The following is a 57671-nucleotide window of genomic DNA, read 5'->3' on the forward strand; positions in this document are numbered from 1 at the left end:
GAGTGAAGCCACCGTCAAGCGCCGGGGCCGCAGCGGCAGGCACGATCCTGTCCGTCGAGGAGCGGATCGACATGGTGGGGCAGGCAAGCGCGGCGGGGTCCGCGATCTGGTCCGCGACCCGCCATTGCAGTTGTCCCGGCAGGTTGGCCGCATAGAATTTTTCGAACAGGTCCTCACCCGCCGCGAATGTCAGAGGCGCTCCGCCATTGGCCCAATCCTCCACCGCCAGAAAGGCGCGCTCCGCTTCGGAGCCCGTCTCCATCGACGCGAAAGCGGCATATTTCTGAATCGTCCGCGCCGGATCGAGCGCCCAGAAGCCGGATTGAAGCACCTCCATCGGAACATAGCCCAGCCGCTCGCAAGTCGGCTTTGCATTGTTCCAGAGGGATGCGATCAATTCCCTGTCAGCGGGAGGGAAGCCGTCAAACTGCCATGGCGCTGCAATGGTGGCGACCGCCTGAACCTCCATGAGCGCTGCCGCGCCGATCGCCAGGCTGCCGCCAAGGCAATATCCCACCAGGATCGGCGGCCGGGGCAGGGCAGCGAGCATGGGGAGCAGGCGGCCGGTGACATGGCCGTCCAGTCCCAAATGCCTGTCTTCGCTGGCGGGGCGTCCCCAATCGACCAGATAGGCGTCATGTCCTGCTGCGGCCATGTGGCGCAGCATGGACCGGCCTTCCGACAGGTCGAGCACCTGCGGCGGATTGATCAGCGAAGGGATGAAGATGACGGGCGCACGGCCATTTTCGCGTCCGAAACGCAGCAATCGTGCGCTTCCTGCGGATGCGAACGGCGCTGGAACGGGCGGCGGCGCGGGGCGAACCGTCTCCTGATATCTGCGTAAGCCGCGGAATGCCGATTGTCTCAAATCGGGATTCCCTTCGGTTTGCCGCCACAAAATGCTGAGAAACAGGGGTAAAGGTCGTGGGCCATGTTGCGGTGCGGCAACGCCCTGTGCTAATGCGGAAACTACAGGTGTGGGAGAGGAATCCATGGCCAAAACCAAGACCGCGAACCTTTCAGAACCGGTCATTATCAAAAAATACGCGAACCGGCGTCTCTATAACACGGAAACGTCGAGTTACATCACGCTCGATCTGCTGTCCCAGATGACTCGTGAGGGGCGCGAGTTCGTGGTCGTGGACGCAAAGACGGGTGAGGATATCACCCATAATGTCCTGACACAGATCATCATGGAAGAGGAACAGCGAGGCAAGAACATGCTGCCAGTGAACTTCCTGCGCCAGCTGATCGCCATGTACGGCGATTCCATGCAGTCGATGGTGCCGCAATATCTGGAAGCGTCAATGGATGCTTTCCGCAAGAACCAGATGCAGTTTCAGGAAGCGATGAAGGGCGCGTTTGGCGGCGGCCCTCTGGCGGAAATCGCCAAACGCAACATGCAGATGTTCGAAGCGGCCGCTAGCGCCTTTGGCAATGTGCCGGGGATGCCGGGCGCTTCCGGGACGGCTTCTGCGCCAGCCCCAACGCCAACGCCCGCCGCATCGGAGGGCAGCAAGGATGACGAGATCGCGCAGTTGAAGGCGCAGCTTGCGGCGCTTAATGCGAAGATCGACAAGCTGAACTGAGGCGCGGGTTCGGGGTCGACGGAAGGGCGCGCTTGGCTTATGGCGCGCCTTCCTTTCAAGAAGATCAAGGTCTGTCCCAAGTGAAGCACGCGCTTTCCGTCACCCGCGAACAGGATTTTGCAGCCTGGTATCAGGCCGTCATTTCCGAAGCCGATATGGCCGAGGAAAGCGGCGTGCGCGGATGCATGGTGATCCGGCCATGGGGCTATGGCATCTGGGAACGCATCCAGAAGCTGCTGGACGATCGCATCAAGGCGACCGGCCATGAAAATTGCTATTTCCCGCTGTTCATCCCGCTGTCCTATTTCGAAAAGGAAGCGGAGCATGTTGACGGCTTCGCCAAGGAAATGGCGGTCGTCACTCACCATCGCCTCGTCCAGAAGGACGGCAAGCTGGTGCCCGACCCCGAAGCGAAGCTTGAGGAACCGCTGGTCGTCCGTCCCACGTCGGAAACGGTCATCGGCGCAGCCTTTTCGCGCTGGGTGCAAAGCTGGCGCGATCTGCCTGTCCTGATCAATCAGTGGGCCAATGTCGTCCGCTGGGAAATGCGCACGCGCATGTTCCTGCGCACCGCTGAATTTCTCTGGCAGGAAGGGCATACCGCTCATGCCAGTGCGGAAGAAGCGGTGGAAGAAACGATGAAGATGCTGGAAGTCTATCGCAGCTTCGCCGAGGAATGCGTCGCCATGCCGGTGATTGCGGGCGAGAAACCGGAAAATGAACGCTTCCCCGGCGCCATCGCTACCTATTCGATCGAAGCGATGATGCAGGATGGCAAGGCGTTGCAGGCGGGCACGTCGCACTTTCTGGGCACCACTTTCTCATCGGCGCAGAATATCAAATTCCAGAATGCCGAAGGGCAGCAGGAACTGGCCCAGACGACTAGCTGGGGCATGTCGACCCGCATGATCGGCGGCCTCATCATGGTGCATGGCGACGATGACGGGCTGCGCGTGCCGCCGCGCATCGCCCCCTATCAGATCGTCGTCGTGCCGATGCTGCGCGATACGGAAGAGGATGCCGCGATCCTTGCCTATTGCGGTGAACTGGTGGCGGAACTGAACAAGCAGGATGTGTTCCGCGAACCCGTTCGCGCATTGCTCGACCGGCGTGCGGCGAAGGCAGCGAACAAGCGCTGGAGCTGGGTGAAGAAGGGCGCGCCGCTCGTGATCGAAGTGGGCGGACGCGATGTCGCGGGCGGCAATGTGTCGGTGATCCGGCGCGATCGCCTCTATCGCGAGGATGGCAAGCTCGACAGCCAGATTGTCGCGAAGGACGCCTTTGTGGCGCAGGCGGCGGCGATGCTGGAGGAGATTCAGAAGGCGCTGTTCGCGGACGCCCATGCGCGGCTGCATGGCGGCATCGATCGCTCCATCACTTCGCTTGACGCGCTGAAAGCCTATTTCGCGGCGAGCAAGAAGCAGGGCTGGGCACTGGTGCAATGGGCCAAGCCGACGGGGGCTGAACTCGACAAGGTGGTCGAGTGGCTCAAGGGCGAAAAGCTGACGCTGCGCAATGTGCCGGTCGATGCGGAAGTGGCTGACGGCGTCTGTATCTTCACCGGCGGGAAAGCGGTCGAGCGGGTGCTGGTCGGGCGGAGTTATTAATCAAAACAGCCCCTCCCTTAAAAGGGAGGGGCTATTGCGCATCACAGCACATATTTGCTGAGGTCGGTGTTCCGCGCCACTTCGCCCAACTGCTTTTCGACATAGGCCTGATCGATCACCAGCGTTTCGCCCGCCCGATCCTCGGCATCGAAGCTCACATCTTCCAGCAGCTTTTCCATGACGGTCTGCAACCGCCGCGCGCCGATATTCTCCACCTCGCTGTTCACCTCCGCCGCGATGCGGGCGATGGCGTGGATGCCGTCCGCCGTCAGGTCGATGGTGACGCCCTCGGTCGCCAGTAGCGCGCGATATTGCTCGACCAGGCTTGCCTTCGTGTCGGAAAGGATGGCGACGAAGTCATCCTCCGTCAGCGCCTTCAGTTCGACGCGGATCGGCAGGCGGCCCTGAAGTTCGGGCAGCAGATCGCTGGGCTTCGCCACATGGAACGCGCCTGAGGCGATGAAGAGGATATGGTCGGTCTTGAGCGGCCCATATTTGGTGGAAACCGTCGTCCCTTCGATCAGGGGCAGCAGATCGCGCTGCACACCCTCGCGGCTGACGGATCCGCCGCGCACGTCGCTGACCGCGATCTTGTCGATCTCGTCCAGGAACACGATGCCGTTCTGCTCGGCGCTGGCAATGGCGACGCGGGCGACGTCATCCTGGTCCAGCCGCTTGTCCTGCTCCTCTTCCACCAGCTTGTCCCATGCCTCAGCGACGCGCAATTTGCGGCGCTTCTTCTGGGTCTGGCCAAAAGCCTTGGACATCATGTCGCTAAGGTTGATCATGCCGATCTGGCCGCCCATGCCGGGAATCTCCATCGGCATGGAGGGGCTGTCGGCGACTTCCACTTCCACCTCGACATCATTCATCTGGTCATTTTCGATGCGCTGGCGGAAGGACAGGCGCGTGGCTTCGCTCGCCTCCTTGCCGGTCAGCGCATCCAGCAGGCGGGACATTGCCGCTTCGGACGCGGCTTCCCGCACGGATTCGCGGCGGCGATCGCGCTCCAGGCGGACGGCTTCTTCGACCAGGTCGCGCACGATCTGCTCCACGTCACGGCCGACATAGCCGACCTCGGTGAACTTGGTCGCCTCGACCTTCACGAACGGCGCATCGGCCAGTTTCGCCAGGCGGCGGCTGATCTCCGTCTTGCCGCAGCCGGTGGGCCCGATCATCAGGATGTTCTTGGGCGTCACCTCGTCGCGCAGATCGGGCGAGAGGCGCTGCCGCCGCCAGCGGTTGCGCAGGGCGACCGCGACCGCGCGCTTGGCTTCGGACTGCCCGATGATGTGCGCGTCGAGCGCGGAAACGATGGCTTTGGGGGTCAGGTTGTCGTTCATCTCTTTCCTTGTCCCTTCCAAGGGAGGGCAGGGGGTGGGAGCGATTGCGTTGGCAAGCGCCTGCAACGGTCGAAGGGACAGGCCAGAACGCGTGCCGCGCGACCCATCCCAACCCCTCCCTTGAAAGGGAGGAGCCAGAAAAATCAGGTGGCGCTCGCCAACTCCTCGACCACCAGCTCGTCGTTGGTATAGACACAGATGTCAGCGGCGACCTTCATCGCCTTGCGAGCGAGCGTTTCGGCGTCCTCTTCATATTCGACCAGGGCGCGCGCGGCGGCCAGGGCGAAATTGCCGCCCGATCCTATCGCGGCCACGCCGCCAATCGGTTCCAGCACATCGCCGTTTCCGGTCAGGATCAATGTCACATCCTTGTCGGCGACGATCATCATCGCTTCCAGATTGCGCAGATATTTGTCCGTGCGCCAATCCTTGGCCAGTTCGACGGCAGCGCGCATGAGCTGGCCATTATGCCGCTCCAGCTTTGCCTCCAGCCGTTCGAACAGGGTAAAGGCGTCGGCGGTCGCGCCCGCGAAGCCGCCGATCACCGATCCGTCATGCAGGCGGCGGACCTTGCGGGCGTTGGGCTTCATGACGGTCTGGCCCATGGATACCTGGCCATCGCCAGCGACGATCACCTTTCCATTCTTGCGCACCGACATGATGGTGGTGCCGTGCCACACGGGAAAGCTGCTGGAATGTTGGTCGTTCATGGCGCGGCATATGGGATCGGCCGCCGTTCCGCGCAAGCGTGGAGCGGCCTCGCGCCGGAACGTTCCATTAAGAAGGTGAAATATGACAATCCGTTCAGGAACCAACTCCGGTTAATTGACATTGTGCACCGCGACATGAATCATGACCGACCAATGACTAGAGGTAGCTTATGTCTCTGAAGGCCAGAGCCAGGGAGAAGGTCGAAAGGGCGGGAATCTCCAACTATTCCTTCGATCACGATGTGCTGGTGATGTGCGGCGTGCGCTACACCCTGGCCGCATGCAGTTGCGGGGAGCCGGACTGTGACGGCGTTCGTCTGGAACGAAGCCCTGGGATGCCCCACCACATCCTGCAATGATCAGATGGAGCGATGCGCTCCTTATGTCAGTGCATCGCATCCTTGCCCGCGCGGCCCACGGATTCGATGTCGCGCCCCACACCCTGTACCGTATTGCAGGCGGCGAGGATGGACAGGATCAGCCCGGCAAGCAGCAGGGCGGCGGTCTGGCGCATGAATGACACTCCTTGATAGCCCGCTTTCTATAGACAGCAGAGGACCGCCGGATAAAGTGATTTTCAGCGGCTGATCGCGTCCCTGCTTGACAGGAGGGGACACGGGTGCCAATGGCCGCATCCTCCTTTCAGGGGGCGCGTAGCTCAGCGGTAGAGCACACCCTTCACACGGGTGGGGTCACAGGTTCAATCCCTGTCGCGCCCACCATGGCATCCTTGTCATGGCAGGAAATATTATTTCTCCACATTGATCTTTTCGTCCGCAGCGGGCTAATCTTTCGTTTGTAAAACATGGCTGCTCGCGGGGCGGCCAAGGCGAAAGGTTGACCATGTCCGCAGCCATGAAAAGCGGCGTTGCCATAGGCGCTTTGCTGGCGCTGTCCCAAATGCCGGCGCACGCGGGTGAGGCGCTGACGCTGGAGCGGGTCTTCGCCAGTCCCGATCTTTCGGGACCTCAGCCGCGCGCCCTCAAAATCTCCCCCGACGGCAGCCTCGTAACCCTGCTGAAGCCGCGCCCGGACGAGAAGGAACGGCTGGACCTGTGGGCGATCGACAGCGCCACGGGCGCCGAACGGATGCTGGTTGATTCGAAGAAGACCGGCAGCGGGGCGGAATTGTCGGAAGCCGAAAAGATGCAGCGTGAACGTGACCGCTCAGTCGCGGGCAGCACCGGCATCGTCAGCTATGACTGGGCGCCGGACGGCAAGTCCATCCTCGTTCCCGTCGACGGCGACCTTTACCTCGCAAAGCTGGACGGGCAGGTCACCCGCCTCACCCAGACTCCCGATGGCGAGCTGAACGGCGTCGTCAGTCCCAAGGGCGGCTTCGTGTCCTTCGTGCGCGGCGGCAATCTGTTCGTGCAGCCCATCGACGGACAGGAGCGGCAACTGACGGACGGCGCGAGCGATACCGTCAGCTGGGGCATTGCTGAATTCGTCGCGCAGGAGGAAATGGATCGCCGCACCGGCTATTGGTGGTCGCCCGATGACCGGATGATCGCCGTCGCCCGCGTGGATGAAAGCCCTGTCGGCATCGTCACGCGCACGGCGATCGGCGGCGAAGGCACCAGGGTCTATCAGCAACGCTATCCAGCGGCAGGCTCCCCCAACGCACTCGTTGACTTGTACGTCATGAAGCCGGACGGGTCGGGCAAGGTCAAGGTCGATCTAGGCCCCAATGCGGACATCTACCTCGCCCGCGTGGATTGGTCGAAGGATGGCAGGACACTCTATGTCCAGCGCCAGAGCCGCGACCAGAAAATGCTGGACCTGCTTGCCGTGGATCCCGCAACGGGCAGGGGGAGGATCGTCCTCACCGAAAAGGCGAAAAGCTGGATCAACCTCTCCAACAATTTCCATAGCCTTGGCGATGGCAGCTTCCTCTGGTGGTCGGAAAAGAGTGGCCATGGCCACCTCTATCATGTCGATGGTTCCCGCTGGACGGCGCTCACCAGCGGCGATTGGGAGGTTCGCGACCTTATCGGCGTGGATGAGGCGAACGGGACCGTCTACTTCACGGGCAACAAGGAAACGCCGCTGGAGCAGCAGCTCTATGCCGTCCCTCTGCGGGGCAAGGGTCCGGTCCGGCAGCTTACCAGCAGCGGTTGGTGGAACGATGCCGTCATGGACGGCGCGGCGACCCGGCTTGTCGTGTCACGCAGCAATGTGGATCAGCCCAAGCAGGTCTATCTCGCCGATCGGGAAGGCAAGCGCGTGCGCTGGCTGTCCGAAAATGCGATCGCGGGGGATCATCCCTACGCGCGCTATCTCGCCAGCCATGCCAGGACGCGCTTCGGCACGTTGAAGGCCGCCGATGGGTCCACCCTCCATACCCGGATCATGACGCCGCCGCTTGAGCCGGGCAAACGCTATCCGGTCTTCATGCTGCATTATGGCGGGCCGGGCGCGGGGCGCGTCGTCACGAACCAGTGGAGTTCGCCCATCTACCAATATCTGGTCGACCGCGGCTGGATCGTCTTCGCGGTGGACAATCGCGGCACGCCTGACCGGGGCAAGGCTTTCGAGGACCAGTTGTACCGCGCCATGGGAACGGTCGAGGTCGAGGACCAGCTAAAGGGCGTGGAGTGGCTGAAGACGCAGCCCTATGTCGATCCGCAGCGGATCGCGACTTATGGCTGGTCCTATGGCGGCTATCTGTCGCTCAAGCTGCTGGAAAAGGCGCCCGGCGTCTTTTTCGCCGCGATTGCCGGAGCGCCGGTCACGCGATGGGAGCTTTATGACACCCATTATACCGAACGTTATCTCGGCATGCCGCAGGATAAGCCCAGCGCCTATCCGGCTTCGGGCGCGTTGGAGGATGCGGCGAAGATCAGCGATCCGCTCCTCATCATCCACGGAATGTCGGATGACAATGTCGTGTTCGACAATGCGACGGCGCTGATCGCGAGGATGCAGGCGGCGGCCGTTCCGTTCGAGATGATGGTCTATCCGGGGCAGACGCATCGGGTAGGCGGTCCGGGCATCAGCGTTCACCTGTGGCGGACGATAGAAGACTTTCTGTCGCGCCACGGGAATGCGGAGGAGGATTCCGCCAAATAACCTGCCCTGTTTCCGCGACGGCAGGAATCCAGTTCAGCCCTCTCAATCATCCCCAAAATGCCGGTGCGACAAGCACAGCTTTGCCGCGCCAAAGGTGCTTCACGCTGGACAAACGGCGCAATGCCGCTATGGCGCGCACTTCCGCAATTTTGCACGGAGTGGAGTCTTTAGTCATGGGTTACAAGGTCGTCGTCGTTGGTGCCACGGGCAATGTGGGCCGCGAAATGCTGACCATTCTCGCCGAGCGCGAGTTCCCGATTGACGAGATCGCGGCGGTTGCTTCGCCCCGGTCGCAGGGCACCGAAATCGATTTCGGTGAAACCGGCAAGACGCTCAAATGCAAGAATATCGAGCATTTCGATTTCACCGGCTGGGATATCGCCCTGTTCGCCGCGGGTTCCGGCCCGACGGCGGAATATGCGCCCAAGGCGGCTGCGGCGGGTTGCGTGGTGATCGACAACAGCTCGCTCTATCGCATGGACCCGGACGTGCCGCTGATCGTGCCGGAAGTGAACCCGGACGCGATCGACGGCTATACGAAGAAGAACATCATCGCGAACCCCAACTGCTCGACCGCGCAGATGGTCGTGGCGTTGAAACCGCTGCATGACGCAGCGACGATCAAGCGCGTCGTCGTTGCGACCTACCAGTCGGTTTCCGGTGCGGGCAAGCAGGGCATGGACGAACTGTTCGAACAGTCGCGCAACATCTTCGTCGGCGATCCGGCCGAGCCCAAGAAGTTCACCAAGCAGATCGCCTTCAACGTGATCCCGCACATCGACGTCTTCCTGGAGGACGGCTCCACCAAGGAAGAGTGGAAGATGGTCGCGGAAACCAAGAAGATCCTCGATCCCAAGGTGAAAATCACCGCGACCTGCGTGCGCGTTCCCGTCTTCGTCGGCCACTCCGAAGCGCTCAATATCGAGTTCGAAAAGGAGATTTCGGCGAAGGAAGCACAGGATATCCTGCGGGAAGCGCCGGGCGTGATGCTCGTCGACAAGCGCGAAGATGGCGGTTACGTCACTCCCGTCGAGTGCGTGGGCGACTATGCCACCTTCGTCAGCCGCGTGCGTGAGGATTCGACGATCGACAATGGGCTGTCGCTCTGGTGCGTCAGCGACAATCTTCGCAAGGGCGCTGCGCTGAACGCGGTGCAGATCGCCGAACTGCTGGGCCGCCGCCACCTCAAGAAGGGCTGAGCCTTTTTGATGATCCCCGGCGCTGCTGCTGTCTGGAAAAGCCTTCCAGCCGCGCAGCGCCGGATGATCCTGATCCTGATCGCCGCCATCGCCGTGGCTAATATTGATCAGCCTTTTCCCGAACTCGCGCCGCTACAGCATGGGCCGACCCTTGCCCTTGCCCTCGCGGCCCCATGGCTGCTGCGTCGATGGCCATTGTCCAATGGCGCAGTTGCGTGCGTTCTGGCGTTCCTCCTTCTCCACACCTTGGGCGGGCGCTACATCTATTCCTACGTGCCTTATGATGATTGGGCGCGAGCGATTAGCGGGCATGACCTGTCAAGCAGCCTAGGCTGGCGGCGCAACGGCTATGACCGGCTCGTCCATTTCGCTTTCGGCGCGCTGCTGACGGCGCCCATCGCTCAGGCCGCATATCGCCATGGAGCCATGCGCCGCCGCTGGAGCCTGTGCTTCGCCTTCGTTACCGTGGGCTTCGTCGGTGCTGCCTATGAGATATTCGAATGGCTGCTGACGATCATCGCCGCCGGGGAAACCGCAGACTGGTATAATGGCCAGCAGGGCGACATATGGGACCCGCAAAAGGATCTGCTGGCGGCTCAAGCCGGCGCGGCGCTGGCGTTGCTGCTTCCCGTCGTGCGCCGTATCGGGCAGGCGCAAAGTCCCGTCCTGATCAATCCCAATCATCCCGGAGGCCCAAGCCGATGACCGACCTGAACTTCGAAAAGCGCGAGATTGAAGGGCTGGGCGGCGTTCCCATCGCCGTCCATATCGCGGGCGAGGGGCGGGACCTGGTGCTGATCCACGGCTATTTTTCCAACGCCTACACCAATTGGGTTCGCTATGGACATGCAGCGAAGCTGGTGGAGGCTGGCTTTCGCCTCATCCTGCCCGACCTGCGCGGGCATGGTGAAAGCGGAAAGCCGCATGATGCAGCCGCCTATCCGCCCGATGCGCTGACGGAAGACAATCTGGCGGTGGTGGCTCAACTTGGCCTCACCGATTATGATCTGGGCGGCTATTCGCTGGGCGCGCGGACGACGGTGCGGATGCTCGCCCATGGCGCAACGCCGCGCCGCGTGATCCTGGCGGGCATGGGGCTGCGGGGGCTGGTCAATACGCTCGACAAGGGCGGCTATTACCGCAACGTCCTGACGAACCTCGGCAGTTTCGAGCGGGGCACGTCGGAATGGATGACGGAGGCTTTCCTCAAGACGACGAAGGGTGATCCCGTCGCCATGCTCCACATCCTCGACACGTTCGTCGATACGCCCGCCGAAACGATCAGCAGCTTCACCCAGCTCACGGAAGTCATTTGCGGCGCTGACGATCAGGACAATGGCGTGGCGCAGGAACTGGCCGATATCCTGCCCAACGGCCGCTATGTGGAAGTGCCCGGCAATCACATGAACGCTGTGACTCGCAAGGAACTGGGGCAGGCGATGGTTGATTTTCTGACGGCCTGATGCCCCCTGCCTTGACGGGAGGGCGCCGCATTTACCGGAATGGCGGCTCGTTGAAGGCGCGCAGCTTGCGGCTGTGGAGCTTGGGGCCTTCCTTCCGCAGCAGTTCGCATGTCATCAGCCCGACGCGAAGATGCCCGGCGATCGCCTCTTCATAGAAGCGGTTCGCCTGTCCGGGCAGCTTCAATTCGCCATGGATCGGCTTGTCCGACACGCAGAGCAAGGTTCCGTAAGGCACGCGAAACCGGTATCCTTGCGCGGCGATCGTCGCCGACTCCATGTCGATGCCCACCGCGCGCGAAAGGCTGAAGCGCAGCGCTGAACTGGAGTAGCGCAACTCCCAATTGCGGTCGTCCGTGGTGACGACAGTGCCCGTGCGAAGGCGGCGCTTGAAATCCTCCTCGCTGCTTCCGCCCAGCACCGCCTCCGCCGCCTTGGCGAGGGCAACCTGCACTTCCGCGATGGCGGGCACGGGGATTTCGGGCGGCAGCATGTCGTCCAGCACCTTGTCATCGCGCAGATAGGCGTGGGCCAGCACATAGTCGCCGATGCGCTGGCTGGGCCGCAGCCCGCCGCAATGCCCGATCATCAGCCATGCTTCGGGGCGGAGCACGGCCAAATGGTCGCAGATCGTCTTGGCATTGGCGGGGCCGACGCCGATATTGACCAGCGTGATGCCGCTGCGATTGGGGGCGATCAGGTGATAGGCGGGCATCTGATGTCTGCGCCACGCGCTGTCGGCGATCATCTGTGCCGGGTCGGCCGTCTCACGCGTCACATAGACGCCGCCCGCGCCGGAAAGAGCCGTATAGCTGCTGTCGGCCCGCTGCAATTCGCGGCACGCCCAGTCCACGAACTCGTCGACATATCGGTGATAGTTGGTGAACAGTATGTAGCGTTGCACATGCTCGGGCGGCGTGCCGGTATAATGTTTGAGGCGCGCCAGCGAAAAATCGGTGCGCAGGCCATCGAACAGGGCAAGCGGCCGCTGACCATTGGCATCGGGCATGAACAGGCCGTCAGCGATCTCGTCCCCGATCTCCGCCAGTTCGGTCGCGGGGAAATGACGCGCCAACTCGGTCGGCGGTATGCCGTCCAGCGCCGTGACATCGAGCCCGTCGAGAACATAGGGAAAGGGGATGGGCTGGCCGCTGACCGCCGTTTCGACATCCACCCCATAGTCGCGGACCAGCAAGTCGATCTGTTCGGCCAGATAATCGCCGAACATCTCCGGCCGCGTGACGGTGGTCACATAAAGGCCGGGCTTCGACAGGCGGGCGAAAGACCGGCCGGGCGGCGGCGCGTCCGTCTCCGCCTTATGGATGATGCGCAGTTCGGGATAGCAAAAGCGCCTGTCCTGCCGCGCTTCAGGCGGAGGAATGCTGCCGTCGAGCGCATAGGCCTGCATCGCCTCGCGCAGATTTTCGATGGAGGCCTGGTAAAGCTGCTCAAGTTGCGCGACGGTCGCGCTGCCGATGCTTTTCGTCATCGATCCTTGCTACCGCAGATGGATGACCGAAGGAAGTCAGCCGCGCCAGGACTGCCCCGGCGCGGCCATGATGATCAAAGCTGGCCGAGCAGATGGCCGGCGGAGGAGAGCTTGAAATCGCCCGGTTCCTCGACGTTCAGTTCAGTCACGACGCCGTCCTTGACGATCATGGAAAAGCGCTGGCCGCGCGTGCCCAGCCCGAACTTGCTGCCATCCATGGTCAGGCCGACAGCTCTGGCGAAATCGCCATTGCCATCCGCGAGCATCGTCACCTTGCCGCCAGCACCGGCGGCCTTGCCCCATGCGTCCATGACGAACACGTCATTGACGGCGGTGCAGGCAATCTCGTCAACGCCTTTCTGCTTCAATTCTTCGGCCTTCTCGACAAAGCCGGGCAGGTGCCGCGCCGAACAGGTAGGCGTGAAAGCGCCGGGCACGGAGAACAGGGCGACCGTGCGGCCAGCGAAAAATTCGTCCGAAGACAGTTGCTGCGGGCCGTCCCCGGTCATTATGGTGAAATTGACGCTGGGAACGCGGTCCCCCTTGGCGATGGTCATGATCTCTATCCTCGCATGTGAGGGCCGCGAGGTTGTGGCTCGCGCGGCTCCTGTCAAGGGAAGCGGAACGTGCCGCGCCGCCTTTTCCCGGCGATGGGCGCCATTGGAAAAGATACGAAGCGGCGTATATTCGCATGATGAACCAGTCTCGTTCCTATGTAGGTCAGTTTCTGCTCGCGCTTCCGGGCATGGAGGACATGCGTTTCGATCATTCGGTGGTCGCGATCTGCGTCCATGATGAAAGCGGGGCGCTGGGCATCGCCGTCAGTGACGAGATTGACGGCGTCGGCCTCCACGACCTGCTGGAAAGCTTCGACATCGATCCCGCCAATGTACCTGACGTTCCGGTTCTGCGCGGCGGGCCGGTGGAGCCGCGACGGGGCTTTGTGCTCCACTCGCTCGACTGGCAGGAACATGACATGGTGCAGGTCGGGCCCGATTGGGGCCTGTCAGGATCGCTTGAGATATTGAAGGCCATTGCCGAAGGCCGGGGACCAAGCCGCTACATCGTCGCGCTCGGCTATGCCGGTTGGGGCGCGGGACAGCTTGATCAGGAGATGACGGGCGAAAGCTGGTTTCCCGCCGAATGCACTGCGGAGCTTTTGTTCGACGTGCCGGCGGACCGCAAATGGGCGGCGGCCTATGCGGCGGCCGGAGTCGACGCCTCCCATCTGGTCAGCGGCGCGGGTTCGGCGTGAAAAATCAGCCTGCCGCTGCCGGTTGATGTTCGATACGACAACGAAACGACAGCCGTGCGCAACGCTTGTTGCTGTATCGTAACTGAACCGATAGCGGTAAAAGCCCGCTAACCCACTTCATTGACATAGCCGCAAGCGGCGGCGCGCACCCTCTCCGTCACAATGGGAGGGGGTTTTTGTCGATGAAGAAAATTCTGACGGCGGTGATTGCCGCGGTGATGCCGTTTGCGCCAGCCACGGCGGCAACATGCTGGAAAACGACTGCGGTCGAGGCGGCTCAGATCCGCGATTTCGAAATGATGCTGATGGTGTCGGCGTTGCGGTGCCGCGCGACCGGAAACAACTTCCTTGCGTCCTACAATGAGTTCATCCGGGACAAGCGCGATGCGCTGACGCAGGTGAATGACGAACTGCGGGAGCATTTCCGGTCGGTTGCCGGGCCGGTGGGTGCGTTGGGAGCCTATGACAACTACGTCACCGCGCTCGCCAACGTCTATGGCGCAGGGGCGGACGGGCTTGCCTGTCGCGATCTCCAGTCGATCACCGATGCCGCCAACGCGCTGCCCGCGACACGCGCGGCGTTGCTGGAACTGTCGGACGCGGCGGGGATCACGCCGCATCTGTCCGGCCCGCGCTGCGACGTGGTCCTGGCTGTCGCCAAGGGCGATCAGCGGGACGGTGAACAGGCGCGGCAGGCCCCCGTCACGGTCGCGGCGCGTGGCCCTGCCGACTAACACATAAAGAAAACTTTATATCGAAGTTGCCTTCATCGGCGGCGGTTGGTAAAGCGCAGCCATCGCCGCCGTTCGGCTTTTCCTGAGCGGCTCCGGCACATTCTAAACCGATGGAGACACGCTCGTGGCCACCGCACCCGCCACCCAGGCGCAGGACTATGTGATCGCCGATATCAACCTTGCCGCGTTCGGCCGCAAGGAAATTGAGATCGCCGAAACCGAAATGCCCGGCCTCATGGCGCTGCGCGACGAGTTCGGCGCTGCCAAGCCGCTCAAGGGCGCGCGCATTACCGGATCGCTGCACATGACGATCCAGACCGCCGTGCTGATCGAAACGCTGGCCGAACTGGGCGCTGAAATCCGCTGGGCCTCGTGCAACATCTTCTCGACCCAGGACCATGCCGCCGCCGCAATCGCCGCGCGCGGCATTCCGGTCTTCGCCGTGAAGGGCGAGACGCTGGAGGAATATTGGGACTATGTCATCCGCATCTTCGACTGGGGTGACACCACCTGCAACATGATCCTGGACGATGGCGGCGACGCCACCATGTTCGCCCTGTGGGGCGCGCGTGTCGAGGCGGGGGAGGAACTCTTCACCCCCGGTAACGAGGAAGAGGAAATCTTCGTCGCTACGCTCAAGCGCTTCCTCGCCGAGCGTCCGGGCTACCTCACCAAGACGGTCGCCGCGATCAAGGGCGTGTCGGAAGAAACCACCACTGGCGTCCATCGCCTTTATGAGCTGGCAAAGAAGGGCAAGCTGCCTTTCCCGGCGATCAACGTGAACGACAGCGTCACCAAGTCGAAGTTCGACAATCTCTATGGCTGCAAGGAATCGCTGGTCGACGCCATCCGCCGCGCCACCGACGTGATGCTGGCGGGCAAGGTCGCCTGCGTCGCTGGCTTCGGCGATGTCGGCAAGGGATCGGCGGCGTCGCTGCGCAACGGCGGCGCGCGCGTGCTGGTCACTGAAATCGACCCGATCTGCGCCTTGCAGGCGGCGATGGAAGGCTATGAAGTCGTGACGATGGAGGAAGCGGCGACCCGTGCCGACATCTTCGTCACCGCCACCGGCAATGAAGACGTCATCACCGTCGAGCATATGCGCGCGATGAAGAATATGGCGATCGTCTGCAACATCGGCCACTTCGACAGCGAGATCCAGATCGCTGGCCTCAACAATATGAAGTGGACCGAAATCAAGCCGCAGGTCGATGAAGTCGAATTCGCCGATGGCAAGAAGATCATCGTTCTGGCCAAGGGCCGCCTGGTGAACCTGGGCTGCGCCACTGGCCACCCCAGCTTCGTCATGTCCTCCAGCTTCACCAACCAGGTGCTGGCGCAGATCGAACTGTGGACCAAGTCGGACGAATATAAGAACGACGTCTATGTCCTGCCTAAGCATCTGGACGAGAAGGTCGCGGCCCTTCACCTGGAAAAGCTGGGCGTGAAGCTGTCCAAGCTGACGCCGAAGCAGGCCGCTTATATCGGCGTCACGCCGGAAGGTCCGTTCAAGCCGGATCACTACCGCTACTGATCGAACAGCAAGGGGAGGCGAAAGTCTCCCCTTTTTGCATCTGGGGCCAAGCGCGGCTTTTTTCCTCCATCGCCATGCCGAAACAAGTGAGGCGTGACGCAGGCAGGCAAGCCCTTGCGCTCATCACCGATATTTCTTCCATCTGCCCGCTTCACGCTGCTGCCGACTTGGGTTAGTCCCCTGATAATCATGCAAGGGGGCGGGCAGTTCGTGATGAGGGGTGAGCAGGCGCGATGACGTCATTGACCCCCTTTGCGGCGGTTATACTCGGGATTGTCCTGGCCGGCTGGCTCGCCGCCGCCATTTGGGCGCTCTCCACTGGCCAGCGCATGCGGCGCGAAGGGATGCAGGCGCAGGGCAGGCTTGACCGGCTCACCAGCCTGCTTGCCTCCGCCCCCGCCGCTCCCGTCATCATCCATCCTGACGGCCGTCTGGAAGCGGCGGACCGCCTCGCCAAATGGCTGGGGAAGGGCCGTGTGCCCTCCTTCGTCTCCGAACTGACGGCGCCTGATGGAGGGCTGGAGCAAGCCGACGCCGCCGCCCTGGCGCAGGAGATCGCCGCCACGCAGCGCGCCGGGCGCAGCTTCGCGCTGCCGGTCCGGGGAGAGGGATCGTCCCGCCTGCTGCTGGTGCGCGGCGCGCCCGCGGGTCCGGTGCTGGCGGAAAGCGGCGGGGTGGTCCTGTGGATCTTCGACGCGACCGACAGCCAGTCCGAAATCCAGTCGCTCAAGGCGCGGGTCGAACAGTTACGCGACGCCCTTGAAGCGCTGGCGGGACTGGTGGAGGCAGCGCCCTTCCCGATGTGGCACCGCACCCCCGACATGCGCCTCAGCCTTGTGAACGCGGCCTATGTGCGGGCGGTGGACGGAGAGAGCGCGGGTGAGGTGATCGCCAGCGGGGCCGAACTTGTCGAAACCATTGGAGGACTGACGCCGCAGGCCGCTGCGGAACAGGCGTTGAGCGAAAACCGTCCGGTCGAGCGCATCGTCCCGGCGACCATAGACGGCGAGCGGCGGACCATGCGCGTGGTGGACGTGCCGTTGGGTGACGCGGGCGTTGCCGGCTTTGCCATGGATCAGAATGAGCTGGAACAGGCGCGGGTCGAGCATCGCAGGCTGGAAGCGGCGCAGCGCGACCTGCTTGACCGCTTGTCGGCGGGCGTGGCGCGGTTCGGCCCGGATCGCACGCTGCGTTTCTGGAACCAGCCCTTTATGAGCCTGTTCGGGCTGGATCAGGACCATCTGGCCGACCAGCCCGTGTTCGAACGCGTGCTCGACCGCATGCGGGAAACCCGCCGCCTGCCGGAACATCGCGACTTCCCCGCATGGCGGGCGGAGCGGCGGGGCTGGTTCCTTTCGCCCGATCCGCTGGAGGAAAACTGGCTGCTGGCCGACGGCACGCATCTGCGCGTCTATGCCCAGCCGCTGCCCGATGGCGGCCTGCTGCTGATCTTCGAAGACCGGACGGAGCAGGTCCAGCTATCGAGCGCGCGCGACACGCTGCTGCGGGTGCGCACGGCGACCTTCGACAATCTGTTCGAATCGATCGGCGTCTTTTCCTCCGATGGCCGCCTGTCCCTGTGGAACAGCCGTTTCCGTACCATCTGGGACATTTCGGAAGATGTGCTGGCGAAGCACCCCCGCATCGATGAACTGATGCGCGCGGTCCAGTCCCGCCTGGCCAAGCCGCAACAGGCCAATCTCGTCCGCGAACTGGTGCGCGCCGCGACTGTGGAGCGAAAGCAGCGCGTCGGCCATGTCGGTTTTGCCGACGGGCGCATCTTCGAATTCGCCGCCATCCCGCTGCCGGACGGCAATGCGCTTTTCACCATGCTGGACGTGACCGACAGCCGCCGGGTCGAACAGGTGCTGCGCGACCGCAACGAAGCGCTGGAGCATGCCGATCGAGTCAAGACCGCCTTCGTCACCAATATGAGCTATGAACTGCGCACGCCGCTCACCACCATCGCCGGTTTCGCCGAGATGATGAGTGCGGGCTATGCCGGTGAGTTGGGCGATTCCGCCAAGGAATATGTCGACGGCATCTTGCAGAGCACGAACCGGCTGGCGATGCTGATCGACAATGTGCTGGACCTGACGCAGGGCGAGGCGGGGACGCTGCCCATCGACCGCAGTCCCGTCGACCTCGCGGAACTGGCACGCGAAAGCCTGGCGCGGGTCAAGGGCGACGCCTTGGCCAAGGGGATCGACCTTGCTTTGTCACTGCAAGGCTCGCTGGGGACGGTGCAGGGTGACCGGCGCAGGATCGGCCAGGCGCTCGATCATCTGCTGGAAAATGCCGTCTGCTATAGCGGCCGGGGCGCGCGTGTGCTGCTGCATGGGGATGGCACTGCCGACAGCGCCCGGCTGGTCGTGTCCGACAATGGGCCGGGCATCAGCCTTCAGCGGCAGGCGACGATATTCGACGCCGCCGCGCGCGCTGAACAGGCGCGCAGTGGGGAAAAGGCGGGCATCGGCCTGCCGCTCGCCAAGCAATTTGCCGAGGCGCATGGCGGCAGCCTGCAACTTGTGTCGGAACCGGGGCAGGGCACCATGGCCGTGATCGATCTGCCCCGTGGCTGACGCGGCGATCCTGCTGGCGGATGAAGCCGAAATGCTCGCGTTGGGCAGCCGCCTCGCCGCCGTTGCCGGAATCGGCGACGTCATTGCACTGGAGGGTGGGCTGGGCGCGGGCAAGACGACGCTCGCGCGCGGCATATTGGAAGGGCTGGGCCTGGAGGGGGAAGCGCCGAGCCCCAGCTTCGCGATCGTCCAGCCCTATGACGTGCCAGAGGTGCGCTTGCCCGTCGCGCATGTCGACCTCTACCGCCTCGACACGCCGGGAGAGGTGGAGGAACTGGCTCTGGACGACTACCGGATGGACAGCCTGCTGATCGTCGAATGGCCGGATAGGCTTGGCGAAGATGCCTGGCCCGATGCGCTGCGGCTCCACATCGGCATCGAACCCGATGGCGCTAGGCGCTTGACAGCGTGCGTGCCGGACGCTTGGACGGAGCGATGGTCGCAGATATGATCCCGCCCGCCGATGCTCCTGCTTTCCTCGCGCGCGCGGGGTGGGAGCATGCGGCGATCCTGCCGCTTGCAGGCGACGCTTCCTTTCGCCGCTATTTCCGGGTGGTGGACGGCGCGCGGCGGGCCGTGCTGATGGATGCGCCGCCCCCGCATGAGGACCCGCGCCCCTTCATCTCCGTCGCGGAGCATCTCCAGACGCAGGGGTTCGCCGCGCCTCGCATCCTGGCGCGGGACCTTGCGCAGGGTCTGGTGCTGATAGAGGATTTCGGCGACCTGCGCCTCAAGGAACATCTGGAGGACGCGCCCGCCGATGAAGCCGGGGTCTATACTCGCGCGGTGGATCTGCTCGCCGACCTTCACCGCCTGCCCGCCGCCAGCAGCCTGCCACCCTATGACCGCGCCGTCTATCAGCGCGAAGCAGCCCTGCTGACGGAATGGTATTGCCCCGCCATAGGCCTGTCCGCCGATGCCGAAGGCTACGCCCGCGCATGGGATGCCGTGCTGCCCATAGTGGAACAGTCCGCTAGTCCCCCCGTCACCGTGCTGCGCGATTATCATGCCGAAAATATCATGTTGATCGACCGGCCGGAGGCGCGCGGGCTGGGCCTGCTCGACTTTCAGGATGCGCTGGCGGGGCACCCCGCCTATGACCTCGTGTCGCTGTTGCAGGATGCCCGGCGCGACGTTTCCCCCGCGCTGGAGGCAGCGATGCTGGATCATTATCGCGCGATCGCCCAGCCGCCCGCCGATTTCGACGCCGCCTATGCGGTGCTCGGCGCGCAGCGCAACGCGAAGATCATCGGCATCTTTACCCGCTTGTGGAAACGCGATGGCAAGCCGCGTTACCTGTCCTTCCTTCCCCGCATGTGGGGGCTGCTGGAACGGGACCTTGCTCACCCGGCGCTCGCTCCGGTGGCGGATTGGTTTGCCGCCAATATCCCGGCGGACAAGCGCCATGATGCGCTGAAGGACCAAGTGCCCGCATGATCGACACGGCGATGCTGATGGCGGCCGGGCTCGGCAAGCGGATGCGCCCGCTGACGGCGACTCGTCCCAAGCCCCTGGTGAAGGTGGCGGGCAAGGCGCTGATGGACCATGCCATCGATCGTCTGGCGGCGGGCGGCATCAGGAAAGTGGTGGTCAATGTCCACTATCTGGCCGACACGGTCGAAGCGCATCTGCGGGCCGACCGCCACGGGATAGAGCTTCTGGTGTCCGACGAACGGCAAAAGCTGCTGGAAACGGGTGGCGGCCTCATGCATGCACGTGAATTGCTGGGGGATCAGCCCTTCTTCTGCGCCAACAGCGACAATCTGTGGGTAGACGGCGCGCAGGAAACGCTGGGCATGATGCGGCGCATCTGGGACCCGGACCGGATGGACGCGCTGCTGCTGCTCGTGCCGCTGGCCCGCGCCCATTGCCACAACGGGCAGGGCGACTTTCATATGTCCCCCTGCGGCCAGCTCAGCCGCCGGAAGACCGCGCATGTCGCGCCGTTCGTCTTCACCGGGGTGCAGATCATGTCGCCCAGACTGCTGGTCGATCCGCCGTCCGACGTATTTTCCACCAACATCTTCTGGAACCGGGCGATCGAGGCCGGGCGTCTCTATGGCGTATCGCATCAGGGGCTCTGGTTCGACGTAGGCACCCCGCGCGCCATCCCCGTGGTGGAGGCCATGCTCGCTCATGGGTGAGCGCAGCCGCCCAGCCCTGTTCAACATCCCCGCCCATCGCGCCTTTTCGGATGCGCTGGCGGCCGGCATCCTCGCCCAGCATGGCGGCGACGTCCTGCGCCTTGCCCAGGGCATGATCCTGCTGCCCAGCAACCGCGCGGTCCGGGCGGTCAGCGACGCATTCGTGCGCAAATCGGGCGGCGGATTGCTGCTGCCGCGCCTTGTGGCGATCGGCGATCCCGGCCTTGGCGAGCAGGTTGGCGGCGCGCTCGATCCGCTGGGCGAGGGGGACGCCATTCCTCCCGCCATCGCTCCCGTGCGGCGGCAGATGATCCTCGCCCGCATGGTGCAGCAAAGCGCCAGCCAGCCGATCGACGCAGGGCAGGCGTTGAAGCTGGGGCAGGCGCTGGGCACCGTGCTGGACCAGATGCAGGTGGAGCGCGTGCCCGTCGCCGCGCTTGCCAGCCTGTCGCTGACCGAGGAACTGTCCGCTCACTGGCAAAGGTCGCTGGACCTCTTTTCCATCCTCATCAGGCGCTGGCCCGAGGAACTTGCGCGGCTGGGCGTGATCGACCTGGCCGACCGCCGCAACCGCCTGTTCGACCGGATAGCGGCACGGTGGAGCAGCGAGCCGCCGCCCGGATTCGTGATCGCGGCGGGCATATCGACGACAGCGCCCGCCGTCGCCAGCCTGCTCCGCCGCATCGCCGTCATGCCGCAGGGCAGCGTCGTTTTTGCCGGTCTGGATCAGGAGATGGATGCTCAGGCCTGGGACGCGATCGGCCCGTTCGATCCCGATCCGCTGACAGGCCGCGCGCCCGCTGGCCATGAAAGCCATCCCCAATATGCGCTGAAGCTGCTGCTAGACCGCATGAGCGCGACACGCGACGATGTGGCGGCATGGCGCTGGGGAAGCGAGCATGATGCGCGCGCGGTGCGCAGCCGGAACATCTCCAACGCCATGCTGCCGCCTCGCCTGACGAGCCGCTGGCGAGACCTGAAATCCGCCGACCGGTCACTGTCCGGCGTGGAAGCGCTGGAGGTCGCCACTCCCGGCGAAGAGGCGCAGGCGATCGCGATCGCCCTGCGCGAAGCATTGGAGGAACCCGGCCGCACCGCTGCGCTCGTGACGCCCGACCGGCAGTTGGCGACCCGCGTGTCGGCGCATCTGGCGCGCTGGGGGATAGAGGCGGACGATTCGGCGGGCCTGCCTCTGTCACGCTTGCCGCCCGGAACATTGCTGATCGCCATGGCCGAAGCGGTGGCGGAGCGGTTTGCCCCGGTCGCCCTGCTGACCCTGCTCAAGCATCCGCTGGTGATGCGCGGGGAGCCGCGCGTGGCCTGGCTGGAGGGGGTCCGATCGCTGGACCTGCTGCTGCGCGGCCCCCGGCCTCCCGCCGGTTTGCAGGGCATCGACCTGCTGCTCGATCCGCGCGACGGGGAGGACAGGCAGGCAGCGTTGCGCGCATCGGCGCGGGCGTGGTGGCCGCAGGCGCGCGCCTTGCTGGAGCCGCTGGAGCGTGCCTTTTCGGGCAGCCCGGCGCTGGCGCAGCAGTTCGCGGCCATTCGCGAGCAGGCGGGGGCGCTCACGCTCGATGCCATATGGGCCGGGCATCAGGGCCATGCCGCCGCTGAACTTTTCGCCGAAATAGAGGCATCGGCGGAGGAAGGGCCGCGTCAGGCGGATGTCCGCGCGCTTCCCGCCCTGTTCGACCATATGCTTGGCGGTGTCGCAGTGCGGCCGCCGCAGGGGGGGCATCCCCGCATCGCCATATTGGGCCTGATCGAGGCGCAGCTCGTTCAGGCCGACCTCATGATATTGGGCGGCCTCAATGAAGGCGTCTGGCCCGGCCTGCCCGCGCCTGACCCCTGGCTTGCCCCCCGCATAAGGCGGGAGCTTGGCCTTCCCGGCCTTGAAAGCCGCATCGGCCTTGCCGCGCACGACTTTGCGAGCGGGCTGGGCGCGCCGCATGTGTTGATCACGCGGGCGAGGCGCGGGTCCGGCGGACCGGCGATCGCTTCGCGCTTCTGGCTACGGTTGAAGGCGATGGCGGGGCCGCATTGGAAGCAGGCGGATCGCTATGCGGCTCTGGCGCAAGCGCTTGACCGTCCCTCCGGCCACCGTCCGGCCAGCCGCCCCGCGCCGGTGCCTCCCGCATCGGTCCGCCCCAAACTCATCCCCGTTACTGATGTCGACCGCCTCAAGGCCGACCCTTATGCCTTCTATGCCAGGCGCATCCTGCGTCTCGCCCGGCTCGATCCCGTCGATGCGGACGCTGGTCCCGCCTGGCGCGGCACGGCGGTGCATGAAATCCTGCAACATTGGGCGGAGTCAGCCGCTCGCGATCCGGCTGACCTGGAAAGGCGCGCCCGCGCGATGTTCGACCGGCCCGATGTGCATCCGCTGCTGAAAGCATTATGGCAGCCCCGCTTGATCGAGGCGATCCGCTGGATCGCGGCGGAGGTGATGGCTGACAAGGCCGCCGGACGCACCATATTGGCGGTGGAGGCGGACGGCCGGGCGGATGTCGCTGGCGTGACGCTGACGGGCAAGGCGGACCGCATCGACCGCATGCCCGACGGGTCGCTCGGCATCGTCGACTATAAGACCGGAAAGCCCCCCAGCGCCCGGCAGGTGCGGGCGGGATATGCGCTCCAGCTTGGGCTCCTTGGCCTGATAGCGGAACAGGGCGGCTTTCCCGGCGTCGACGCGCCACTAAAGGCAGGCAGTTTCGAATATTGGTCGCTCGCGAAGAAGAATGATGCGTTCGGCTATCGCGACAGTCCCGTCGACCCGCTGGGCAAGCGGGACAAGATCGTGACGGCGGATTTCACCGATTGGGTTCACGCCCAGTTCGAGCAGGTAGCCGCCGCCTATCTGACCGCCAGCGCCCCCTTCGACGCGCAGGTGAACCCGGAAGTCGCCAGCTATGGCGATTATGACCAGCTGATGCGGCTGGAGGAATGGTATGGCCGCGACGATGGCTAGGAAGGCCACCCCCTTGCAGAAGCTGCTGGGCGATCAGGCGCGCGCGTCGCAGCCGGACGCCCATGTCTGGCTGTCGGCCTCGGCGGGGACGGGCAAGACCCATGTGCTGACCGCCCGCGTCTTCCGCCTGCTGCTCCAGGGCGTCCGGCCGGAAAACATCCTCTGCCTCACCTTTACGAAGGCGGGGGCGGCGGAAATGGCCGATCGCATCCATGATCGTCTGGCAGCCTGGGTTCAGATGGATGAAAAGGGGCTGTTCGAGGATCTGGAGGCGCTGGGCGAGGAATCCGGCCCCGATGCGCGCGACCGGGCGCGGCGGCTCTTTGCGGAAGTGCTGGAATCGACGGGCGGCGGCCTTCGCATCCAGACCATTCATGGCTTTTGCCAGCAACTGCTGACCACCTTTCCGCTTGAGGCCGATCTACCCCCCGGCTTCCGTCCGCTCGACCAGCGGGAGCAGGCCGCCCTTGCCCGGCAAACGCTGGCGGACATGGCTGTCCGAGCGCAGGAGCAGGGCGATGGGGCGCTCATCGGCGCGCTTCAAGCTCTCAGCCTCAGGCTGGGGGAAGGGGGCGCGGAGCAATTCCTGCTGCGCTGCGCATCGCAGCTGGATGCGCTTGAGCAGATGCCGCCGGACATTACGGCATGGCTGCACCGGGAACTTGGCCTGCCCGAAGGAGACATGGCGGAATATATTGCGGAACAATGCGGCGACGCGCTGTTCGACATGAGCACGCTGGCATGGATCGCCAAAGCTAACGCGGATTGGGGGAAGGACCGGGCGCTGGAGCGCTGCGACCGTATCGCCAAATGGCGCGCGCTCGACGCCGCCGGACGCGCGGAGAAGCTGGCGGAACTTCATCTCGCCTGGTGCAAGTCTGACGGCTCCATCCTTTCGGCCAAGGGCTGGGTCCCGCCCGTCGACGGCTATGCCGAAGCCTCCGCGAAACTGCATGGCCGCTGCGCCGAGCTTCTGGGCCTTCAGGCGTTCGCCGCCTATGCCGACCTGCTGGGCCAGGCGCTCCAGGCCGGGCGCGCCTATGCCCGCGCCTATGCGGAGGCCAAGGCGCTGGCGGGCGCGGTCGATTTTAACGACCTCATCGCCCGCACCGCTTCGCTGCTGGGGCAACCTGGCATAGCCGACTGGATACGCTACAAGCTCGATCAGCGCATCGACCATATCATGGTGGACGAAGCGCAGGATACGAATTCTGCGCAATGGAGGATCGTACGGTCCATTGCGGAGGAATTTTTCACGAGCGAGTGGGAAGTCAGCGAAAAGGTGCGGACCATCTTCGCGGTGGGAGATTTCAAGCAGGCGATCTTTGGTTTCCAAGGAACAAGCCCGCAGAATTTTGCAGCGGCGCAGATACTGTTTGAGCGTGATGCGAAGCAGGCCGAGCACCCCTTCCACGACCTTTCGCTGGAACGCAGCTTCCGCTCCACCCCCGCCGTGCTCGAAGTAGTGGACCAGACGATTGCCACCCTCAGCGCCGAAAGGTTGGGGCTACCCTCCGGCGCGGTGCGGCATGTCAGCGCCAATCGCTTTCCGGGCGAAGTGCTGTTGTGGAAGCCCATCGTCGCGGGCCTGTCCGACGAAGCCCAAGGCGAAGAGGATTGGGCCGCCGATCAGGAGCGAGTGCTGGCCCAGACCATCGCGCGGCAGATCCGCCAATGGATCGACGACGGCATGATGCTGGAAAGCAGGGGCCGCCCCGTCACCGCTGGCGACATCATGATCCTGGTCCGCCGCCGCAGCGAACTGGCGCGGCTGATCGTCGCGCGCCTCTATGAGGAAGGGGTGGCGGTCGCCGGGATCGACCGGCTGCGGCTGAACGCGCCGCTGGCGGTGCGCGACCTGCTAGCCGCGCTGCGTTTTGCCGTGCAGCCGGAGGATGACCTGAACCTCGCATCGCTGCTGGTCTCGCCGCTGATCGGCTGGTCGCAGGATCAGTTGATGACGCGCCTCGCCGGGCGGCGCACAGGGCTGTGGCGTCACCTGACGGCGACGCTGGACGAGGCCGAACTGGCGCCGCTCCGCACCCTGCTGGCGCGGGCCGACTTCACCACGCCTTACCGCTATCTGGAGGCGATCCTGTCCGGCCCGGCGCAGGGCCGCCAGCAGCTGGTCGAGCGGCTGGGCGCGGAAGCGCTCGATCCGATCGAGGAACTGCTGAACGCTGCCCTGACATTCGAGACCGATGATCATCCGTCGCTGCAACGCTTCATCGACTGGTTCGACCGGGGAGAGGTGGAGATCGTCCGCGACGCGGCGGCGCAGACGGACTCGCTGCGCCTGCTGACGGTGCATGGGGCCAAGGGGTTGCAGGCGCCGGTCGTGATCCTGGCCGACGCCTGCCTTGACCCCGATGCAGGCACGCGCACCGACTCGCTCGAATGGAACGGCATCCCGATCATCGCGCCGCGCAAGCCTGAGCGGCAGGGCCCCATAGGTGAAGCACTGGAGCAGGCGCGCGCGGCTGAACGGGAGGAGCATTGGCGCCTGCTCTACGTCGCCCTGACCCGCGCGGAGGAGAAGCTGGCCGTCGCCGGTTCGCTTGGCCCCCGCGCGAAGGGCGCGCCGCAGCCGGAAAGCTGGTTCACGGCGGTCGAAAATGCGATGGCGGCGCTGGGCGCGGAATGGGATGCGGACCCGCTGTGGGGCGCGCGGCGGAGTTGGCGCGGGACGGAAGCCTTGCCGCCGCGCCGCACGGAACAGGCCGCCGCTGCCGAACCCGCCGCCCATCCCGAACCGGCATGGCTGCGGCAACCCGCCCCGGCGGAATCGCGCCCGCCTCGTCCCCTCGCGCCGTCAGCACAGGTCGAGGATGACGTTCCCTATCCTCCGCCGACGCCCGCCATGCGCCAGGCGGCCGAGCGCGGCCGGTGGCTCCATGCCTTGTTCGAGCGTCTGCCCGGTATCGCGCCCGATCAGCGGCACGCGCGCGCTGACAGCTGGTTGCAGCAGCAGGGGCTTGCCGACCCCGCATCCAGGCAGGAAGTGATCGTTCAGGCGTTGCGCGTGATCGATCATCCGCAATTCTCCGCCCTGTTCGCGCCGGGAGCGCTGGCCGAAGCGCCCGTTGTCGCTGTCGTCGGCGAAATGGTGATCGCGGGCACTGTCGACCGGCTGTGCGTTAGCGATGACCGGGTGCAACTGGTGGATTTCAAGACCGGGCGCGTGGCCCCCATGTCCGCCGGGGAAGTGCCTGTCGCGCATGTGCGGCAGATGGCCGCCTATGCCGCCGCGCTGGAGGTGATCTTTCCCGGCCGGCAAGTGGAAGCCGCCTTGCTCTATACCAGCGCGCCGCGCCTGATCCCGCTTTCGCCCGATCTGCTCGCGCCTCACAAGCCCGGCTTTGTAGCCGCGCAGGAGAATTTGCCCTATTCGACCGTTGAGACGGATGCGTTGCGGCCTTAGATACGCGTCCAACTGAAGGAGAATTCGATATGGCTACCAAGGCAGTCACTGACCTCAGCTTCAAGGCGGACGTGATCGACGCCGACAAGCCCGTGCTTGTCGATTTCTGGGCGGAATGGTGCGGCCCCTGCAAGATGATCGGACCGGCCCTGGAGGAAATCTCCGAGGAGTTGGCGGATAAGCTGACGATTGCCAAGATCAACATCGACGAAAATCCCGATGCGCCCGGTCAATATGGCGTCCGCGGCATTCCGACGATGATCCTGTTCAAGAATGGCGAAGCGGCCGCGACCAAGGTCGGCGCCGCGCCCAAGAGCGCGCTCAAGGGTTGGATCGAAAGCGTCCTCTAACCACGTTATCGCGCGCCCCTTCCTTGGTGGGAGAGGGCGCGCAATATGCTTTCACGCAAACAGCTTTTCCGCCGCAAGATTCCATAGCCGCGGCGAAGACGCGCCCAGCAGCCCCCGCCGCAGATCGCCCACGCGATAGGGCGACCCGTCCAGCCTCTGACAGCATCCGCCAGCCTCGTTCACGAACAGGGTTCCGGCCGCATGGTCCCAAGGCAGGGTGCGCGCGAATACCGACACGTCATTCTGTCCCAGGACCAGCCGGGGATATTGCTCGGCTGCGCAGCGGGGTATGTCCACCAGCGCGAAATTGCCCGCCGATCGCTGCTGAATGTCGGCCCGCTCCTCCGGCGTCATGAAGTAAACGGCCAGCGCCGCCACCGGCAGAGCGTCGCCGCTCTCACGCGCATGCACCTGCGCGCCGTCGATATGGCTGCCCGCTCCCAGGATGGCGTGACACAGCCTTCCGGTCAGCGGGTCCAATATCCACCCGGCCAGCGTCGTTCCCGCATCGGCAAGCGCGATCATGATGCCGAAAGGCGGGCGTCCGGCCGCGAAATTGCCGGTCCCGTCGATCGGGTCGATGATCCAGTTCAGCCCGTCGCCCGCCCGCTCCAGGATCGCCGCATCGGCCGCGCAGGCTTCTTCACCGATGATCCCTGCTTCCGGCAGGATGCGCCCAAGCCCTTCCGCCAGCCTGATCTCGCTTTCCTTGTCGGCGATGGTGACAAGGTCGTCGGCGGCCTTCTCGCTGATCTCCTCCGTCCGCAGATTCTGATAGCGCGGCATGACGATATCGCGCGCCACGTCACGCATCAGCGCGACGACGGGTTCGTGCAGCTCTATCGGCATCAGCTGCGGTAATCCGCATTGATCGAAATATATCCATGCGTTAGGTCGCAGGTCCACACCGTCGCCCGGCCATCCCCCAAGCCAAGGTCAACGCCGATCTGGATGTCCTGGCCCTTGAGGTGTGCGGCAACCGGCGCCTCGTCATAGCCCTCGACGGCCAGCCCGCCCGATGCCACCTGCGTCGCGCCGAAGCGGATGGACAGCCTGTCGCGGTCGGCCGGTTCGCCAGCCTTCCCCACCGCCATGACCACGCGGCCCCAATTGGCGTCCTCTCCCGCGATCGCCGTCTTGACCAGCGGAGAGTTGGCGATGGACAGGGCGATGCGGTGAGCGCTTGCATCGCTCTCCGCGCCTTCGACCGTGATCTCGATGAACTTCGAAGCGCCCTCGCCATCGCGCACGACAAGATGCGCCAGCTGGCGGCAAAGGTCGCTCAACGCCGCATGGAAGGCGTCCGCGCCCGGATCGTCCATGGAGGTGAGGGGGGCATTGCCTGCCCTGCCTGTGGCGAAGGCCAGCACCGTGTCGCTGGTGGACGTGTCGCTGTCCACCGTGATGCAGGAAAATGTGTGCCTGTTCGCCGCCGACAGCATCTGCTGCAACAGCTTCGGGTCGATCGCGGCATCGGTGAAGATATAGCCCAGCATCGTCGCCATGTCGGGCGCGATCATGCCCGAACCCTTGATGATCCCCACCAGTTCTACCCTGGTGCTGCCTATCATCGCGCTGACATGGGCGCCCTTGGCGAAGGTATCGGTCGTGCCGATCGTGTTCGCCGCATCCTCCCACCCGCAAGGTTCGGCGGAAAAGGCGGCCTCCAGCCCCGCTTCGGCCTTGTCCACCGGCAGCGGCACGCCGATCACGCCCGTGGAGGAAATGAAGATGTCCGATGGCAGGCAATGCAGATGATTGGCGGCCTTCGCTGCGATCGCTTCCACGGCCGCACGGCCCCGGTGCCCGGTGAAGGCGTTGGCGTTGCCTGCATTCACCACCAGCGCGCGCGCTGATCCCAGCGGTATGGCGTCGCGGCACCATTCGACTTCGGGCGAGGGGCATTTGCTCTGCGTCGTCACGCCCGCGATCACGGTTCCTTCCGAAAGCTCGACGAAGGTCAGATCGCAGCGATCCCAATTCTTGTAACGTGCGCGAGCAACGCGCGTCGTGACGCCCGCGATCGGCGGAAGATCGGGAAAAGCGGCGGGGGCGAGGGGAGAACGCTGAATCATGTCCGTCGATTAGCGCAATATGGCGGCCGGTCAATGATGGCGCCTTGCAGGCTCCGTCTGATTGACTAAAGCCCGCCTCCTCCCTAAATCGCGGCGCATGTCTGTGCGTGTCGCCTTAAGGGGTGCGCGTTTCCCTTTTGTCAGGATGTTGCATGTTCGGCGCACTCGCCAAATCCCTCCTCGGATCGTCCAATGACCGTTATGTGAAGTCGCTGGGCAAGATCGTCGAACGCATCGCTTCTTTCGAGCCCGCGATTTCGGCGATGAGCGATGACGAGCTTGCGGCGCAGACGGTGCGTTTCCGCGAGCGTCTGGCGCAGGGTGAAACGCTGGACGACCTGTTGCCCGAAGCTTTCGCCACTGTGCGCGAAGCGGCCAAGCGTACCCTCGGCCAGCGCCATTATGATGTGCAGATGGTCGGCGGCATCGTCCTCCATCGCGGCGAAATCGCCGAAATGCGCACGGGCGAGGGCAAGACGCTGGTCGCCACGCTCGCCACTTATCTCAACGCGCTTGAGGGGAAGGGCGTCCACGTCGTCACCGTAAACGACTATCTCGCCAGCCGCGACTGCGAGTGGATGGGGCAGGTCTATCGCTTCCTTGGGCTCACCACCGGCGTGATCGTCCCCAATCTGTCGGAAGATCAGCGCCGCGAGGCCTATAATGCCGACATCACCTACGCGACGAACAACGAACTCGGCTTCGACTATCTGCGCGACAATATGAAATATGACCGCGCTTCGATGGTGCAGCGGCCCTTCAACTTCGCCATCGTTGACGAAGTGGACTCGATCCTGATCGACGAAGCGCGCACGCCGCTGATCATCTCAGGTCCCACCGACGACAAGTCGGAACTTTATGTCGCCGTCGACGCCATCGTGAAGCGGCTCGATGATGCGGATTATGAAAAGGACGAGAAGCAGCGCACCGTCACCCTGACCGAGGACGGCACCGAAAAGATCGAGCGCATGCTGGAGGAAGCGGGCCTGCTGGAAGGCGCGAACCTCTATGATTTCGAAAACACCGCCGTCGTCCGTCATGTGAACCAGGCGCTGCGGGCGAACGTCATGTTCCGCCGCGACATCGACTATATCGTTAAGGACGGGAAGGTCATCATCATCGATGAGTTCACCGGCCGCATGATGGACGGCCGCCGCTGGTCCGATGGCCTGCACCAGGCGGTGGAAGCTAAGGAAGCGGTGAATATCGAGCCGGAAAACCAGACGCTCGCCTCCATCACTTTCCAGAATTATTTCCGCATGTATCCCAAGCTGGCGGGCATGACCGGCACGGCCGCGACCGAAGCGACCGAATTCTATGAAATCTACAAGATGAACGTCGTCACCATCCCGACCAACCGGCCGGTGCAGCGTGTTGATGAGGAAGACAGCTTCTACAAGAATCTGGAAGACAAGTTCCGCGGCATCGCCAGGACGATCAAGGTCCATGCGGAAAAGGGCCAGCCGGTGCTCGTCGGCACCGTTTCGATCGAAAAATCGGAAATGCTGTCCGAATTCCTGACGCAGGAAGGCGTGAAGCACGCCGTCCTCAACGCCCGCTTCCACGAAAGCGAAGCGCATATCGTCGCGCAGGCGGGCCGCAAGGGCGCTGTCACCATCGCGACCAACATGGCCGGGCGCGGCACCGACATCAAGCTGGGCGGCAACCTGGAATTCCGCGTGGAGGATGAACTGCGCGATATGCTCGAAGGGCCCGAACGCGAAGCCGCCATCGCCCGGATCGAGGCGGAGATTGAAGCGGAAAAGCAGGAAGTGCTCGCCGCGGGCGGCCTGTTCGTGCTTGGCACAGAGCGTCACGAAAGCCGCCGCATCGACAACCAGTTGCGCGGCCGTTCCGGGCGTCAGGGTGACCCTGGCCTGTCGCGCTTCTATCTCAGCCTTGACGATGACCTGATGCGCATCTTCGGACCGGACACGATGTTCGCCAAGATGATCCGCTCCAATCTGGAGGATGGCGAGGCGCTGCCTCCGTCCAAATGGCTCAGCAAGGCGATCGAGACCGCGCAGAAGAAGGTCGAGGCGCGCAACTACGACATCCGCAAGCAAGTCGTCGAATATGATGACGTGATGAATGATCAGCGCAAGGTCATCTACGAACAGCGCAGCGACATCATGGACGCCGACACGGTTGACGATGTCGTCACCGACATGCGCCGCGAAACCGTCAACGATCTGGTCGGCGCGTCCTGCCCGCCCGGCACTTACCCCGAACAATGGGACATGGATCGCCTGAAGGCGCGCACTTCCGAAATCGTTGGCCTTGAACCCGATTTCGACGCATGGCTGGCGGAAGACGCCGTCGATCCAGAGATGATCGAGGAGCGGCTGAACGCCCTTGCGGATGAAGCCGTGGCGGAGAAGGTCGGCCAGATCGATCCTGAAAACTGGCACATGATCGAAAAGTCGATTCTGCTCCAAAGCCTGGATCATCATTGGAAGGAGCATCTCTCCACCCTCGACGCGCTGCGTCAGGTCGTTCACCTCCGCGCCTATGCGCAGAAGACGCCGATCAACGAATATAAGCAGGAAGCCTTCGCCCTGTTCGAACGCATGCTGAGCAATATCCGTGAGGATGTGACCGGCTCCATCGCGCGGGTCCAGTTCCGCATGGAAGAACCGCTGCCGGAATTCGAACTGCCCGTCCTGCCCGACTTCATCACCACCCATATCGACCCCTTCTCCGGGGAAGATAACAGCGCCGATATCGATGCCGGGCAGCTTGGCGGCATCACCACGACCTTGCCGCGCCCGCCGATCGGCAATGCGGCTCCGGGCGAGTTTGCCAACCTCAACATCAGCCGGAATGCGCCCTGCCCCTGTGGATCAGGGCAGAAGTATAAGCATTGCCATGGCGCGCTGAGCTGATCATCCGGCATCATGAAAAAAAGGGCGCTGCAACGCCCCTTCAGCCCTTTCCCAACGATCTTGTAAAAGGGCGCCGGATCGCCAGCCGATGGTCCTAGCGGTTGCTGTTTCGCTCCGCTGCGTCGCCGTGCAGCTTCGCCCATAGCTGCGCTGTCCCGGCTTCCTGCGCCTTGTTCACATATTGCGCCGCGATCAGCCATCCTTTGATCGGCCGCAGCGGCAGGACCGTGGTCAGGATCAGCACCGGAATTCCAACGGCGATATGCACCCACAGCCCCGGCCGCGCCAGGATCTCCAGCATCACGATGAAGATGACGCCCGGCACGCAGGCGAACAGCTGAACGAACACCGCAGGGCCATCCGCCGGATCAGCGAAGGAATAGTCTAGGCCGCAGACCTCGCACCGGTCGCGGACGGTCAGGAAGCCGTGAAAGATATGCCCTGTCCCGCACCGGGGACAGCGTCCTAGCGCGCCGGTTTCAATGGCGGAACGCGGGCGCCACATCTCCTGGTCCTGCGGGGCAGACGCCTTTTCCTGTTCGTTCATGATCACCGGTCCTTATATGCAGACGGCCTATGTGATCATCGAAAAGCCAATTGCAATTGGGCGTTTCGTCCTATCTTCCCGATCCACTTCACAGTGCGGGACGGAGAGGAGGAAAACCGGCGTTGCCGTAGCGGCATTGCCGATCGCCTTCGACTTTGCTAAGGCGCTTTCCGATTTGATTGCCCGACAGCAAGCAGATCACGCCCCCGGCAGTCCCTTGCCCGGGGGCGTTTCCATTTGCTGGATCAGTGCGGCGTTTATTGCGGGCGAGGGCTCGCGGCGCGATTTTCGGGCGAGGTGAATTTTTCCATCGCATCGTGCAGCACCTGATCGGGCGCGGCAGCGGCCAGCGCCCGCACCTTGTACCGCAGCGCAAGTTCGCGATGTGCTGCAATCTCCGCTTCCGAAGCGCTCCGCGCCAATGCAGCATCGGCTTTCGCGGCTTCTTCCCGCGCGCGCCGGAACAGGTAACGCGCGTCTGTATCGGCTGACATCCCAACCTCCCATTTGGAGAGACTTCGATATAGCACGCTAATCCGCCACCAGCCTTAACTCAGTTTAACTGGTAATCAGACTTGGTGTGCGCGGCTCCATCCTGCGGGAAAGCAGCGGAAAAGGCGGTGTTTGGCGGATGGGGTGGGATTCGAACCCACGGAGGCTTGCACCTCGCCGGTTTTCAAGACCGGTGCCTTAAACCGCTCGGCCACCCATCCGCATAAGTTTTCAAGACCGGTGCCTTGACGTGGCCACCTGTCCGTTGCGCTGCTTCCTAGCGTACCCTGCGGCCAAGCCAAGCCTAAAATGCGGGCATCCCTTTTCCGCTTCGTGGAGCTTTGGACAGATTAGGGGATTTCATCACCCGCTGTCCCTGTGCCACAAACGGGGAAGGGAGATTCTTCAATGCGTTCCATCATTTTCCTGGCAATCCTCTGTCTTGGCGCCGTTCTTACCGGACCGCTGTTCGACGGATCGGCAAGAGCGCAGGAGAATGTCGCCTTCCGCAGCTATCTTGAATCGATCCGGCCAAAGGCGCGGGCGATGGGCATCAGGGATGCGACGCTGGATTCCGTATTCCCTACGCTGACCCCCAATCCGCGCGTGATCGAACTGGATCAGAACCAGCCGGGCGGCGGGGCTTATTCCCCTATCCCCAATTTCGAACCCTACCGGCAGAGGCATGTCGATGCCGCCCGCATCAGCCGGGGCCGTGTAGCCTATCAAGCCAATCGCGCCCGGCTCGCCCGGATCGAGGCGGAAACCGGCGTTCCCGAAGAGATAATGGTCGCCATCTACGGTCATGAAACCAACTATGGCTCCTATACCGGCGATTTCGACCTGATCCGGTCGCTGGCGACGCTGGCCTATGAAGGGCGGCGGCGAAGCCTGTTCGAACCGGAACTGCTGGCGACGCTCAAGATGCTCGACAGCGGCGTTCCGCGCAGCCGCCTCGTCGGAAGCTGGGCGGGGGCCACGGGATATCCGCAATTCCTGCCCAGCGTCTATCTGCGCCTGGGCAAGGATGGCGATGGAGACGGCCGCGTCGACATATGGAACAGCGAAGCCGACGCGCTGGCGTCCATCGCCAATTATTTTGTGAATGCCGGATGGCGGCGCGGCCAGCCCTGGGGCGTCGCCGTGTCGTTGCCCGGAGGGCTCGACCGGGCAAGCCTTGCCGCGCGGACCAGCCCGGCGCGCTGCCCCCGCGTCTTCAACCGGCACAGCCGCTGGCTCAGCATGGCCGAATGGCGGCGCCTGGGCGTTACCAGCATCGCGGGCAACTGGCCGCCAGACACGGTCATGGCCACCCTGCTGGAGCCCGATGGTCCGGGAAAGACCGCCTATCTGCTGACCAGCAACTACCGGGCGATACTTGATTATAATTGCTCCAATTTCTACGCTCTTTCCGTTGGGCTTCTGGCCGACGCCGTAAGGCAGTAGAGCGGTTCCTCAGGCCTCTTTCCCGCAGGCCCTTGTGAATGTTCCTGTCATGTCTAATGACTGGCGACCGGCATCCTCATCACCCGAATCCATCAGTGCGAAGGCAGTCCACATGAAAAAGTCCGTAGCCGCCATTCTCTTCATCGGGCTTCTGACACAGCCGCTCACGGCCGCCGCGCCGCCTTACACCAGCGAAGCGCCGATCGCTTATATGAAGGACCTCTCTTCGGGCGCGGTTCTGTATAACAAGGGCGGCAAGACGCGCATCCCTCCCGCCTCCATGGCGAAGATGATGACGGCCCACGTCGCCTTTCGCCTGATCCAGAAGGGCGACCTGAAGCTCGACACCATGTTCACGGTGCGTCCCGAAACCTGGCAGAAATGGCATGGCCCGGCGGCTGGCTCCACCATGTTCCTGTCGGCGGGGGAGCAGGTTTCGGTCGAAAATCTGCTCCATGGCATCGTCACCCTGTCGGGCAATGACGCCTGCGTCGTGCTGGCCGAAGGCATTGCCGGAACGGAGCAGGCCTTCGTCGCGCTGATGAACGAGGAGGCCAAGCGGCTTGACCTCGACAACAGCAATTTCGGCAACAGCAACGGCTGGCCTGACGAAGGCGTGACCTATGTCACCGCGGAGGATCTCGCCCGGCTGGCGGAAGCGACGATCGAGGAGACGCCCGATCTCTACAAGCGCTTCTACGCGACCCGCTCCTTCACCTGGGGCAAGACGATGGGCGGCGCGGATATCGAGCAGGGCAATCGCAATCCCATCCTCGGCCGCATTCCGGGCGCCGACGGGCTGAAGACCGGCCATACTTCGGAGGCAGGGTTCGGCTTCACCGGCTCGGCCGAACAGGGCGGCCGCCGCCTGGTGATGGTCGTCGCGGGCCTCCCCACCTTCAACAGCCGCATCGCGGAGTCGGTGCGTTTCATGGATTGGGGCTTCAAGGCGTGGAAGTCCCAGCCCCTGTTCAAGAAGGGGCAGACCGTCGAAACCGCTGAGGTTCAGCTTGGCAGCGCCACCAGCGTGCCGCTCGTCGCGCCGCAGGACATGGCGGTCACCCTGCCGCGCACGGCATCGGGCAATATCTCGGTCAAGGTGGCCTATACCGGCCCGATCAAGGCGCCCATCGCCAAGGGGCAGAGGATCGCGCAGCTGATCATCTCCACCCCCGACACGCCGCCGCAGATCCTGCCGCTGGAGGCTGGCGAAGCCGTGTCGGAGGCAGGCCTGTTCGGCCGCCTGTGGAACGGGTTGAAGTCCTTCTTCGGGTGACACGCGGCCGCTTCATCACCTTGGAAGGCGGGGAGGGCGCGGGCAAGTCGACCCAGTTGAAGGCGCTTGCCGCCGCCTTGCGGGGGCGCGGCCTGGACGTGGTCGAAACGCGCGAACCGGGCGGCAGCGAAGGGGCGGAGGCGATCCGCGCGCTGCTGCTCACCGGCGAGGCGGATCGCTGGAATCCCAGGGCGGAGGCTTTGCTGTTCGCCGCTGCCCGCTCCGACCATGTCGACAAGACGATCAGGCCCGCGCTGGAAAGAGGCGCATGGGTCCTTTCCGACCGCTTTCTCGACAGCAGCCGCGCCTATCAGGGCATGGGCGACCTTGGCGACGCCGACATATTGACGCTCCACCAGATCGGCAGCGGCGGTTTCGCGCCGGATCGCAGCTTTTTCCTGTTCCTGCCCGATGGGGAGGCCGAGCGGCGCGCCCATGATCGCGATGGCGGAGCGGCCGACCGCATCGGCGGCCGCGACCCTGCATTCCACCGGGCCGTCGCGGACCGCTTCGCCCGCATCGCCGCGCAGGAGCCTGATCGCGTCCGCTCCATCGACGCTTCCGGGGAGCGCGCCGAAGTCACCGCCCGGCTGATGGAAGCGCTGGATGACCTGCTGCCATGACGGCGCTTGTCGGCCATGACGCTCAGGCAGGAACATTGCTCGCCGCCGCGCGCGGCGATCGCATGCATCATGGCTGGATATTGGCCGGACCGCGCGGCATCGGGAAAGCGACGTTCGCGCGCGCCGCTGCCCTGCGGCTGCTGGCGGAAGCCGCCGGAAACCCGCTGGAGGGGCAGGGGCTTTCGGTCCCTCAGGACAATCCCACCCGCAGCCTGATCGCGGCCGATGCGCATCCCGACTATGCCGAGCTTTTCTGCCTGGAAAAGGAAAGCGGAACCGCGCGCAACATTTCCGTCGATCAGGTGCGCGGCCTGCACCGGCTGATTCAGTCGGCCCCCACTTTCTCCTCCCGCCGCGTGGTGGTGATCGACAGTGCCGACGATCTGGAGCGGGGCGCGGCCAATGCGCTGCTCAAGACGCTGGAGGAGCCGCCGCCGGGCATGCTGTTCCTGCTGGTCAGCCATGCGCCCGGAAGGCTGCTGCCGACGATCCGCTCCCGCTGCCGGACGCTGCGTTTCGATCCGCTGGACGATGATGCGGTGCGCACGGTGCTGCGGGCGCAGGACCCGCCGGTCGACCAACAGGAAATCGAAGCGCTGGTTCGCGCCGGAGAAGGCTCGCCGGGCAAGGCGCTGCGCTACGCCGGTCTTGATTTCGCCGAAATCGAACGCACGCTCGCGTCGATCGCCGCCGAGGGCGACCCCGGCAACCGCCAGCGCCTCATCCTCGCCAAAACCCTGTCGGCCAAGGCCGCCCGGCCGCGCTATGAGGCTTTCCTTGAGCGTGTTCCGTCCTTCATCGCGGACATGGCGCGGCGGCGCAGCGGCGCTGATCTGGGCAAGGCGATCGACCATTGGGAAGCCGCGCGTCAGCTGGCAAGCGGCGCCATCATCCTTTCGCTTGAGCCGGGATCGGTCGCGTTCGAACTTTCCGGCCATGTCGCGGCGCTCGCGGCCCGCCACGGTTGAAGGGCCGGTAAAAGCAGGCTTTGCCTAGCCCGGAACAGCCGCTAGGGAAGGGCTCATGTCGCGACCCTATACGATCACCACCGCCATCAGCTATCCCAACGGCCGTCCCCATATCGGCCATGCCTATGAAGTGATCGCGACCGACGCGATCGCCCGTTTTCAGCGGATGATGGGCCGCGACGTGTTCTTTCAGACGGGCACTGACGAACATGGGCTGAAAATGGCCCAGGCCGCCCGCGCGCGCGACATGGAACCACGCGATCTTGCCGACGAAATGTCGGGATATTTCAAGGAGATGAACGACAGGCTGAACATCAGTCATGATCGCTTCATCCGCACCAGCGAACCGGATCACCATCGTGCCAGCCAGGCGCTCTGGCAGGCGATGGAGGCTAATGGCGACCTCTATCTCGGCCGCTATGAAGGCTGGTATTCCGTCCGTGACGAAGCCTTTTACGACGAAAAGGAACTGGTGAGCGGAGAGGGCGATCAGAAGCTCTCTCCGCAGGGCACGCCGGTCGAATGGACGGTCGAGGAAAGCTGGTTCTTCCGCCTGTCCGCCTACCAGCAAAGGCTGCTGGACCTCTACAACAGCCAGCCGGACTTCATCCAGCCGGACAGCCGCCGAAACGAGATCATGCGCTTCGTCGAAGGCGGGCTCAGCGACCTCAGCATCTCGCGCACCAGCTTCGACTGGGGCGTGAAAGTGCCGGGCAGCGAAGGCCATGTCATGTATGTGTGGGTCGACGCGCTGACCAATTACCTGACCGGCTGCGGCTATCCCGATGATGCCGGACGCATGGCGCGCTACTGGTCCGAAGGCGGCGATATCACGCATGTCATCGGCAAGGATATCGTGCGTTTTCATGCGGTTTACTGGCCAGCCTTCCTTATGAGTGCGAAGTTGCCGCTCCCGCGCCGGATCTTCGGCCATGGCTTCCTTCTCAATCGGGGAGAGAAGATGTCGAAGTCTGTCGGCAATGTCGCCGATCCGATGGAATTGGCCGATCGCTTCGGAGTGGACCAGCTACGCTATTTCCTGCTGTCCGAAGTCACTTTCGGCAATGACGGCAGCTATAGCGCCGAAGCGATCGTGGCCCGGTCCAACAGCGATCTTGCCAATAGTTTCGGCAACCTCGCCCAGCGGACCCTGAGCTTCATCGCCAAGAATCTGGACGGCCGCCTGCCGCAGCCCAAGCCGCAGGATGCCGGCACGGAGTTGCTCGTTACGGTTCGGCAAGCTGCCACGGCGTTCCAACAGGCCATGTCCGATCTCGCGCCCTCGGTAGCGATCGAGGCCTGGATGCGCGCCGTGTTCGCCTGCAACGCCTATATTGACGCGCAGGCCCCATGGGCGCTTCGCAAGACCGATCCCGCACGGATGGAAGCAGTGCTGGCGACGCTCTACGATGCGATCGCCAGCCTCGCCATCATGATCCAGCCGGTCATCCCCGCCAGCGCCACGGCGCTGCTCGACCAGATGGGCGTGGCCGCCGCCCGGCGCGGCTATGACGTCATCGGGACTGATTGGTACACGCAGTTGCGCGGCAGCGGCTTTGCGCTCAGCGCGCCCAAACCTCTATTCCCTCGCCTGGAACTTGCGGAAGCGGACGCCTGAACGATGCTGATCGACAGTCATTGCCATTTGAATTACAAGGGCTTGATCGAAGATCAGCATAATGTGCTTGAACGCGCTCGCGCCGCGGGCGTAGACCTGATGCTCAACATCGCCACGCGTGAAAGCGAGTGGGATAATGTGCTCGGCACGGCTTTGCGGGAACCCGACGTGTGGGCGACCGTGGGCATTCATCCGCATGAAGCCGATGAGCATCCGCATATCGACACGGCCAAGCTGATCGATCGCGCCGCCCATCCGCGTGTCGTGGGGATCGGCGAAACCGGGCTCGATTATTATTACGACCATAGCGACCGCGATCGGCAGCGGCGCAGCTTCCGCTCGCACATCGCGGCGGCGCGCGAAACCGGCCTCCCGCTGATCGTCCATACCCGCGATGCAGAGGAAGACACGCTCGCCATATTGCGCGACGAAATGGGGCAGGGGGCCTATGGCGGCGTCATCCATTGCTTCACCGCCAGCGGCGCGTTCGCCGATGCCGCCCTCGATCTGGGCCTCTATATCAGCATTTCAGGCATAGTGACGTTCAAGAGCGCGAAGGACTTGCAGGAAACCGCCGCTCGCCTGCCGCTGGACCGGCTGCTGATCGAAACGGACTCGCCCTTCCTCGCCCCGGTCCCGCATCGCGGCAAGCCGTGCGAGCCTGCCTATGTCGCTGATACGGCCCGCTTTCTGGCCACTCTGCGCGGCGAGGATGTGGAGCAACTGGCGCAGGCCACTTCGGACAATTTCCGCGCCCTGTTCAGCAAGATCAATGGGTTCAGCAAGATCAATGGGCCTGCCTGATCGATGGGGCTGAAGGTCACCATATTGGGCTGCGGCACATCGTCGGGCGTGCCCCGGATCGGCAATGATTGGGGAAGCTGCGACCCGCAAGAACCGAAGAACCGCCGCACCCGCGTCTCCATCCTGGTCGAAAGCCCGTCCACCCGCCTGCTGGTCGACACCTCGCCCGACATGCGGGCGCAATTGCTGGCCGCCGACGTGATTCAGATCGACGCGATCCTGTGGACCCATGATCATGCCGATCATTGCCACGGCATCGATGACGTGCGTCAGCTTTACCATCACCGGCGCAGCCCCGTGCCCGGCTATGCCCGCCGCCAGACGCTCAAACTGCTGGCGGAGCGCTTCGCCTACGCATTCGAAGGGCGGCAGGGCTATCATGCGACGATAGAGCCGCATGTCCTGCCCGATGGGTTGCGGATCGGCGACATCGACATCGCCTGCACAGATCAGCCCCATGGCGAGATCTACTCGACCGGCTTTCGCTTCACCCATGGCGGCCGCTCGGTCGGCTATGCGACGGATTTCCACGCGCTCACGCCGGAAATGATCGCCTTATATGACGGCCTTGACCTCTGGGTGGTGGACGCCCTGCGCGAAAAGCCGCATCCCACTCATCCGCATCTGGCGCTGACGCTTGACGCCATAGCGGCGTTGAGTCCGGCGCGATCGCTGCTTACCCATATGGATCAGAGCATGGACTATGCCACGCTCCGCCGCTCGCTTCCCGCTGGCGTGGAGCCGGCCTATGACGGCATGGTGATAGAGCTGGACGAAGCGAGGCGGCAGGGCTGATGGACATGAGCGGCGATCAGGCGATGTCCAGCCTCTGGTATGTGCTGGCGCTCGTTCTGGTCGGCTCGGCCCTTCTGGCGCGGCGCTTGCCCATGGCCGGGCTTCTGCGCATGGCCATGTTCTGGGCCGTCATCTTCGCCGTGCTGCTCCTGCTGTTCAAGCTGGGCGAACGCAGCGGCCTCTTCTCTCAAACGGCGAGGGAAGGGGGGCCGGTTCCCGCTGCTTCGGATCAGGCCGTTCCCACGTCTCCGCCAGCGACGCGTGCGGAAGGGCGGACGCTGCGGGTTCCCATGGCGCCCGATGGCCATTTCTGGGTGGAAGCCACCGTCAACGGCACGCCTGCGCGCTTCCTGATCGACAGCGGCGCGAGCGTCACCGCCTTGTCCGTCTCCTCCGCCCGTGCCGCCGGCCTGAACTTCGACCTGAATGCGCCGGGCGTATCCATGATCACCGCCAATGGCCGGATCGCGGCCCAGCGCGCCTCCGTCTCGACCCTCGCCATCGGTCCGATCCGCGCCAGCGATCTCGACATCGTCGTGTCGCCCGCCTTTGGCGAGGTGAATGTGATCGGCATGAACCTGCTCTCGCGCCTTAAAAGCTGGGGCGTGCAGGATGGCGAAATGGTGCTGACGCCATGACGGCGCCGCTCGCCCACCGGCCGCCGACCCAGCGGGAACGGTTGAAGGCGATCATCGGCGGGTCGGCGGGCAATCTGGTTGAATGGTATGACTGGTACGCTTACGCTGCCTTCACCCTTTATTTCGCGCCGCATTTCTTCCCCAGCAATGATCGCACCGCCCAGTTGCTTGGCGCGGCGGGCATTTTCGCGGTCGGCTTCCTGATGCGGCCGATCGGGGCATGGATGATGGGCGTCTATGCGGACCGGCATGGCCGCAAGAGCGGGCTCACCCTGTCCGTCGCGCTGATGTGCGCGGGGTCGCTGCTGATCGCGGTCACGCCGGGCTATCCGGTCATCGGCGTTGCAGCGCCTCTGCTGCTGGTGCTCGCCCGCCTGATGCAGGGTCTGTCGATCGGCGGAGAATATGGAGCAAGCGCCACCTATCTGTCGGAAATGGCGGGACGGCAGAGGCGGGGGTTCTTCTCCAGCTTTCAATATGTTACGCTGATCGCTGGCCAGCTTGTGGCAATTTGCGTCCTGCTGGTCCTGCAAGCCTTGCTCAGCGAGGCTCAATTGGAATCCTGGGGATGGCGCATCCCGTTCCTGATCGGCGGAGCGCTGGCGGTCGTCGTCTTCTGGCTGCGGCGGGGGCTTGCCGAAACGCAAAGCTATGCCGTCGCACGCGCGGCGGAAGCGCCCAAGTCCGGCTTCGTGGAACTGGTCACCAGGCATCCGCGTGAGACGCTGACGGTGATGCTGCTGACTGCAGGCGGCACCATCGCTTTCTATGCCTATTCCATCTACATGCAGAAATTCCTGGTCAATACCAGCGGCCTCAGCCGTGAAGTCTCTTCGCAAATCAATGGTATAACCCTGTTCTTTTTCATGCTTTTGCAACCGGTTGCAGGCATGCTGTCCGACCGGATCGGACGAAAGCCGCTGATGATCGGGTTCGGCATAGCGGGCGTGCTGTTCACCTATCCGATCTTTGCGACCCTGGCCGTAACCCGCGATCCGCTGGTCGCCGGAATGCTCGTGATGGCCGGGCTGGTCATCGTCACAGGCTATACGTCGATCAACGCGGTCGTGAAGGCGGAGCTGTTTCCGGCGCATATCCGCGCGCTGGGCGTGGCGCTACCTTATGCCCTGGCCAACACGATCTTCGGCGGCACGGCGGAATTCGTCGCGCTTTATTTTAAGCAGCTCGGCATCGAGCAGGCATTCTACATCTACGTGACGGTGATGATCGCCATTTCGCTGCTCGTCTATATCCGCATGCGGGATACGCAAAAGCACAGCCGCATCCTGGAAGACTGATGTTGGATTTAACATAATATATATTATCGGCTTAGTGATATCCGGAAGGGTGGCCATTCCCCCGGTGCAAATCTACTCTTTCCCGACCAGACATTTTCCCAGGATTGCCCATGTCTTCCAATGCCCATCCAAGTCCCGCCGACATCATGCCGCTCGCCAAAGTGATGGCGCGCCTCCGCGACCCGGACACGGGTTGCCCATGGGACATAGAGCAGGATTTCTCCACCATCGCGCCCTATACGATCGAGGAAGCCTATGAGGTCGCCGACGCCATCGAGCGCGACGACATGGCGGCGCTGCGCGACGAACTCGGCGACCTTCTGCTCCAGGTCGTGTTCCACAGCCGCATCGCCGAACAAGCCGGCTATTTCACTCTTCAGGATGTGATCGACGGCATCACCGAAAAGATGATCCGCCGCCATCCCCATATTTTCGGCGATGGCGTGGCCCGCGAAGACGGTCATGGCCGCTGGGAAGACATAAAGGCCGCCGAACGTGCCGGGAAGGACGCTGACCAGAGCGCTCTCGCCGGTGTCGCCAAGGCCCTGCCAGCCCTGTTGCGCGCCGAAAAGATTCAGAAGCGCGCTGCCCGGACCGGCTTTGACTGGCCTGACATTCAGGGCGTCGTCGCCAAGATCGAGGAAGAACTGCAAGAGGTTCATGAGGCCGCTTCTCCTGATGAGCATCATGAGGAAATCGGCGACCTGCTTTTCTCCGTGGTCAACCTCGCGCGCCATTGGAAGGTTGACGCCGAAGCCGCCCTGCGCACCGCAACCGCCAAGTTCGAGAAGCGGTTCCGAACCATGGAAGATATCGCCGGAGAGGCATTTCCCGGCCTGTCGCTGGAGGATAAGGAAGCCTTGTGGAAACAGGCCAAACGGCGGCAGACCCCGGACTAAGCCTCGTCCCCGTCCTCGGCCTTCGGCCCGCCGCGCTTAAGAAACCGTGCGAGGGCGGAGTCGGAGAGGCGCACATCCACCAGCATCTCCCCCTGCTCGGCCGTGCTTCCGATCACTTCGCCATGCTCATGCAACCACGCCAGCGCTGCGCCGTCGGACAGCGGTACATGCAAGCGATGCACTTGCGCGCCAGCCGTCAGCCTTTTGCTGATCGCCCGTTGCAGGTCGTCGACGCCCTGCCCGGTGATCGCTGACAGGATCACCACATCATCCCGGCGCGCCGCCAGTTCGCGCAGATGGTCCGCAGCCTCCTCATCCAGCAGGTCGAGCTTGTTCCACGCCTCGATGATCGGAGGTGGTTCGTCCCCCTCGCCGCCTTCCAGAGCGCCCTCGCCCGCCACGCCCAGCTCGCTCAGCACGTCCATCACATCATCCCGCTGCGCCTCGCTATCGGGATGCGCGATATCGCGGACATGGATGATGAGGTCGGCCGAAAGCACTTCCTCCAGCGTCGCGCGGAAAGCCGCGATCAGCTGCGTAGGCAGGTCCGAAACGAAGCCCACCGTGTCGGACAGGATCGCCTTGTCCAGGCCCGGCAGGGCGATCTGCCTCATGGTCGGGTCCAGCGTGGCGAACAGCAGGTCTTCCGCCATGACGTCAGCGCCGGTCAGCCGGTTGAACAGCGTGGACTTGCCCGCATTGGTATAGCCGACCAGCGCGATGACCGGCCAGGGCGCGCGCTGCCGCCGGGCGCGGTGAAGGCTGCGCGTGCGCGTGACCTGATCCAGTTCGCGGCGGATCTTCGCCATGCGGTCGCGGATCATCCGCCGGTCGGCCTCGATCTGGGTTTCGCCGGGACCGCCCAGAAAGCCGAAGCCGCCCCGCTGCCGTTCCAGGTGGGTCCAGCTGCGCACCAGCCGCCCGGCCTGATAGTCGAGATGGGCCAGCTCCACCTGCAACCGCCCCTCGTTCGTCGCGGCCCGCTCGCCAAAAATCTCCAGGATCAGGCCGGTGCGATCGATCACCTTGGTGGAGGTCGCCTTCTCCAGATTACTCTGCTGCACGGGGCTCAAAGCATTATCGACGACGACCAGTTCAGCATCCTCGGCTTCGGCCAATGCCGCGATCTGCTCGACCTGTCCGCTGCCGAACAGCGTCGCAGGCTTGCGGTCGCGAACGCGAAAGGCCTGCGCCGCACGCACATCGATGCCGATGGCGAGCGCCAGCCCCCTCGCCTCCTCCAGCCGCGCATCGCTGTCGCGCCTTTCCGCGCCATGGGTTTCCGCGCGCACGACGATCGCCCGCGCGCCGCGCGTTACCTCATCTTCCGAATCGCGATTGAAGACAGCCATGACCGCTTAACGCCTCAGCCGCCCATGCGCTTCACCGGATGGCGGCGGAAAGCGGCAAAAGCTCAATCCTCGTCCTCGCCCTCACCGCTCAGGTCGAGCGCATGCAGAGGCTGAACCGTCGAAATGGCGTGCTTGTAGACCAGCTGCACCATCCCGTCCCGCTCCAGCAGCATGCAGAACAGGTCGAACGCGGCGATCTCACCCTGCAACATCACGCCGTTGACCAGGAACATGGTGACCGGGCTGCCCGACTTGCGCACCGCGTTGAGGAAGATTTCCTGCAACAGCTTGCCCCTGCCGTTCCCGTCGCCAATCTTGCGCAGATCGGTCAGGTCCATAGGCTGAGCGGGCATGACGGTGGAGATGGCATGCTTGTAGACCAGCTGCGACTGCCCGTCGCGGCGCAGTAGCACGGAAAAATTGTCAAACCAGGTGATGATGCCCTGTAACTTCACGCCCTTGACCAGGAACATGGTCACAGGGGTCTTGGTCTTGCGCAGGTTGTTCAGGAAAATGTCCTGAAGATTGTTCATCTTATCGGCCATGGTGATCACCAGTCCTTATTGGCGGGACGTTACCCGCTCTCGCACCCCTAGGCAGGGTGTCTTGCCTGCTCCCGCCAGCCGGAAGCGAATGGAACCTACCGCAATTGCGAAGGGGCGTCCATGCCCCTCATGTGCAATCGCCTGTTCGTCTTGGTCAACTGTCCTTGCCGTCCGTGATGCCCAGCAGCTTGAGCTTCCGGTGAAGCGCCGACCGCTCCATTCCAATGAACGTGGCCGTGCGCGAGATGTTTCCTGAAAAACGCCGTATCTGGATGCGCAGATATTCCCGTTCGAAACTTTCGCGCGCCTCGCGCAGGGGCGCGCCCATGATGGCGGACTGGCCAATCCCCTCGCCGCCGCCATTGCTGGTCAGCTCGCCCGGCAGCATGTCCAGTTCGATGCGGCCGATCCGCTCGCCCGGCGCCAGGATCATGGTGCGCTCGATGACGTTGCGAAGCTGGCGGACGTTGCCGGGCCACTCGTTCGCCTGCAAAGCCGCCATGGCGTCACTGGCGATCTCTGGCGAAGGAACCCGGCGGTCGGCGGCAAAGCGCGCGAGATAATGTTCGACCAGCGGCGGAATGTCGTCCCGCCGCTCGGCGAGCGAGGGAATGACCAGCGGCACGACATTGAGCCGGTAGAACAAATCCTCGCGGAAGCGCCGCTCCTCAATCTCCACCGTCAGGTCGCGGGCGGTGGAGGAGATCACCCGCACGTCCACCTTCACCTGCCGCTGCCCGCCGACGCGCGTAAAGCTCTGGTCCGTCAGCACCCGCAGGATTTTGCCCTGGGTGGTCAGCGGCATGTCCGCGATCTCGTCCAGATAGAGCGTGCCGCCATGCGCCTGCTCCAGATAGCCCGGCCGCACCAGTCCGCTTGGGTCCTCGACGCCGAACAGTTCCTCCTCCACGCGATCGGGGTCCATGCGCGCGGCGGCGACGATGATGAAGGGCGCATCGGCCCGCCCGCTCCAGCTATGGAGCATGCGCGCCGCCACTTCCTTGCCCACCCCCGCGGGACCGGAGATGAGCACGCGGCTGCCCGTGCCCGCGACCTTCTTGATCGTCGCGCGGACCGCGTTGATCGCCGCCGATGTGCCGGTCAGTTCGTCATCCTGGCCGAAGCGCGCGCGCAGCACCTGATTTTCGCGCCGCAGCCGCTCGGTTTCCGTCGCGCGCGAGACCAGATGGAGCAAGCGGTCCGCCTCGAACGGCTTTTCGATGAAATCCGCCGCGCCCTTGCGGATCGCCGCCACCGCCGTATCGATATTGCCGTGCCCGGAGATCATCAGCACGGGGATGGTAGGGTCGCGCCGCTTGATTTCGTCGAGCAGTTCCAGCCCGTCCAGCTTCGACCCCTGCAACCACACGTCCAGCAGCACCAGCGATGGGCGGCGCGCGTCCAGCGCCTCGATCGCGCTGTCGCTGTTGGCCGCGGTGCGGGTGGTAAAACCCTCATCCTCCAGCACCCCCGCGACCAGATCGCGAATGTCTTCCTCGTCATCGACTACCAGAATATCAAGCGCCATTGGCTGTCACTTTTCCCTTGGGCAAGGTCAGGACCTGCCCTTCTTCCAATTTTTCGAGAGCGCCCATGGGGAAACGAAGGCTGACGCAAGTGCCGCCACCTTCCACATCCTCCAGGCGGATTTCACCCATATGTTCCTCGACGATCTTCTTGACGATCGCCAGGCCCAGACCCGTGCCCTTCGTGCGCGTGGTCATATAGGGTTCCAGCACGCGCTCCCGTTCCGGCGGCAATCCTATGCCATCGTCGCGCACCTCGATCAGCAGATTGGCGTCCTGCCGCCGCATCGTCATGCGGACATGCCCGCGCGCCTCGCCGGGCGCGGGATCGGGCTTGGGCTCGATCGCCTCGACGGCATTCTTGACGATGTTGGTCAGCGCCTGCCCCAGCTGACGCCGGTCGCACACCAATTCCATATCGGGTTCGTCGGCATGGAATTCAAAGCGGATGTCCGGGTGCGCCACTTCATGCAGGAACAGCGCATGACGGGCGATATCGCCCACAGCCTCGCGCCGGAACACGGGCTTGGGCATCCGGGCGAAGGAGGAAAATTCATCCACGATGCGCCGCAAATCGCCGACCTGACGCACGATCGTCCCGGTCAGCCGGGCGAAGGTGCTCTTGTCGCTGGTGACCTCATCGGCATAGCGGCGCTGCAATCGCTCGGCGGCAAGCTGGATCGGCGTCAGCGGGTTCTTGATCTCATGGGCGATCCGCCGCGCGACGTCCGACCAGGCGGCGCGCCGCTGGTCCGAAAGCTGCTGCGTGATGTCGTCGAAGGTCAGGATGTGGCGGGACGCATCCTCTGACACCTTGACGGCAAGGGTCCGCACTTCCCCGTGGGCCCGCGTCTGGACGATTCCGGCATCTTCTTCGGAATCGATCAGCGCCGCGAGTTCGGGCGACACGTCGCTCAGCGGTTGGCCCACCGGATCGTCCCCATCCTTGACCAGAATGGCCGCCGCAGAACTGTTGAGGAGCAGGATGATGCCATCGCGATCGACCGACAGGACGCCCGCCGACACGCCTGACAGGATCGCCTCGATAAAGGCGCGGCGCTCGTCAAGCTGGCTGTTGGCGGCCACCAGCGCGCCGGTCTGCGCCTCCAGCCGCTGCGTCATGCGGTTGAACGCCGACGCCAGCGTGCCGATCTCGTCCCGCGACTGCGGGCTGGTGACGCGCGCGGACAGGTCTCCCGCCGTGATGCGCCGGGCCGCCGTCACCAGTTCGTTCACCGGCCGCACCATCCAGTCGGCGACCGTCAGCGCGATATAGACCGCGATGCCAACCAGCAGCAGCGATCCAACGAACAAGGCGACGTTGAAGCGCAACTGCAAGGCGCGCGATTGCGCCGCGAATATGTCATAGTCGGACAGGACCTTCTGCGCCCGCTCGACATTGCTGAACGCCGTGGAGCCGGAGTCGCGGGTCGCGTAGAGATAGATTTTCGCGCCCGGATACAGCAGCGTCACCGCCTCGATCTGCGTGGGCTTGGCCGCTACGACCACATTCTCCCCCGCGTTCAGCCGCCGGATGACCTCTTGCGAGAGCATTTCGGACGCGGGGCGGCTGTCGGGATCGACCGTCGCCGCCGTGCGCGCCACGCCGTCCTTGCCCACCTCGATAATGGCGGAGCGGTTGAGCTTCCGCGTAACGACCTGATAGATATAGCCCTCGGCAAAGCGCGGGCTCGATACCTTGGATTGGGACAGATAATCGCGCAGGTCGCTGGCCATGGTGACGGTCTCGTCGCCGACCTCGCGCAGATTCTGTTCATAATAGCCGCGCGCCAGATCGCTCGCATTCTGCAACATGGTCCGCGCGCTGTCGGAAAACCAGAATTGCACGCCATATTGGAACAGCAGCGACGCGAAGATCACGACCAGCAGCATCGGCACGCTGGCGACCAGCGAGAATATGGCGACCAGCCGCACATGCAATTGCCCGTCGCTGCCGATCGCTGATTGAGCGGCGCGGCGGCGGGCGACGCGCCGCCCCAGCAGCACCAGCAGCGCGATCGCCGGGACCAGGTTGCACACCAGCAGCAGCGCGACGATGGGCGGCGTCAGCAGCGTGTAGGATTGCCCCTGCCCCGACAGCAGGAAATAGGTAAGCCCGGCGGTTCCCAGGAACAGCAGCAGCGTCGCCGCTTCCACCAGGGAAGCAAGCCGCCGCCGCAAGAAGGGCGGGACGATCTTCTTCCATGTCCGGCCCCGGCGGGGCAGAGTCACTGCGCCTTCCATAGTTGCTTTGTTACAACAATGCAGTGCTCGATCAAACACAGTAATCGTACCGGCCTGTCCTCCTGCCGGACAAGGCGTGCGCTTCGCCTCGCCGCCATCATTCCGCCACGCGCAGTTGCAGCGGGTCGAGCCCATAGTCGGTCAGCTTCTTGCGAAGCGTGTTCCGGTTGATGCCCAGCAGGCCCGCGGCGCGGATCTGATTGCCGTCCACGCTCGCCAGCGTTTCCTGAAGCAGGATCGGCTCGACCAGGGCGAGAAGGTCGTCGTGCAGCGCTCTGTTGGGCTGGCCGATGCCGATCCCAAGCTGCCGCTTTGCCCATTCGCGCACGGCCTGGCCAAGCTGGTCGGCGGGCGCGGCATGATCGGCGGGCACCATGTCCAGCGGCAGGCTGTTTCGCAATACATCCGCCGCGATCACATTCTCGCGGCTCAGCACCGCAAGCCGCTGCATCAGATTCTGCAATTCCCTGACATTGCCGGGCCAGTGATAGGCCATCAGCAATTGCGCGGCGTCGTCCGACAGCGCCTTTCGCGGCAAGCCTTCCAGCGCCGCGCGGTCAAGGAAATGACGGGCCAGCAGGATGACGTCCTCCCGCCGCTCGCGCAGCGCTGGGAGCGCGATCGGAACGACGTTGAGGCGGTAATACAGGTCCTGCCGGAACCTGTTCTCCTCGATCAGCTTGGGCAGGTCCTTGTTGGTGGCAGCGATGATGCGGACGTTGACCCGCACCGGCTTCGATCCGCCGACAGTCGTAACCTCACCCGATTGCAGCACACGCAGCAGCCGCGTCTGCGCCTCCATCGGCATGTCGCCAATCTCGTCCAGGAACAGCGTGCCGCCCTGCGCCTGCTCGAACTTGCCCGCGGTGCGCGCCTGCGCTCCGGTGAAGGCGCCCTTTTCATAACCAAATAGTTCTGCTTCGATCAACTCACGGGGAATGGCCGCCATGTTGATCGCGACAAAGGGCTTGGTCCGCCGCTGGCCCAGGCTATGAATGGCCTCCGCGACCAGTTCCTTGCCTGTCCCCGATTCCCCCAGCACCAATATACTTAAGTCATTAGAAAGGACCCGCGCGATGGTGCGATAGACCTCCTGCATCGCCGGTGATCGCCCCACCAGAGGCAGTCCGTCATGCGGCAATCCGGTCGCGCCATCCTCACCCTCCTGCGCCTTGCCCGTGCCCAGCGCATCCCCGACCGCCCGCGCCAGTTCGTTCAGGTCGAACGGCTTTGGAAGATATTCGAACGCCCCCTTCTCCGTCGCGCGGATCGCCGTGTTCAGCGTATTCTGGGCGGACAGCACGATGACGCTAAGGTCGGGCTTGCGCTCCAATATCTCGGCAACCCCGTCCAGCCCGTCGCCATCGGGCAGCATGACGTCCGTGATCAGAACGTCGGGCGCGAAGCTTTCCAGCAGCGCCCCGCGCTCCTTGATGGAGGAAGCCGTCTTGACCTTATGCCCCTGCCGCCGCAGCGCCTCACCCACGACGACGCAGATCGCCGGATCATCGTCCACCACCAAAATGGCGCCCGTCGCGCTCATCATCCCATCCCCATCGGCAGCAGGATGCGGAAGGTGGATTCGCCCGCTTCCTGATCCCGCGAATATTGAACGAAACCATTCATGTCCCGCACCAGCTTGTCGACCAGCGCCAGGCCCAGGCCCTGGCCGTCGCGCTTGCCTGTGATGAACGGGTTGAACAGGTGATCAAGGATATGGTCCGGCACGCCCGGTCCATTGTCGATGATCAATATCTCGATGGGCAGGACGGCGCTCCCCTTGCCCTCCCCCATCACTACCGACACGCCATGCCGGAAAGCCGTTTCGACCCGGATGCACCCATCGTCGACATGCTCCAGGGCCTCCGCCGCATTCTTGATGAGGTTGATCATCACCTGAACCAGCGCGTCATCATTGATGATGGCGAACGGCAATGACGGGTCATAACGTCTTATGATCTTGACGTCCTTGGCAAAGCCCGCCGCCGCTATATTGGCGGCGCGATCGATCAGCGGATAGATGTTCCCCGGCCTGCATTCCAGCGTCCGGTCCGTCGTGAAATCCTGCATCCGGTCGATCAGCGCGGCGATACGGTCGACCTCATTGCAGATCAGTTGGGTCAATGTCGTGTCATGGCCATTATTGCCCGACTCCAGCAACTGCGCCGCGCCGCGTATGCCGGACAGGGGGTTCTTGATCTCATGAGCAAGAATGGCCGCCGCGCCGATCGCCGACCGTGCGCCGCCGGTCGTGCCGCGATGCCCGATCTTGCGCGCCTGGCTTTGGGCATGGATGGAAACGATGCGCCATCCCTCATGGTCGATGATCGGCGCGATCATCAGGTCGACCTCCATTTCGGCGGTCCGCCCGGCATGAACCTTGATGTCATAGGCGGCGATCGGCTTGTTGCTGTGCCATATGTCGAAACGCGCGCCCGCTTCGGCCATCCTGATGGTGCGCGTGACGTCGCTGCCAACGATCGCGGACCGCGCCATGTTGAGCAGCGTTTCGGCACGTACATTGGCGTCGGCAATGCGGTTGTCCGGGCCGACCACCAGCGTCGCCACCGGAAGCGCAGTCATCAGTTCCGACAAAGACGGCCCATCGGACTGGGCGCGAAAGGATGGCGTGGCAGTTGACGCCACCGTCATGCCGCCTTGCGCGTTTCCGCCGGGCCTTCCTGTTCGATCAGCGGTTCATAGAAACGGGCGAGCATCTCCAGCACCACTTTGCCGTCCGGCTCCTGATTGACGGCGTTGCGGAACTCCGCCGATCCCGGCAAGCCCTTGGTGTACCAGCCGATATGCTTCCGGGCCATGTTCACGCCGGTCATGCCATCATAATGGTCGAGCATCGCGCGATAATGTTCCGTAATCACGCCATATTGCTCAGCCAGCGAAGGATCGCCAAGCTTCTGCCCTGTGCGGAACCACTGCATCACCTGACCGATCAACCAGGGGCGTCCATATGCCCCGCGCCCGATCATCACGCCATCCGCGCCGCTCTGCTCCAACGCGGTTTCGGCATCCTCTATCGAGCAGATGTCGCCATTGACGATGACCGGCAGGCTGACCGCTTCCTTGACGCTACGGACGAAAGCCCAATCGGCGCTGCCCTTGTACATCTGGCAGCGGGTCCGGCCGTGCACGGTGATCATCTTCGCGCCCAGATCTTCGGCGATGCGCGCCAGTTCCGGGGCGTTCAGGCTGGCATGGTCCCAGCCCATTCGCATCTTGACCGTGACCGGCACGTCAACGGCCTCAACCGTTGCCTTGATCAAGGCCGCAGCCAGGGGAAGGTCGCGCATCAATGCGCTGCCCGCGTCGCCATTCACGACTTTCTTCACCGGACAGCCCATGTTGATATCGATGATCGCCGCGCCACGATCGGCGTTCAGCTTGGCCGCCTCCGCCATTTCGGTCGGAGAGCATCCGGCAAGCTGCATCGAAACCGGTTCTTCCACCGGATGCCAGGCCGCCTTTTGCAGCGACTGACGCGTTTCCCGGATCATGGCGGCGGTCGCGATCATCTCCGTCACGTTGAGGCCTGAGCCATAGCGGCGCACGAGCGTACGGAACGGCATGTCGGTGACGCCGGTCATGGGGGCCAGTATCACTGGCATGTCGATCGTCACGGGACCGACCTTGATCGGGGAAAGTCTGCGCATCACCACATCTGCCTAAAAAACAGGCAGGCCTTAGCGGAAAAGCGCACCGGCGGCAAGCAAGCTGGGTCTGGCGGACCGCCCGCCCCTCCGCTACAGGCCGCGCCATGATGAAGATCAAGCATGGCGTCGTGGCGCTGCTCGTGGCGGCGGGTCAGGGAAGCCGCGCGGGCGGCGACATGCCCAAGCAGTTCCGGCAGATCGCGGGCAAGCCGGTGCTTGTCCATGCCGTCGATGCGCTCGCTGCCCATGCCGCGATCGACGCCATCCTGCTGGTGGCGGGAGCTGGGCAGGAAGAGGCCGTACGCGCCCTGCTGCCCGGCCGCCCGATCGCCGGGATCGTCGCGGGCGCAGACAGCCGCCGGGGATCGGTTCGGGCGGGCCTTGAAGCCATGGCCGCATCGGGAGGAGCGGAACGCGTCCTCATTCACGATGCCGCCCGCCCTTTCCTGCCGGGCGAGGTGATCGATCGACTCCTGTCCGCACTCGACCTTCATGCCGGAGCCGTCCCGGCTCTGCCTGTCGCCGATACGCTGGTCAGGGGCGATGAAGGCCGCGCCGGGCCGGTCGTGGACCGCAGCGCCCTTTTCCGCGTGCAAACGCCCCAAGCCTTCCACTTCGATGCGATACTCGCTGCCCATCGCGGATGGGACGAGGACCGCGAAGCTACCGACGATGCCCAGATGCTGCGGGAACAGGGCCATGACGTCATCCTTGTCGAAGGCGATGAAAGGCTGGAGAAATTGACCTATCCTCAGGATTTCGCCCGGGCCGAAGCGCGCCTGTCCGCCCAGCGCACGACACGCGTCGGCATGGGCTATGACGTCCATCGCCTTGCCGCTGGCGAGGAATTGTGGCTGGGCGGCGTGCGGATCGACCATGATCACGGCCTTGCCGGGCACAGCGACGCCGATGTCGCCCTCCATGCCATTGTCGACGCGCTGCTGGGAGCCTTGGCGGAGGGCGATATCGGCAGCCACTTCCCCCCATCCGATCCGCAATGGCGGGGAGCGGCCTCGTCCCGCTTCCTCGAATATGCCGCCGATCGTGTAACCGCGCGCGGAGGGCGGATCGAGCATATCGACCTTACCATCATCTGCGAAGCGCCCAAGATCGGGCCGCATCGCGATTCCATCCGTCAGCGCATCGCGGAGATTCTCGCCATCGGCCTTGACCGGGTGAGCGTGAAGGCGACCACCACCGAACGCCTGGGTTTCACCGGCCGCCGCGAAGGCATCGCCGCGCAGGCGGTTGCAACCCTCGCCCTCCCCGCGCTATCCTGACCATTATGCCTGACAGCATCCTTCCCGCGCCGCTGGTCGATCTTGCCGAGCGCGTCATCATCGCCAACCGCCGCGCTGGCCGCACCATCGCCGTGGCGGAAAGCTGCACCGGCGGGCTGGTGTCGGCCGCGCTTACCGAAATCGCCGGTTCGTCCGACGTGTTCGAAGCGGGATTTATCACTTATTCCAACGATATGAAGAATGAGCTTCTCAAGGTCTCTCAGGATGTGCTGGAGACCTTCGGGGCTGTATCGATCGCGACCGCCTGGGCAATGGCGCAGGGGGCGCTGATCAAAAGCCATGCCAGCGTCGCCGTCGCCATCACGGGCATCGCGGGGCCGGGCGGTGGGTCGGAGCAGAAGCCCGTGGGCACGGTGGTGTTCGCGCGGGCCGAACGCGGCGCGTCACCGGATACCGTCCTTGCCGACATGCGGCACTTTGAAAATAATGGCCGCGGCGGCGTGCGCCTTCAGGCGGCGCTCTGCGCGCTGGAGCTTTTGCTGCCTGAATCTCCGTAAAGCTGCGCCGCCCGCGTTTCGAACGCGCCGATCATCTTGCGCAGCGCCTTGTCGAACATCTGCCCGGCCAGCATCTCGAACAGGCGGTTCTTGAATTCGAACTCGACTTCGAAATCCACCAGCGTCCCGCCCTTGCCATCGTCGCGGAAGCGCCATTCATTGTGCAGATGCTTGAGCGGGCCCTCCAGATAATCGACCCGGACATAATCGGGCCGATGCTTGTGGACTCGGGAGGAAAAGCTTTCCTTGATGCCCTTGAACCCCACGATCATGTCCGCGACCATTTCAGCATCACTGTCTGACCGGACGCGGATCGCGCTGATCCACGGCAGGAATTGCGGATAGGCCGCCACGTCCGACACCAGGTTGAACATCTGGTCCGGTGTATAAGGCAAAGGCCGCGTTTCGTGATGCTTCGGCATTGCGGATCAGCGCGCCTGCTGTTTGGCCAGTTGTGTTTCACGCGCCGCCCGCATCTCGGCAAAATCCTTGCCTGCATGATAGCTGGAGCGCGTCAGCGGACTCGACGCGACTTGCAGGAAGCCTTTCGCCCGCGCGATCGCGGCATAGGCGTTGAACGCCGCCGGGGCGACGAACTCCATCACCTTCGCATGCTTCGGCGTCGGCTGAAGATATTGGCCCATGGTCAGGAAATCGATGTCGGCCGATCGCATGTCATCCATCACCTGATGCACTTCCAGCCGCTCCTCGCCCAGGCCCAGCATGATGCCGGACTTGGTGAAGATCGACGGGTCCAGTTTCTTCACCGACTCCAGCAGCCGCAGCGACGCATAGTAACGCGCGCCGGGGCGAATGGTGGGGTAAAGCCGGGGCACTGTTTCCAGATTATGGTTATAGACGTCCGGCCGCGCGGCGACGATCATCTCGACCGCGCGCTCATGCTTGTTGCGGAAATCGGGAGTCAGTATCTCGATCGTCGTGCCCGGCGTGGTCCGGCGCAGCGCCTCTATCACCTTCACGAACTGCGAAGCGCCACCATCGGGCAGGTCGTCGCGGTCCACCGAGGTGATGACGATATGCTCCAACCCCATTTCCGCGCAGGCGTCGGCCAGATTCTGCGGCTCATTGGGATCGACCTTGCGCGGCATGCCCGTCTTGACGTTGCAGAAGGCGCAGGCCCGCGTGCACACGTCACCCAGGATCATGACCGTGGCATGCTTCTTGGTCCAGCATTCCCCGATATTGGGACATGCCGCTTCCTCGCACACCGTCGCCAGCCCCTTTTCGCGCATCAGCTTGCGCGTCTCGTGGTAACCGGGGCTGACCGGCGCCTTCACGCGTATCCAGTCCGGCTTGCGGACGCGCTCGGGCTTCAGGGCGGCGTTCGGGACGACATCGTTCATGCGCCCCAGATAGCGATGCAAGCACGCTCTTGCCAGCCCCCAGATTGTCCGGCAGAGACTTGCCCATGACCGACTTTGCAGACATGCTCCAGGGCTATCGCCGCTTCCGCAACACTGGCTGGACGCAACAGCGCGGGCGATGGGACGAACTGAACGAAGGGCAGAGTCCCGGAGTCATGGTCATCGCCTGCTCCGACAGCCGCGTCGATCCGGCACAGATTTTCGACACCCTGCCCGGCGAGATATTCGTCGTACGCAACGTGGCCGCGCTGGTCCCGCCGTTTGAAACGACTCCGGGCCATCACGGCGTTTCGGCCGCCCTCGAATTCGCGGTTCAGGTCCTGAAGGTCCGGGAGATCGTGGTCATGGGCCATGGCAAATGCGGCGGCTGCAAGGCTGCGCTCAGCCAGGAATTGAAGGATGCGCCTCCGGGCGAAGGTGGCTTCATCCACAACTGGATCGACATGCTGGACCCTGCGCGCGAAACGGTGATCAGCCGCTTTGGCGACGATCGCGGGCGCGACGCGCACCGGGCGATGGAACAGGAAGGCGTGAAGGTCAGCCTGGCCAATCTGCGCACCTTCCCCTGCGTGCGCTCCAAGGAACGTGCTGGCGAGTTGAAGCTGATCGGCGCCTTCTTCGCCATCGCTGACGGGCAACTGCATCTGCTGGACGAACAGAGCGGGAATTTCCATCCGGCGGCGCTGGAATCCGCCTGATGGCCTCGACGATCCCCAGCGGCAATGTGGCCCTGCTGATCGACGCCGACAACGCTTCCGCCGACCATTTCGACCCGGTACTGACGGTTCTGGCCGAACTCGGCACTGTCAACATTCGCCGCGCCTACGGTAACTGGAGCAAGCCCGCTCTCAAGGGATGGGCGCGCCAGGCCGTTACCCAGGCAATCGAAACGCAGCAGCAGTTCGATCTGACCAAGGGCAAGAACGCCACGGATATGAAGATGACGATCGACGCCATGGACCTGATGGCGGGCGGACGCGTCACCGGCTTCGGCCTGATGTCCAGCGACAGCGATTTCACGCCGCTCGTCACCAGGATACGCCAGGAGGGAATCGACGTATACGGCTTCGGATCGGAAAAGACGCCCGAAGGTTTCCGCCGCGCATGCACCCGCTTCATCGACGTGGCGGCGCTCGCCCGGTCGCTTGCCGAAACTGCCGGACAACCCCTGCCGGAGGTGACCGCCGCCGATCCCGCTTCCGCGCAGCCGGATGAAACAGCCAAGAGCGGCGTCAAGAAGGTGGATGATGAAGTCGTGCGGCTCCTGATCGAAGCCTATGACACGGCCAAGCGCGACCAGAATGGCTTTGCAGCCCTGGGACCCGTTGGCCA

Annotated in this window: 51 protein-coding genes and 2 tRNA genes (2 of these 53 cut by a window edge); 33 read left to right on the forward strand and 20 right to left on the reverse strand. The window is 64.0% G+C overall.

Going from position 1 to position 57671, the window contains the following annotated elements; genetic code table 11:
- Window positions 1–994 carry the 5' portion of an alpha/beta hydrolase gene (locus tag ET21_RS0125065; protein WP_237751666.1) on the reverse strand. The gene continues 95 nt to the left of window position 1, outside the view, so 994 of the gene's 1089 nt are visible here — the first part of the coding sequence; the start codon lies at window positions 992–994; its stop codon lies off the left edge, out of view.
- Between ET21_RS0125065 and phaR the strand changes: the two genes are divergently transcribed.
- A complete protein-coding gene (gene phaR, locus ET21_RS0125070) occupies window positions 993–1589 on the forward strand; it encodes a polyhydroxyalkanoate synthesis repressor PhaR (RefSeq protein WP_030541821.1) in 597 nt (198 codons plus the stop codon). The genes ET21_RS0125065 and phaR overlap by 2 nt on opposite strands.
- Before the next feature lie 80 nt (window positions 1590–1669).
- Window positions 1670–3196 carry a proline--tRNA ligase gene (proS, locus tag ET21_RS0125075; protein ID WP_030541822.1) on the forward strand — a complete coding sequence of 509 codons (1527 nt, stop codon included), beginning with the start codon at window positions 1670–1672 and terminating at the stop codon, window positions 3194–3196.
- 41 nt (window positions 3197–3237) lie between these two features.
- On the opposite strand, the gene hslU is transcribed toward proS, so the two are convergent.
- Both hslU and hslV read right to left on the reverse strand, forming a co-directional pair.
- Window positions 3238–4539, reverse strand: a complete 1302-nt coding sequence (gene hslU, locus ET21_RS0125080) for an ATP-dependent protease ATPase subunit HslU (protein WP_030541823.1) — start codon at window positions 4537–4539, stop codon at window positions 3238–3240.
- A 143-nt stretch (window positions 4540–4682) separates the two neighbouring features.
- On the reverse strand, window positions 4683–5249 hold the full coding sequence (gene hslV, locus ET21_RS0125085; RefSeq protein WP_030541824.1) for an ATP-dependent protease subunit HslV: 567 nt from the start codon (window positions 5247–5249) through the stop codon (window positions 4683–4685).
- A 170-nt stretch (window positions 5250–5419) separates the two neighbouring features.
- Between hslV and ET21_RS28710 the strand changes: the two genes are divergently transcribed.
- A complete protein-coding gene (locus tag ET21_RS28710) occupies window positions 5420–5608 on the forward strand; it encodes a hypothetical protein (protein ID WP_021236588.1) in 189 nt (62 codons plus the stop codon).
- Window positions 5609–5634: 26 nt separating this feature from the next.
- On the opposite strand, the gene ET21_RS0125095 is transcribed toward ET21_RS28710, so the two are convergent.
- Window positions 5635–5763, reverse strand: a complete 129-nt coding sequence (locus ET21_RS0125095) for an entericidin A/B family lipoprotein (RefSeq protein WP_030541825.1) — start codon at window positions 5761–5763, stop codon at window positions 5635–5637.
- A gap of 133 nt (window positions 5764–5896) precedes the next feature.
- Here ET21_RS0125095 and ET21_RS0125100 point away from each other — a divergent pair.
- The 5 genes from ET21_RS0125100 to ET21_RS0125120 all read left to right on the forward strand — a co-directional run bounded on the left by ET21_RS0125100 (window position 5897) and on the right by ET21_RS0125120 (window position 10983).
- Window positions 5897–5971, forward strand: a tRNA-Val gene (locus ET21_RS0125100).
- 121 nt (window positions 5972–6092) lie between these two features.
- Window positions 6093–8321: a S9 family peptidase gene (locus tag ET21_RS0125105; protein ID WP_030541826.1), complete on the forward strand. Its 2229-nt coding sequence runs from the start codon at window positions 6093–6095 to the stop codon at window positions 8319–8321.
- Window positions 8322–8494: 173 nt separating this feature from the next.
- Window positions 8495–9520, forward strand: coding sequence for an aspartate-semialdehyde dehydrogenase (locus ET21_RS0125110; RefSeq protein WP_021236591.1), 1026 nt, complete (start codon window positions 8495–8497; stop codon window positions 9518–9520).
- Window positions 9521–9529: 9 nt separating this feature from the next.
- Complete coding sequence (locus ET21_RS0125115; protein ID WP_030541827.1) at window positions 9530–10225, forward strand: DUF2238 domain-containing protein; 696 nt, start codon at window positions 9530–9532, stop codon at window positions 10223–10225.
- Window positions 10222–10983, forward strand: coding sequence for an alpha/beta fold hydrolase (locus ET21_RS0125120; protein WP_021236593.1), 762 nt, complete (start codon window positions 10222–10224; stop codon window positions 10981–10983). Before ET21_RS0125115 ends, ET21_RS0125120 begins: the two co-directional genes overlap by 4 nt.
- A gap of 31 nt (window positions 10984–11014) precedes the next feature.
- Here the strand turns inward: ET21_RS0125120 and ET21_RS0125125 are convergent, their stop codons facing one another.
- Both ET21_RS0125125 and ET21_RS0125130 read right to left on the reverse strand, forming a co-directional pair.
- The gene (locus tag ET21_RS0125125) at window positions 11015–12469 is read right to left on the reverse strand and encodes an AMP nucleosidase (RefSeq protein ID WP_021236594.1); all 1455 of its coding nucleotides are present in this window, start codon (window positions 12467–12469) and stop codon (window positions 11015–11017) included.
- Window positions 12470–12543: 74 nt separating this feature from the next.
- Complete coding sequence (locus ET21_RS0125130) at window positions 12544–13026, reverse strand: peroxiredoxin (RefSeq protein ID WP_030541828.1); 483 nt, start codon at window positions 13024–13026, stop codon at window positions 12544–12546.
- Window positions 13027–13163: 137 nt separating this feature from the next.
- Between ET21_RS0125130 and ET21_RS0125135 the strand changes: the two genes are divergently transcribed.
- The 10 genes from ET21_RS0125135 (at window position 13164) to trxA (ending at window position 27457) form a co-directional block, all read left to right on the forward strand.
- Window positions 13164–13724: a YqgE/AlgH family protein gene (locus ET21_RS0125135; RefSeq protein WP_030541829.1), complete on the forward strand. Its 561-nt coding sequence runs from the start codon at window positions 13164–13166 to the stop codon at window positions 13722–13724.
- A 182-nt stretch (window positions 13725–13906) separates the two neighbouring features.
- Complete coding sequence (locus ET21_RS0125140; RefSeq protein ID WP_030541830.1) at window positions 13907–14458, forward strand: hypothetical protein; 552 nt, start codon at window positions 13907–13909, stop codon at window positions 14456–14458.
- A gap of 124 nt (window positions 14459–14582) precedes the next feature.
- On the forward strand, window positions 14583–15992 hold the full coding sequence (ahcY, locus tag ET21_RS0125145; RefSeq protein WP_021236598.1) for an adenosylhomocysteinase: 1410 nt from the start codon (window positions 14583–14585) through the stop codon (window positions 15990–15992).
- A gap of 233 nt (window positions 15993–16225) precedes the next feature.
- The gene (locus ET21_RS0125150; protein ID WP_030541831.1) at window positions 16226–18574 is read left to right on the forward strand and encodes a PAS domain-containing sensor histidine kinase; all 2349 of its coding nucleotides are present in this window, start codon (window positions 16226–16228) and stop codon (window positions 18572–18574) included.
- Window positions 18567–19025: a tRNA (adenosine(37)-N6)-threonylcarbamoyltransferase complex ATPase subunit type 1 TsaE gene (gene tsaE / locus ET21_RS0125155; protein ID WP_021236600.1), complete on the forward strand. Its 459-nt coding sequence runs from the start codon at window positions 18567–18569 to the stop codon at window positions 19023–19025. Before ET21_RS0125150 ends, tsaE begins: the two co-directional genes overlap by 8 nt.
- Window positions 19022–20011 (forward strand): aminoglycoside phosphotransferase family protein, encoded by a 990-nt coding sequence (locus tag ET21_RS0125160; protein ID WP_030541832.1) that lies wholly within the window; start codon window positions 19022–19024, stop codon window positions 20009–20011. The genes tsaE and ET21_RS0125160 overlap by 4 nt, the downstream gene beginning before the upstream one ends.
- Entirely contained in the window at window positions 20008–20718 is a 711-nt protein-coding gene (locus tag ET21_RS0125165) for a nucleotidyltransferase family protein (protein ID WP_021236602.1), read from the forward strand. Before ET21_RS0125160 ends, ET21_RS0125165 begins: the two co-directional genes overlap by 4 nt.
- Window positions 20711–23686, forward strand: coding sequence for a double-strand break repair protein AddB (addB, locus tag ET21_RS0125170; RefSeq protein WP_030541833.1), 2976 nt, complete (start codon window positions 20711–20713; stop codon window positions 23684–23686). The genes ET21_RS0125165 and addB overlap by 8 nt, the downstream gene beginning before the upstream one ends.
- Window positions 23667–27107 (forward strand): double-strand break repair helicase AddA, encoded by a 3441-nt coding sequence (gene addA / locus ET21_RS0125175; RefSeq protein ID WP_030541834.1) that lies wholly within the window; start codon window positions 23667–23669, stop codon window positions 27105–27107. The genes addB and addA overlap by 20 nt, the downstream gene beginning before the upstream one ends.
- A 29-nt stretch (window positions 27108–27136) precedes the next feature.
- Complete coding sequence (trxA, locus tag ET21_RS0125180) at window positions 27137–27457, forward strand: thioredoxin TrxA (RefSeq protein ID WP_021236605.1); 321 nt, start codon at window positions 27137–27139, stop codon at window positions 27455–27457.
- A gap of 51 nt (window positions 27458–27508) precedes the next feature.
- On the opposite strand, the gene ET21_RS0125185 is transcribed toward trxA, so the two are convergent.
- Together ET21_RS0125185 and argJ are read right to left on the reverse strand one after the other, a co-directional pair.
- Window positions 27509–28306: an inositol monophosphatase family protein gene (locus ET21_RS0125185; protein ID WP_030541835.1), complete on the reverse strand. Its 798-nt coding sequence runs from the start codon at window positions 28304–28306 to the stop codon at window positions 27509–27511.
- Complete coding sequence (gene argJ / locus ET21_RS0125190; RefSeq protein ID WP_030541836.1) at window positions 28306–29532, reverse strand: bifunctional glutamate N-acetyltransferase/amino-acid acetyltransferase ArgJ; 1227 nt, start codon at window positions 29530–29532, stop codon at window positions 28306–28308. The genes ET21_RS0125185 and argJ overlap by 1 nt, the downstream gene beginning before the upstream one ends.
- 152 nt (window positions 29533–29684) lie before the next feature.
- Here argJ and secA point away from each other — a divergent pair, with 152 nt between their 5' ends.
- On the forward strand, window positions 29685–32417 hold the full coding sequence (secA, locus tag ET21_RS0125195) for a preprotein translocase subunit SecA (RefSeq protein ID WP_030541837.1): 2733 nt from the start codon (window positions 29685–29687) through the stop codon (window positions 32415–32417).
- Window positions 32418–32511: 94 nt separating this feature from the next.
- Here secA and ET21_RS0125200 read toward each other — a convergent pair whose 3' ends face one another.
- From ET21_RS0125200 to ET21_RS0125210, 3 genes are all read right to left on the reverse strand, one after another.
- A complete protein-coding gene (locus ET21_RS0125200; protein WP_030541838.1) occupies window positions 32512–32964 on the reverse strand; it encodes a DUF983 domain-containing protein in 453 nt (150 codons plus the stop codon).
- Window positions 32965–33221: 257 nt separating this feature from the next.
- Window positions 33222–33458, reverse strand: coding sequence for a hypothetical protein (locus ET21_RS0125205; protein ID WP_037471864.1), 237 nt, complete (start codon window positions 33456–33458; stop codon window positions 33222–33224).
- 131 nt (window positions 33459–33589) lie between these two features.
- Window positions 33590–33677 (reverse strand) — tRNA-Ser (locus tag ET21_RS0125210).
- Window positions 33678–33864: 187 nt separating this feature from the next.
- Here ET21_RS0125210 and ET21_RS0125215 point away from each other — a divergent pair.
- From ET21_RS0125215 to mazG, 10 genes are all read left to right on the forward strand, one after another.
- A complete protein-coding gene (locus ET21_RS0125215) occupies window positions 33865–34902 on the forward strand; it encodes a lytic transglycosylase domain-containing protein (protein WP_030541840.1) in 1038 nt (345 codons plus the stop codon).
- A 112-nt stretch (window positions 34903–35014) separates the two neighbouring features.
- Window positions 35015–36178, forward strand: a complete 1164-nt coding sequence (locus tag ET21_RS0125220) for a D-alanyl-D-alanine carboxypeptidase family protein (RefSeq protein ID WP_021236619.1) — start codon at window positions 35015–35017, stop codon at window positions 36176–36178.
- On the forward strand, window positions 36175–36801 hold the full coding sequence (gene tmk, locus ET21_RS0125225) for a dTMP kinase (RefSeq protein WP_021236620.1): 627 nt from the start codon (window positions 36175–36177) through the stop codon (window positions 36799–36801). Before ET21_RS0125220 ends, tmk begins: the two co-directional genes overlap by 4 nt.
- A complete protein-coding gene (locus tag ET21_RS0125230; protein ID WP_030541841.1) occupies window positions 36798–37769 on the forward strand; it encodes an AAA family ATPase in 972 nt (323 codons plus the stop codon). The genes tmk and ET21_RS0125230 overlap by 4 nt, the downstream gene beginning before the upstream one ends.
- 55 nt (window positions 37770–37824) lie before the next feature.
- Entirely contained in the window at window positions 37825–39387 is a 1563-nt protein-coding gene (gene metG, locus ET21_RS0125235; RefSeq protein WP_030541842.1) for a methionine--tRNA ligase, read from the forward strand.
- A gap of 3 nt (window positions 39388–39390) precedes the next feature.
- A complete protein-coding gene (locus ET21_RS0125240) occupies window positions 39391–40191 on the forward strand; it encodes a TatD family hydrolase (protein ID WP_030541843.1) in 801 nt (266 codons plus the stop codon).
- A 3-nt stretch (window positions 40192–40194) separates the two neighbouring features.
- Window positions 40195–40986, forward strand: a complete 792-nt coding sequence (locus ET21_RS0125245; protein ID WP_021236624.1) for an MBL fold metallo-hydrolase — start codon at window positions 40195–40197, stop codon at window positions 40984–40986.
- A gap of 5 nt (window positions 40987–40991) precedes the next feature.
- Window positions 40992–41624, forward strand: coding sequence for a TIGR02281 family clan AA aspartic protease (locus ET21_RS0125250; RefSeq protein WP_030541844.1), 633 nt, complete (start codon window positions 40992–40994; stop codon window positions 41622–41624).
- Entirely contained in the window at window positions 41621–42922 is a 1302-nt protein-coding gene (locus ET21_RS0125255) for an MFS transporter (RefSeq protein WP_030541845.1), read from the forward strand. The genes ET21_RS0125250 and ET21_RS0125255 overlap by 4 nt, the downstream gene beginning before the upstream one ends.
- Before the next feature lie 110 nt (window positions 42923–43032).
- Window positions 43033–43821, forward strand: a complete 789-nt coding sequence (mazG, locus tag ET21_RS0125260; protein ID WP_030541846.1) for a nucleoside triphosphate pyrophosphohydrolase — start codon at window positions 43033–43035, stop codon at window positions 43819–43821.
- On the opposite strand, the gene hflX is transcribed toward mazG, so the two are convergent.
- The 7 genes from hflX to dusB form a co-directional block, all read right to left on the reverse strand.
- The gene (gene hflX / locus ET21_RS0125265; protein WP_030541847.1) at window positions 43818–45173 is read right to left on the reverse strand and encodes a GTPase HflX; all 1356 of its coding nucleotides are present in this window, start codon (window positions 45171–45173) and stop codon (window positions 43818–43820) included. The two genes, mazG and hflX, sit on opposite strands and share 4 nt — an antisense overlap.
- A 62-nt stretch (window positions 45174–45235) precedes the next feature.
- Window positions 45236–45718, reverse strand: a complete 483-nt coding sequence (gene hfq, locus ET21_RS0125270) for an RNA chaperone Hfq (RefSeq protein WP_030541848.1) — start codon at window positions 45716–45718, stop codon at window positions 45236–45238.
- 154 nt (window positions 45719–45872) lie between these two features.
- On the reverse strand, window positions 45873–47246 hold the full coding sequence (locus ET21_RS0125275) for a sigma-54 dependent transcriptional regulator (RefSeq protein WP_030541849.1): 1374 nt from the start codon (window positions 47244–47246) through the stop codon (window positions 45873–45875).
- Window positions 47236–49488: a HAMP domain-containing histidine kinase gene (locus tag ET21_RS0125280; protein ID WP_030541850.1), complete on the reverse strand. Its 2253-nt coding sequence runs from the start codon at window positions 49486–49488 to the stop codon at window positions 47236–47238. Before ET21_RS0125280 ends, ET21_RS0125275 begins: the two co-directional genes overlap by 11 nt.
- A 97-nt stretch (window positions 49489–49585) precedes the next feature.
- A complete protein-coding gene (ntrC, locus tag ET21_RS0125285) occupies window positions 49586–51031 on the reverse strand; it encodes a nitrogen regulation protein NR(I) (protein ID WP_021236632.1) in 1446 nt (481 codons plus the stop codon).
- The gene (locus ET21_RS0125290) at window positions 51031–52140 is read right to left on the reverse strand and encodes a nitrogen regulation protein NR(II) (RefSeq protein ID WP_030541851.1); all 1110 of its coding nucleotides are present in this window, start codon (window positions 52138–52140) and stop codon (window positions 51031–51033) included. The genes ntrC and ET21_RS0125290 overlap by 1 nt, the downstream gene beginning before the upstream one ends.
- The gene (gene dusB / locus ET21_RS0125295; protein WP_030541852.1) at window positions 52137–53156 is read right to left on the reverse strand and encodes a tRNA dihydrouridine synthase DusB; all 1020 of its coding nucleotides are present in this window, start codon (window positions 53154–53156) and stop codon (window positions 52137–52139) included. The genes ET21_RS0125290 and dusB overlap by 4 nt, the downstream gene beginning before the upstream one ends.
- Window positions 53157–53260: 104 nt before the next feature.
- Here dusB and ET21_RS0125300 point away from each other — a divergent pair, with 104 nt between their 5' ends.
- A complete protein-coding gene (locus tag ET21_RS0125300; RefSeq protein WP_030541853.1) occupies window positions 53261–54436 on the forward strand; it encodes a bifunctional 2-C-methyl-D-erythritol 4-phosphate cytidylyltransferase/2-C-methyl-D-erythritol 2,4-cyclodiphosphate synthase in 1176 nt (391 codons plus the stop codon).
- A 5-nt stretch (window positions 54437–54441) separates the two neighbouring features.
- On the forward strand, window positions 54442–54954 hold the full coding sequence (locus ET21_RS0125305; protein ID WP_030541854.1) for a CinA family protein: 513 nt from the start codon (window positions 54442–54444) through the stop codon (window positions 54952–54954).
- On the opposite strand, the gene ET21_RS0125310 is transcribed toward ET21_RS0125305, so the two are convergent.
- Together ET21_RS0125310 and lipA are read right to left on the reverse strand one after the other, a co-directional pair.
- A complete protein-coding gene (locus ET21_RS0125310; protein WP_021236637.1) occupies window positions 54906–55376 on the reverse strand; it encodes a type II toxin-antitoxin system RatA family toxin in 471 nt (156 codons plus the stop codon). The two genes, ET21_RS0125305 and ET21_RS0125310, sit on opposite strands and share 49 nt — an antisense overlap.
- A 6-nt stretch (window positions 55377–55382) precedes the next feature.
- A complete protein-coding gene (gene lipA / locus ET21_RS0125315; protein WP_051768325.1) occupies window positions 55383–56318 on the reverse strand; it encodes a lipoyl synthase in 936 nt (311 codons plus the stop codon).
- Window positions 56319–56383: 65 nt separating this feature from the next.
- Between lipA and ET21_RS0125320 the strand changes: the two genes are divergently transcribed.
- Together ET21_RS0125320 and ET21_RS0125325 are read left to right on the forward strand one after the other, a co-directional pair.
- Window positions 56384–57037 carry a carbonic anhydrase gene (locus ET21_RS0125320; RefSeq protein ID WP_030541856.1) on the forward strand — a complete coding sequence of 218 codons (654 nt, stop codon included), beginning with the start codon at window positions 56384–56386 and terminating at the stop codon, window positions 57035–57037.
- A protein-coding gene (locus ET21_RS0125325; protein ID WP_030541857.1) for an NYN domain-containing protein crosses the window boundary here: on the forward strand, window positions 57037–57671 show its 5' portion. 136 nt of this gene lie beyond the right edge of the window; only the first 635 of its 771 coding nucleotides appear in the window; it begins with the start codon at window positions 57037–57039; its stop codon lies off the right edge, out of view. Before ET21_RS0125320 ends, ET21_RS0125325 begins: the two co-directional genes overlap by 1 nt.

Source organism: Sphingobium sp. DC-2 (genome assembly GCF_000722555.1).
Lineage (GTDB): Bacteria > Pseudomonadota > Alphaproteobacteria > Sphingomonadales > Sphingomonadaceae > Sphingobium > Sphingobium quisquiliarum.

Coding starts and splice junctions, on each gene's coding strand:
- phaR (WP_030541821.1), top strand. CDS start 993: ATGGCCAAAACCAAGACCGCGAACCTTTCAGAACCGGTCATTATCAAA.
- hslU (WP_030541823.1), bottom strand. CDS start 4,539: ATGAACGACAACCTGACCCCCAAAGCCATCGTTTCCGCGCTCGACGCG.
- hslV (WP_030541824.1), bottom strand. CDS start 5,249: ATGAACGACCAACATTCCAGCAGCTTTCCCGTGTGGCACGGCACCACC.
- ET21_RS28710 (WP_021236588.1), top strand. CDS start 5,420: ATGTCTCTGAAGGCCAGAGCCAGGGAGAAGGTCGAAAGGGCGGGAATC.
- ET21_RS0125095 (WP_030541825.1), bottom strand. CDS start 5,763: ATGCGCCAGACCGCCGCCCTGCTGCTTGCCGGGCTGATCCTGTCCATC.
- ET21_RS0125105 (WP_030541826.1), top strand. CDS start 6,093: ATGTCCGCAGCCATGAAAAGCGGCGTTGCCATAGGCGCTTTGCTGGCG.
- ET21_RS0125110 (WP_021236591.1), top strand. CDS start 8,495: ATGGGTTACAAGGTCGTCGTCGTTGGTGCCACGGGCAATGTGGGCCGC.
- ET21_RS0125115 (WP_030541827.1), top strand. CDS start 9,530: ATGATCCCCGGCGCTGCTGCTGTCTGGAAAAGCCTTCCAGCCGCGCAG.
- ET21_RS0125120 (WP_021236593.1), top strand. CDS start 10,222: ATGACCGACCTGAACTTCGAAAAGCGCGAGATTGAAGGGCTGGGCGGC.
- ET21_RS0125125 (WP_021236594.1), bottom strand. CDS start 12,469: ATGACGAAAAGCATCGGCAGCGCGACCGTCGCGCAACTTGAGCAGCTT.
- ET21_RS0125130 (WP_030541828.1), bottom strand. CDS start 13,026: ATGACCATCGCCAAGGGGGACCGCGTTCCCAGCGTCAATTTCACCATA.
- ET21_RS0125135 (WP_030541829.1), top strand. CDS start 13,164: ATGAACCAGTCTCGTTCCTATGTAGGTCAGTTTCTGCTCGCGCTTCCG.
- ET21_RS0125140 (WP_030541830.1), top strand. CDS start 13,907: ATGAAGAAAATTCTGACGGCGGTGATTGCCGCGGTGATGCCGTTTGCG.
- ET21_RS0125150 (WP_030541831.1), top strand. CDS start 16,226: ATGACGTCATTGACCCCCTTTGCGGCGGTTATACTCGGGATTGTCCTG.
- ET21_RS0125160 (WP_030541832.1), top strand. CDS start 19,022: ATGATCCCGCCCGCCGATGCTCCTGCTTTCCTCGCGCGCGCGGGGTGG.
- ET21_RS0125165 (WP_021236602.1), top strand. CDS start 20,008: ATGATCGACACGGCGATGCTGATGGCGGCCGGGCTCGGCAAGCGGATG.
- addB (WP_030541833.1), top strand. CDS start 20,711: ATGGGTGAGCGCAGCCGCCCAGCCCTGTTCAACATCCCCGCCCATCGC.
- addA (WP_030541834.1), top strand. CDS start 23,667: ATGGCCGCGACGATGGCTAGGAAGGCCACCCCCTTGCAGAAGCTGCTG.
- trxA (WP_021236605.1), top strand. CDS start 27,137: ATGGCTACCAAGGCAGTCACTGACCTCAGCTTCAAGGCGGACGTGATC.
- ET21_RS0125185 (WP_030541835.1), bottom strand. CDS start 28,306: ATGCCGATAGAGCTGCACGAACCCGTCGTCGCGCTGATGCGTGACGTG.
- argJ (WP_030541836.1), bottom strand. CDS start 29,532: ATGATTCAGCGTTCTCCCCTCGCCCCCGCCGCTTTTCCCGATCTTCCG.
- secA (WP_030541837.1), top strand. CDS start 29,685: ATGTTCGGCGCACTCGCCAAATCCCTCCTCGGATCGTCCAATGACCGT.
- ET21_RS0125200 (WP_030541838.1), bottom strand. CDS start 32,964: ATGAACGAACAGGAAAAGGCGTCTGCCCCGCAGGACCAGGAGATGTGG.
- ET21_RS0125205 (WP_037471864.1), bottom strand. CDS start 33,458: ATGTCAGCCGATACAGACGCGCGTTACCTGTTCCGGCGCGCGCGGGAA.
- ET21_RS0125215 (WP_030541840.1), top strand. CDS start 33,865: ATGCGTTCCATCATTTTCCTGGCAATCCTCTGTCTTGGCGCCGTTCTT.
- ET21_RS0125220 (WP_021236619.1), top strand. CDS start 35,015: ATGAAAAAGTCCGTAGCCGCCATTCTCTTCATCGGGCTTCTGACACAG.
- ET21_RS0125230 (WP_030541841.1), top strand. CDS start 36,798: ATGACGGCGCTTGTCGGCCATGACGCTCAGGCAGGAACATTGCTCGCC.
- metG (WP_030541842.1), top strand. CDS start 37,825: ATGTCGCGACCCTATACGATCACCACCGCCATCAGCTATCCCAACGGC.
- ET21_RS0125240 (WP_030541843.1), top strand. CDS start 39,391: ATGCTGATCGACAGTCATTGCCATTTGAATTACAAGGGCTTGATCGAA.
- ET21_RS0125245 (WP_021236624.1), top strand. CDS start 40,195: ATGGGGCTGAAGGTCACCATATTGGGCTGCGGCACATCGTCGGGCGTG.
- ET21_RS0125250 (WP_030541844.1), top strand. CDS start 40,992: ATGAGCGGCGATCAGGCGATGTCCAGCCTCTGGTATGTGCTGGCGCTC.
- ET21_RS0125255 (WP_030541845.1), top strand. CDS start 41,621: ATGACGGCGCCGCTCGCCCACCGGCCGCCGACCCAGCGGGAACGGTTG.
- mazG (WP_030541846.1), top strand. CDS start 43,033: ATGTCTTCCAATGCCCATCCAAGTCCCGCCGACATCATGCCGCTCGCC.
- hflX (WP_030541847.1), bottom strand. CDS start 45,173: ATGGCTGTCTTCAATCGCGATTCGGAAGATGAGGTAACGCGCGGCGCG.
- hfq (WP_030541848.1), bottom strand. CDS start 45,718: ATGGCCGATAAGATGAACAATCTTCAGGACATTTTCCTGAACAACCTG.
- ET21_RS0125275 (WP_030541849.1), bottom strand. CDS start 47,246: ATGGCGCTTGATATTCTGGTAGTCGATGACGAGGAAGACATTCGCGAT.
- ET21_RS0125280 (WP_030541850.1), bottom strand. CDS start 49,488: ATGGAAGGCGCAGTGACTCTGCCCCGCCGGGGCCGGACATGGAAGAAG.
- ntrC (WP_021236632.1), bottom strand. CDS start 51,031: ATGAGCGCGACGGGCGCCATTTTGGTGGTGGACGATGATCCGGCGATC.
- ET21_RS0125290 (WP_030541851.1), bottom strand. CDS start 52,140: ATGACGGTGGCGTCAACTGCCACGCCATCCTTTCGCGCCCAGTCCGAT.
- dusB (WP_030541852.1), bottom strand. CDS start 53,156: ATGCGCAGACTTTCCCCGATCAAGGTCGGTCCCGTGACGATCGACATG.
- ET21_RS0125300 (WP_030541853.1), top strand. CDS start 53,261: ATGATGAAGATCAAGCATGGCGTCGTGGCGCTGCTCGTGGCGGCGGGT.
- ET21_RS0125305 (WP_030541854.1), top strand. CDS start 54,442: ATGCCTGACAGCATCCTTCCCGCGCCGCTGGTCGATCTTGCCGAGCGC.
- ET21_RS0125310 (WP_021236637.1), bottom strand. CDS start 55,376: ATGCCGAAGCATCACGAAACGCGGCCTTTGCCTTATACACCGGACCAG.
- lipA (WP_051768325.1), bottom strand. CDS start 56,318: ATGAACGATGTCGTCCCGAACGCCGCCCTGAAGCCCGAGCGCGTCCGC.
- ET21_RS0125320 (WP_030541856.1), top strand. CDS start 56,384: ATGACCGACTTTGCAGACATGCTCCAGGGCTATCGCCGCTTCCGCAAC.